The following is a 56,022-nucleotide window of genomic DNA, read 5'->3' as shown; positions in this document are numbered from 1 at the left end:
GATCACGGTGATGGTGCGAGTGGTATCCACCAGCGGTTTATTAAACTTGGGATCGGCGGAGACCCCGGGAGAATAAAGCGAAGGCGGGGCGGCTTCCACCACCAGCGTCTCTTCATTATTTTTGACTGATTTTTCCGCTGCCATGCCGGTTGCCGGCGCGGCCCCCAGACACAGACCCGTAAACAATGCCAATGAGTTGAAACTGCCAAACGGCAGAGAAGCGTTTTTTTCCATGATAAATGCAGGCTTATTTTTAGTTATTCGCACATATCACGCCGCGCAAAAGCGACGTTATTCGTCGTCTGGCTTGCGCTGACCCGGCGTGACTCTATAAATGATAAAAAGAATAGTTATCATTCGCCTTAATATTTACACAGAAAAGTTGACGTTTAAACTGATTTCTTCACCACCGTTTACAAATTTCATAAATTTTGAACAAAAAAGGCGGATTAGCTCGGCAAAGGCGGCGGGACAAAGCGGTACATGGCGTGGTGATCTGGGATCAATGACGACGGGCGGGCGCCGGAGGACGCCCGGAGGCAGGCGTCCCGGCGGGCTTACCAGGGCACCGTGCGGCCCTGGTAATTCAGATACTCCAGTCCCGGGCGCCGCTGCTTGTCGAGCAGGACGTTCACCAGGCGTGGGATGGTCTCTTCGATGGTCAGGGGGATGTCGGCCCCGCCGAGCTCGGTGCGGATCCATCCCGGAGCCATCACTACCAGCGGGTGGGAGGCCGAGGTGGGGCGAGCGGCGAAGCTGCGCATGAACATATTCAGCGCGGCTTTACTTCCGCGGTAGAGCTCCCGCTGGCCGCCGAGATTGTTCGTCAGACTGCCCTGGCCGGAGGACATCACGCCCAGCAGCCCCTGCGGCTTGACCGCTGGCTGCGACAGCTGGTGCGTGAGGTGTGTTGTGAGTAAAAAAAAGCCCGCACAAGTGCGGGCAAAAATACTGGAAGCAATGTGAGCAATGTCGTACTGAATACCTGAGTTATTTACTCAACTATTCAGTAATGAGAAAGATAATATTTCTCATTTAAGATATCAACCCCATCTTTTGTGCGGAAGCGATTTTTATCCAAGGGTAAAGACCGTGCGCTGCTGGATATCATTAGCGTGATGAACCAGCCGGTGCGCGATGAGCAGATCCTCCAGGCGGCTGGCGTCCAGCTGGAACAGATGCTGTTTCCGCTGCTGGTGGCGGTAGGGCGCCATGGCCCGGTGGGGGGGAGCTGGCGGATCATTTAGGGCGCGATAACACCACCGTCAGTCGCCAGGTGAAGAAACTGGAAGCCCAGGGGCTCGCCTGTAAGCAACCGAACCGTCATGCCCGACGGATCAGCGAAGTGACGCTTAGCGCCAACGGACAACAGATTATCGACAGGATCGCTGTGGCGCGGCGGCGGTTGATGAATCAGGCGCTGGCGCAGAGGTCGGAAGAGGAGGGGCTGGCGCTGTTTCGCTTAACGCGCAAATACGCCGACAGTTTGCAGAAATCATCGCCGCCCGGCGCAAGACCGGGCGGCTGACGGTCAGGCGGTTTTGGTCGCCGCCTTCAGGCTCTGGACGAAGGCTTTCAGCTCGTCGAGCATGGCCTGCGGCTCATCAAGATGGCGTTCGATGATTTTGACGATGGCGGAACCGGAGATCGCCCCGGCGGCGCCGGCGTCAATGGCGGCGCTCACCTGCTCCGGCGCGGAGATGCCAAAGCCCTGCAGCGGCGGTGCGGCGTGATATTCCGCCAGCTTCTCCACCAGATGGTGCAGCGGCAGCGCAGCGCGATTTTCCGCACCCGTCACCCCGGCGCGCGACAGCAGATAGGTGTAGCCGCGGCCATATGAGGCAATCTGGCGCAGTAAATCGTCATCCGCATTGGGCGGGCAGATGAAAATCGGCGCGATGTTATGGCGCATCGCCGCCTGGCGGAACGGGGCGGACTCTTCCACCGGCACGTCGGCGACCAGCACCGAGTCGACGCCGACGCGGGCGCACTGGGCATAGAACTCATCGATACCCGGGCTGAAGACGAGGTTGGCGTACATCAGCAGGCCGATTGGGATCGTCGGATGCTTCTGGCGGATCGCCGCCAGCATCTCAAAGCACTGCGCCGGGGTCACCCCCGCGGCGAAGGCGCGCAGGGCCGCGCCCTGGATGGTCGGGCCGTCCGCCAGCGGGTCGGAGAAGGGGATCCCCAGCTCAAGGGCATCGGCGCCGCCTTCGATCAGCGCATCGATAATTTTCAGCGACTGCTCCGGTCCCGGATCGCCAAGGGTCACAAAGGGGACGAAGGCGCCTTCCTGGCGGTTTTTTAGTTGGGCAAACAGCGTCTCATAGCGTTCCATCAGATTTCCCCTCGCGCTTTCAGGATGTCGTGTACGGTGAAAATGTCTTTATCGCCGCGGCCGGAGAGGTTAACCACCAGCAGCTGCTCTTTTTCCGGGTTTTCGCGCATCATCTTCAGCGCGTGGGCCAGGGCGTGCGAGGACTCCAGCGCCGGGATGATCCCTTCGTGGCGGGAGAGCGCTTTGAACGCGTCCAGCGCTTCGTCGTCGGTGATCGACACATAGTCGGCGCGCCCGGTGCTGTTCAGAAACGCGTGCTGCGGCCCAACGGACGGGAAGTCCAGCCCGGCGGAAATGGAGTAAGATTCCTCGATCTGGCCGTCGGCGGTTTGCATCATCGGCGACTTCATGCCGAAGTAGATCCCAACACGACCATGCTTCAGCGGCGCGCCGTGCTCCCCGCTTTCGATACCGTGCCCGGCAGGCTCCACGCCGATCAGGCCGACTTGGGTTTCCTCGATAAAATCAGCGAACATGCCGATGGCGTTTGACCCGCCGCCGACGCAGGCGATCACCGCGTCCGGCAGGCGTCCCTCTTTTTCGAGGATCTGCGCTTTGGTCTCTTCGCCAATCATGCGCTGGAATTCACGCACGATGGTTGGGAACGGGTGCGGACCGGCGGCGGTGCCCAGCATATAGTGCGCCTTCTCGTAGCTGCCGGACCAGTCGCGCAGCGCCTCGTTACAGGCATCTTTCAGCGTGGCGGAACCGCTGTGCACCGGGATCACTTCGGCGCCCATCAGGCGCATACGGAAGACGTTCGGCGACTGGCGCTCGACGTCCTTAGCGCCCATGTAGATACGGCATTTCAGGCCGAGCAGGGCGCTGGCCAGCGCTGAGGCGACGCCGTGCTGGCCGGCGCCGGTCTCGGCGATAATTTCGGTTTTGCCCATCCGTTTGGCCAGCAGAGCCTGGCCCAGTACCTGGTTGGTTTTGTGCGCGCCGCCGTGCAGCAGATCTTCGCGTTTCAGGTACAGGGTGGTGCGGGTCCCTTCGGTCAGGTTCCGGCATTTGGTCAGGGCCGTCGGACGACCGGCGTAGTTTTTCAGCAGGTCGGTGAATTCCGCCTGAAAGGCCGGGTCCTTCTGCGCGCTGACAAAGGCTTCTTCCAGCTGGCGCAGGGCGGGCATCAGGATCTGCGGCACATACATGCCGCCGAATTCGCCGAAGTAGGGGTTCAGTAAAGTGCTCATTATTGCTCCTTAATATGCGCGCAGCGTCTGGAAAACGGAGGCCAGCTTGCTGGCGTCTTTAATCCCGGGTTGCGACTCTACGCCTGAATTGAAATCGAGTCCGGCACAGCCGCTTTTGGCCGCTTCCACACAGTTATCGGCGCCGAGGCCGCCGGCCAGCATAACGTTGCGCAGATCCTGGCCCTGCAGCAGGCTCCAGTCAAAACGCTGGCCGCTGCCGCCCTGGCCGTTGTCGAGCAGATACTTATCGACATGGCGGAGTGTACGGGCCGGCAAGGTTTCGCCAACGCTCAACGCCTTCCAGATGCGGACGTTATCCGCGAGGGCGTCGCGCAGCGCGTCGATATAGGCCTGGTCTTCATCACCGTGCAGCTGCACGGCGGCCAGCCCCAAGGCCTGGGCGCGGGCGACCACCTCGTCCAGCGGCGCATTGCGGAAGACGCCGACGTACTGCAGCGGCGCGGCGGCGATCACCGCTTTGGCCTGGGCATCATTTACCGCCCGCGGCGAGGTCGGGACGAAGATCAGGCCGCCGTAAATGGCGCCGGACTCCCAGGCCACCTGGGCATCCTGTGGGCGCGTCAGGCCGCACACTTTGTTCTCGCCGAGCAGCACGCGTTTGACCGCCGCTTCCAGATCCGCCTGCTCCATCAGGGCGGAGCCGATCAGGAAGCCGTTGGCGAAGTGGCTCAGCTCACGCACTTCGGCATAGGTATGGATGCCGGATTCGCTGATCACCGTGACATCCGGGCCGAGACGCGCCGCCAGCTGACGGGTGCGGTTAAGGTCAATCGACATATCGCGCAGGTCGCGGTTGTTAATGCCCACCACCTTCGCCTTCAGAGCGATGGCGCGCTCCAGCTCCTCTTCGTTGCTGACTTCGGTCAGCACGCCCATATTCAGGCTGTGAGCCACCGCGGAGAGCTGACGATACTGTTCATCGTCGAGCACCGAGAGCATCAGCAGGCAGGCGTCGGCCTGATAGTAGCGCGCCAGGTAGATCTGGTAAGGGTCGATGGTGAAGTCCTTACACAGGATCGGCTGCGGCGCGACCTTGCTGACGATCGGCAGAAAATCGAAGCTGCCCTGGAAATATTTCTCATCACACAGCACCGAGATCGCCGAGGCGTAGTGTTTGTAGATGCTGGCGATCGCCGCCGGATCGAAATCTTCGCGAATCAACCCCTTCGACGGCGAGGCCTTTTTGCACTCGAGAATAAACGCGGTGCGGGTGCCGGCCAGCGCGTCATAGAAATTGCGCTGCGTCGGGACGACCTCATTCTGAAAACTGGCTAACGGTTGTTGTTGTTTGCGGGCTTCCACCCAAATCGCTTTGTCGGCAACGATTTTTGCTAAAACGGTCTGCATTCTTTACCCTCTTGCCGCTAAGGCGGTCACTCTGTCATAGGCCGCGCCGCTGTGCAGCACATCCAGTACCTGCTGAGCGTTAGCTTTCAGATCTTCATGCCCGTGTAAACGCATCAACATGGCGACGTTGGCGGCGACGGCGGCTTCGTGAGCGGCTTCACCTTTACCTTGTAGCAAGCGCGTCAGAATGTCACGGTTTTCTTCCGGCGTACCGCCCGCCAGCTGCGCCTGATGGTAAGGCGTCAGGCCGAAGTCGTCGGCGGTCAGCTGATAGCTTTTGATTTCCCCGGCATGCAGCTCGGCGACCACCGTGGGCGCATGCAGCGAGACTTCATCCATCCCGCCGCTGTGCACCACGGCCGCGCGCTGATAACCGAGTACGCGCAGGGTTTCCGCAATCGGCAACACCAGCTCCGGGCTGTAGACGCCAATCAGCGCCAGCGGCGGATGCGCCGGGTTGATCAGCGGTCCCAGTACGTTAAACAGGGTACGGGTCTTCAACTGCTGACGGACCGGCATCGCGTGGCGGAAACCGGTGTGATACTTCGGCGCGAACAGGAAGCAGACGCCCAGCTCATCGAGCGCCGCGCGGGATTTATCGGCGTTCATATCGAGATTAATGCCGAAGGCCGCCAGCAGGTCGGAAGAGCCTGATTTACTGGAGACGCTGCGGTTGCCGTGCTTCGCCACTTTCAATCCACAGGCGGCGGCGACAAACGCGCTGGCGGTGGAGATATTAATGCTGTTACTGCCGTCGCCACCGGTGCCGACGATGTCGGCAAACAGATAGTCCGGGCGCGGGAACGGCGCGGCGTTTTCCAGTAGCGCGGTGGCGGCGCCGGCAATTTCCTGCGGCTGCTCGCCGCGCACTTTCATGCTGACCAGCGCGGCGGCCAGCTGTTCAGGCTTCACTTCGCCGCGCACCACGGCGGAGAACAGCTGGTGGCTCTCCTGCTGACTCAGGGTTTCCGCCTGGTACAGTTTCTCCAGGATCGGCTGGAGGGTGTTGGTATGCTCCAGCTTCTGCAGCGCCCAGGCCAGAGTCTGCTCCAGCAGTCGCGCGCCCTGGGTGGTGAGGATCGATTCCGGGTGGAACTGGAAGCCGCACACCCGGTCAGCATCGTGACGCACCGCCATCACCATGCCGTTGAAATTGGCGTTAATCGTCAGCCCGGCGGGAATATTGCTGCCGACCAGCGAGTGGTAGCGCGCCACCGGCAGCGGGTTAGCCAGACCGGCAAACATCGCCTGGCCGTCGTGCTCAATGCTGGAGGCTTTGCCATGGAGGATCTCGCCCGCCTGGCCGACATAGCCGCCGTAGGCTTCAACAATGGCCTGGTGGCCGAGGCAGATGCCGATGATCGGCAGCTTGCCCCGCATGCGGGTCAGCAATTCCGGCATGCAGCCGGCTTCGCTTGGCGTACCCGGGCCAGGGGAGAGCATCAGCACCGGGTTGTCCATGGTGCCCAGACGCTCAATCAGCGCCTGCGCCGGAACGGAGTTACGGTAAATCACCACGTTATGGCCGTTGGCGCGCAGCTGGTCTGCCAGGTTATAGGTGAAAGAATCGATATTATCGAGCAGCAGAATGTCAGCCATCAGAAAATCTCCTTCGCGTGATGGGCCTGGGCAATGGCGCGCAGCACCGCGCGGGCTTTATTTCGGGTCTCATCCGCTTCCGACTGGGGAACCGAGTCGAGCACAATGCCGGCTCCGGCCTGGACGGTAGCGATACCCTCCTGCACGTAGGCGGAACGGATGACGATGCAGGTGTCGAGGTCGCCGTGGGCGGTGAAATAGCCCACCGCGCCGCCGTAGCTGCCGCGTCGTTTACCTTCGGCGGCGGCAATCAACTGCATGGCGCGAACCTTCGGCGCGCCGCTGAGAGTGCCCATGTTCATGCAGGCGCGGTAGGCGTGCAGCACATCAAGATCCTGACGCAGTTCACCCACCACCCGGGAGACCAGATGCATGACAAAGGAGTAACGGTCAACCTTGGTTAAATCGGCGACATAGCGGCTGCCCGGGGTGCAGATGCGGGCCAGATCGTTGCGCGCCAGGTCCACCAGCATCAGGTGCTCGGAAAGCTCTTTGTGATCGGTGCGCATTTCCAGTTCGATACGGCTGTCGAGATCGCGATCCAGCGAACCGTCGGCGCGGCGGCCGCGCGGCCGGGTGCCGGCGATGGGGTAGATCTCAATCTGACGGCTGACGGCATCGTACTTCAGCGAGCTCTCCGGCGAGGCGCCGAACAGGGTGAAATCGTTGTCCTGCATAAAGAACATATACGGGCTGGGGTTACTCTTCTTCAGCACATCATAGGCGGCCAGCGGCGACGGGCAGGGCAGCGAGAAGCGGCGGGAAGGGACCACCTGGAAGATTTCCCCGGCGCGGATCGCGCGCTGCATTTTGCGCACCACCGCGCCGTACTCTTCATCGCTCTGGTCAACGTCGCAGCGCATTTCGGCCACGGTGGTGACCGGCAGCGGCAGCGGCGGCTCGTTCAGCTGCTGGCGCAGCTGGCTCAGGCGCTGCTCCAGGCGCTGTTTTTCACTCTCCAGCGGCGTGAACAGGCTCGCCTGAATGCGGGTATGCTTGGTCTGATGGTCGATGACCAGCAGGGTCTCCGCCAGATAGAAACAGTAGTCCGGGCAGGCGGTGTCGCTCTGCAGCGGCGGCAGATCTTCAAAGCCGGCCACCAGGTCATAGGCGAACAGGCCGCCGAAGAACATCGCTTCACGCTCGTTGGCCGGGACGGTCACCAGCTCCTGCAGGAGACGGAAGGCGTCAAACACTGACAGCGAGCAGAGGCGGGCGTCTTCATCGAGCAGGGAGCTGACCGCCGGGAAGGTCAGGATGCGGCCATTGGGCTGGCGCTGATTGGCGATCCCGGAGGGCAGCGCGCCGTCCAGCAGCTCCAGCAGCGCGGCGCCGTTGGCGGAGAGGGCCTGAATGGTGACAGTGTCACCGAGGGCAGTGATGCGCAGCGCGCTGTCGACCAGCAGCAGGCTTTTTAAGTCATCTTTGCTGTCGATGTCAGCCGATTCCAGCAGCAGGGTGGCCGGACGGGCGCCGCACAGTTGGTGGAATAACGCCGTCGGGTTCTCCCGGTAGATGGCGTCGCTGGTGAGAAGCTCGAGTGCCGGTTTGGATGTTTGCATTATTGTTCTCGCCTGTTCGTATTATTTTTGTCCAATAAAAAGCCCGCTCATTGGCGGGCCGGGTATCTGTATGCTGAATGCAAAACGCGATCACGCCGCCCGTTATCAGGAGGTGCGCCACCAGCTGTGCAGAGTGATAAAGTGCATTTTCATCGTGATACCCCTTCATGTGAACTTGCGTACTAGTTAACTAGTTCGATGGAATAAAGTCAACCCTTGTTTGCAGATTTTCTCTGCCTGTCGGTATGATAATGCGCTTATTTACGTTGATGTCCAGCAGGAGTCCTTTTGAGCGACAGCCAATACGCAGTGATTTACGATCTGCACAGCCATACCACCGCCTCTGACGGGCGGCTGACTCCGCAGGAACTGGTCCATCGCGCCCATGAGATGCGCGTTGGCACGCTGGCGATCACCGACCATGACAGCGTGGCGGCTATCCCGGCGGCCCGGGAAGAGATTGCCCGCGCCGGATTACCCTTGACCCTGGTGAACGGCGTCGAGATTTCCACCCTCTGGGAGAATCACGAGATTCATATTGTGGGTCTCAATATTGATATTGCGCACCCGGCGATGACCGCCCTGCTGGAGGAGCAGAAAGCGCGGCGCCAGCAGCGCGGCCAGATGATTGCCGAGCGTCTGGAGAAGGCGCGCATCCCCGGCGCCTGGGAAGGGGCGCTGCGGCTGGCGGACGGTGGCGCCGTCACCCGCGGCCATTTTGCCCGTTTTCTGGTGGAGGCCGGCCACGCGAAGAACATGGCGGAGGTCTTCAAAAAATACCTTGCCCGTGGGAAAACCGGTTACGTGCCGCCGCAGTGGTGTACAATAAAACAAGCAATTGATGTCATTCATCATTCTGGCGGCAAGGCGGTGATAGCCCATCCCGGACGTTACGATCTTTCCGCCAAGTGGCTGAAGCGGCTGTTGGCCCACTTTAGCGAGCAGGGCGGTGATGCCATGGAAGTGGCCCAGTGCCAGCAGGCGCCCCACGAACGCGCTCAACTGGCCGCCCTGGCCGTGCAGTTTGGTCTTCTGGCGTCGCAGGGATCCGATTTCCATCAGCCCTGCGCGTGGATCGAGCTTGGCCGTAAGCTCTGGCTCCCTGCCGGCGTCGAAGGCGTCTGGCACAGCTGGGAAGCGGCCGCCGAATAAAAATTGAGAGGGAAGTATGAGCCAGTTTTTTTATATCCATCCGGATAACCCGCAGGCGCGGTTGATTAACCAGGCGGTGGAGATTGTGCGTAAGGGCGGGGTGATCGTTTATCCTACTGACTCCGGCTACGCGCTGGGCTGCAAAATTGAAGACAAGGGCGCGATGGAGCGGATCTGCCGCATCCGTCAGCTGCCGGACGGCCACAACTTCACCCTGATGTGCCGCGACCTGTCCGAACTGTCAACCTACGCCTTTGTGGACAACGTGGCGTTTCGCCTGATGAAAAACAATACGCCGGGCAACTACACTTTTATCCTCAAAGGAACGAAAGAGGTGCCGCGCCGGCTGCTGCAGGAGAAGCGTAAAACCATTGGTATGCGCGTCCCGTCCAATCCCATCGCTCAGGCGTTGCTTGAGACCTTAGGCGAACCGATGCTCTCCACCTCGCTGATGCTGCCCGGCAGCGACTTTACCGAATCCGACCCGGAAGAGATCAAAGATCGTCTGGAGAAAGTCGTGGACCTCATTATCCACGGCGGCTTCCTTGGACAGCAGCCGACCACGGTTATCGATCTCACTGAAGACGCTCCGGTGGTGCTGCGCGAAGGCGTCGGCGACGTGAGGCCTTTCCTCTGATCGTCATCGTCGGGCGGTGGTTCATGCTCCGCCCGGCTCCCCGCGTTTCCTTCCTGACGGCACGACAATCAACCACAGCGCCAGACCGATCAGCAGTGCGCTGAGAATCAGCCCTTTTTGGATGGTCTCTCCGAGGTACAAATAGCCCCACAGCGCCGCAAAAGGTGGGATCAAAAAGGTAACGGACAGCGAACGCAGCGGTCCTATATCAGCAATCAGGCGAAAATTGAGAATATACCCTACTGCTGTACAGACCACGCCCAGCATGACTATCGCTATCCACGGCAGGCTCTGTCGCCAGTCTATGACCGGACCATACCAGCCTGACCAGAGAAAGAAAGGCAACAGAAACAGCGTGGCGCCGATCTGGCTGCCCAACGCGACGCGCTCAGCCTCAAGGCCGCCCCGCTGCTGGATCCAGCGACGGGTCAGAAAGCCAGCCAGACCGTAACAGGCGGTCGCGATCAGGCAGGCCCCGATCCCCGGCAGCAGGAGGGCGGCGCTGAGGCTGGAGGTTGGGCGCGCAATGACTGCCACGCCAATGGCGCCCAGTAACGCGCCGCCGCCTTTGCGCAGGGTTAACGGTTCTGCAAAGCATAACGCGCCGATAAGCATTCCCATCATCGGCGCCGTGGCGTTGAGCGTGGCGGAATACCCTGCCGGCAGCCACTGTGCGGCAAGGCAGTACATCAGAAAAGGAAGGCCTGAATTAATGACCCCCAGCTTCAGAGTGGATATGAATTTTCCCTGATATCCGCTCCATTTACCCTGCACGCCGATTAACAGCCCGAGCGCGATAGCGGCGAACAGTACGCGAAGAAAAGCGCTGTTCATCGCCCCGAACGCCGGGGTGGTGATGCGCATAAACAAAAAACTGGCGCCCCAGAGAGCGGCGAGCAGCATCAGGCGGCCATAGTCGATAACACGCATGATTGACTCCTTGTAGTCACGAAGGAAGTCAACTGTAGAACTCACGTGCAGCGTCCGACAAACGCGTTATGCTTACATGATTAAGTTATTCTTAACTGAGATTCCATGTCGATGAAACTTCCACCGCTGAATGCGCTGCGCAGCTTTGAAGCGGCGGCACGGCTGCTTAGTCTGAAGCAGGCCGCCAGTGAGCTTTGTGTTACGGCAAGCGCCGTCAGTCAGCAAATTGCCCACCTCGAGGAAGCGCTGAATACCCCGCTTTTTATTCGTACTCCCCGACAGTTACAGTTAACGGAGGTGGGGGAGATCTACCTGCGGGCCGTTCAGCCCGCCTTTCTCCAGATAGCCGCCGCCACCCAGCGCCTGCAGGTGCGAGCGGGGCCAGAAAAGGTGACGCTCAGCTGTACCAGCGGCTTCGCCATTCAGTGGCTGCTGCCACGCCTGGCTGATTTTGAACGACGTTATCCAAAGATTGAGATCCAGATCGGCACCACCAACCGGCGAGTAGATTTGCTGAGTGAAGGGATCGATTTTGCCGTGCGTCATGGTGTCGGCGGCTGGCCGGAACTGCAGGTTTACCGCCTACTGGATGACGACCTTATCCCGGTCTGCAGTCCGCAACTGATTGCTCCGCTCCGGTCCCTTGCCGATGCGGGCGATCTGCTGCAGTATCCGCTGCTGCACGATGAGCAACGCGAAGACTGGGCGCTGTGGTGTGAGGCCGTGGGGCTGGAGCCGGACCGCGCGCGCCGCGGTCCGGTGTTCACAGATTCCAACGGCGTGACGGAGGCGGCGTTCGCTGGTATGGGGATGGCATTACTGCGACGTTCATTCATAGCGCCTGCGCTGACGCAGGGGCGGCTGGTTAATCCTCTGGCGCAGCCCATCGCCTGTCCGCTGGCCTATCATCTGGTTTACCACGAGACCGCGCTGCTGGCGCCTGCCAACCGCTGTTTTCGCGACTGGCTGCTCGGCCAGCGCCCGGCTGTTGGTGAGGAGGGCGCGCAGTGAGGGGGATCACTGTCCGGTAAAGATCTCTATGCGTGAATGCGCACAGGAGAAGGAGGAAAATCTGTTCCATACTCAAGGCGCGGTGTGGCGAACAGAAGCTTTCCCGACGAAGTTAGTGTAGTATGTTCGGCCACGATTACGGGCTCGCGGTGAATGTTTTGCGCATGCCAGCGAGACTTTACGTAAAAAGTATATACGTAACAATGAGTTGTTGATAAAGGCCTCATTGTTTCATAAAGCATACCAGACGCCTGGGAAGGCGACACCTTAAGGAAGCTCAATGAGCGAGAAACTGCAAAAAGTGCTGGCCCGCGCCGGCCACGGCTCCCGCCGTGAAATTGAAGCGAAAATCGAAGCTGGCCGCGTCAGCGTCGATGGCAAAATCGCCACCCTCGGCGACCGTGTGGAGATCGTCCCCGGTTTAAAAATTCGTATCGATGGCCATCTGATCTCGGTGAAAGAGTCCGCCGAGCAGATCTGCCGCGTGCTGGCTTACTACAAGCCGGAAGGCGAACTGTGCACCCGTAACGATCCGGAAGGGCGCCCGACGGTGTTCGATCGTCTGCCTAAACTGCGCGGCGCGCGCTGGATTGCCGTTGGTCGTCTGGACGTCAACACCTGCGGCCTGCTGCTGTTCACCACCGACGGCGAACTGGCAAACCGTCTGATGCACCCGAGCCGTGAAGTCGAGCGTGAGTACGCCGTTCGCGTTTTCGGCCAGGTGGATGAAGATAAGCTGCGTCAGCTGTCTCGCGGCGTGCAGCTAGAAGATGGTCCGGCGGCGTTTAAAACCATTAAATTCACCGGCGGTGAAGGGATTAACCAGTGGTACAACGTCACCCTGACCGAAGGGCGTAACCGCGAAGTGCGTCGCCTGTGGGAAGCGGTCGGCGTGCAGGTCAGTCGCCTGATCCGCGTGCGCTATGGCGATATTTTGCTGCCGAAAGGCCTGCCGCGCGGCGGCTATACCGAGCTGGACCTGGCGCAGACCAACTACCTGCGCGAGCTGGTGGAACTCACTCCGGAAACCAGCTCTAAGGTCGCCGTTGAAAAAGATCGTCGCCGGTTGAAAGCCAATCAGATCCGCCGGGCGGTGAAGCGCCACAGCCAGAGCAGCGCTAACCCGCGCCAGGGTAATAACAGCAACCGCCGTTCCAGTACCCGTAATAAGACCAACGGTTGATGTTGCGCGTTCCGGTGGTTTTGCGCCGGAACGCGGACTTCCTTTCGCCGTATCCGGCCCTCAGTAGTCAATCCCCATCTGTGCTTTAATGCCGGCATCAAAGGCATGTTTCACCGGGCGCAGCTCGCTGACGGTATCCGCCAGTTCAATAATATCGCGATGACAGCCGCGGCCGGTGATGATCACCGACTGGTGGGCAGGACGCTCACGTAGGGCGCTCAGCACCGCCTCCAGCGGCAGGTAATCGTAGGCCACCATGTAGGTCAGTTCGTCCAGCAGCACCAGATCGAGCTGGTCGTCGGCAAGCATACGGCGGGCATGCTCCCAGACCGCCAGACAGGCGGCGGTGTCGCTGTCGCGGTCCTGGGTGTTCCAGGTAAAGCCTGTCGCCATTACCTGGAATTCGACGCCGTGTGGCTCCAGCAGATTACGCTCGCCGTTAGGCCAGGTCCCCTTGATAAACTGGATCACGCCGACTTTTTTGCCGTGGCCGACGGCGCGGGTCGCGGTGCCAAAGGCGGCGGTGGTTTTGCCTTTGCCGTTGCCGGTAAAGACCATCACAATGCCGCGTTCGTCCTGGGCCGCCGCCACCCGGGCGTCAACTTTATCTTTCAGCCGCTGCTGGCGTTCGCGGTAGCGTTCATCACTCATTGGGCAATTCCTGGTTTACGCCCCGGTTGGGCGTCGAAGGTCATTCCCGTCTTGCGACGACTGTCGTCGCCCATCAGCCACAGATAGACGGGCATAATGTCAGCGGGGGTTTTCAGTTTCAGCGGATCTTCCGTCGGGAACGCGCTGGCGCGCATGCCGGTGCGGGTGCCGCCAGGGTTGATGCAGTTCACGCGCAGGTGGCGGCTTTGGTACTCGTCGGCCAGCACCTGCATCATCCCTTCGGTGGCGAATTTGGAGACGGCATAGGCGCCCCAGTTGGCGCGACCCTGACGACCGACGCTGGATGAGGTAAAGACCAGCGAACCTGATTCAGAACGGAGTAATAAAGGAAGAAGCGCCTGGGTCAGCATAAAGGTGCCATTGACGTTCACCTGCATCACCTGCTGCCAGACCTCCGGTTTCTGCTCATCCATCGGGCAGATGTCGCCGAGCAGGCCAGCATTGTGCAGCACGCCGTCAAGGCGGGGATAGTGCATGCTGATCTGCTGCGCCAGCTGCTGACACGCCTGCGGCGTGCAGGTTAGCAGGTCGAGAGTAAACCAGCGGGGGGAAATACCTCCCTCGCGTTCAATCTCCTGGGCGACGGCGCGCAGTTTTTCGTCGTTGCGGCCAAGCAGAATCACGCTGGCGCTGTAGCGGGCGTAGGTCAGGGCCGCTTCACGGCCAATTCCGTCGCTGGCCCCGGTGACCAGAATGATGCGATCTTTCAGCAAGTGGCGTTGCGGTTGATAATGCACGGCGACTCCTTTGGCGATCGGCTCTCGATCGCGCTTCATCTTTGGTATCTCACTTTTGCGCTGTTATGCCTGAAAGCGCCCGCCATTGCAATCGGCGAAGCGGAAAGTATTCACAAAATTAATATCTTGCAACGATTTCAGCCTCGCTGAAAAAAAACGGAATCCGCTGCGCAGAGGACACAAAGCACAAAGACTTCTCGCCAGGGGCTGATGTACACTGTGCAGCAACGTCAGTGCTTTACACAAGGTGAAAACGTGGAATTACTTGCTCAATATGGCTTGTTTTTAGCCAAGATCGCGACCGTTGTCGTCGCTATCGCGGTGATTGCCGCTATTATCGTCAACCTGGCCCAGCGCAAGAAGCAGCGCGGCGAGCTGCGGGTGACGAATCTTAGCGAGCATTATAAAGAGATGAAGGAGTCGCTGGCGGTGGCCCTGCTGGATGGCCCGCAGCAGAAGCAGTGGCATAAGTCGCAGAAGAAAAAGCAAAAGCAAGAGGCGAAGGCGGCGAAAGCGCGGGCGAAGCTGGGTAACGTGGAGCCGGAAGGCAAGCCGCGCGCCTGGGTGCTGGATTTCAAAGGCAGTATGGATGCCCATGAGGTCACCAGCCTGCGCGAAGAGATCACCGCGGTGCTGGCCGCGGCGAAAGCGCGCGATCAGGTGGTGATTCGTCTGGAAAGCCCCGGCGGGGTGGTGCACGGCTACGGGCTGGCTGCCTCTCAGCTGCAGCGCTTGCGTGACAAACAGATCCCGCTGACGGTGGCGGTCGATAAAGTGGCGGCCAGCGGCGGCTATATGATGGCCTGCGTGGCGAACAAAATTGTCTCGGCGCCGTTTGCGATCCTCGGCTCTATTGGCGTGGTGGCGCAGATCCCAAACCTGCACCGTTTCCTGAAGAACAAAGATATTGATATCGAACTGCACACCGCCGGACAGTACAAACGAACGCTCACTATGCTGGGTGAAAACACTGAAGAAGGACGGCGCAAGTTCCGCGAGGATCTCAATGAGACGCACCATTTGTTCAAGGATTTCGTCCATCGGATGCGCCCGGGCCTTGATATTGAGCAGGTGGCCACTGGCGAGCACTGGTACGGGGTACAGGCGCTGGAAAAAGGGCTGGTGGATGCGGTTGAAACCAGCGATGAGCTGCTGCTGGGATTAATGGAAAGTCACGAGGTGATCGGGGTGCGTTATCAACAGCGTAAGAAAATGCTCGATCGCTTCACCGGTAGCACGGCGGAAAGTGCCGATCGACTGCTGCTGCGCTGGTGGCAGCGCGGACAGAAGCCGCTGATGTAGATGATAAAACGCGAGGCTCTGCCTCGCGTTCTCGTTTAGAGCGGTCTTAATCTACGCCGGTCTTAATCGACAAGGTGATATTTGTCCGACAGCTCATGGGCGAGGTACTTAAACATATTAAATACGGCTGTACTCTTTGGCGTCGGCAGACCCTGCTCATCAAGATAGAACTCACCGCTAAACACCAGGACATTGTTGCGCTGAACGACGTCGGTGGCTTCGATACCGGCTAACGTATCCTCATGTTCGCGAATAAGTTTGTTGGCTTTTTCGAGCAGCGTCTGGCGATCGATTGGTTGGGTTGTACCTTGCATAACGGACTCCTCTTTTTCTCCGGGCGTAGTTTACGCCGCGCGGCGGCGCGGGGCAAATTTTCCATGGACAAAACAGGGGTAATCGTAACCAGTGGAGAAACAGCCGTTTACTGGCGTGATTCGCTTTTGCATGCTAATAAAGTTGCGTAACGAATTTTATCAGGTACAGTGTGACGCTTTCGGCGATCTGGCAACAGATTTGCTTGACATTCGGCCAAAAATTCTTCGTGCTATGTCACCTGACGAAAAAAGGTCAGCAAACTCAAGCGCCTGGTTTTACGGAGTTGAAACAGGTGTTCTGGGTTGATATTCACCGACGGTGCCGCAACATATGAGGCAGTCGCCAGTGGAGGGTGTATGAATGTGCGATGTATTCCTGGATGAATCAAATTAGGTAAAGGTGAATATGGGTAAAGCTCTCGTTATCGTTGAGTCCCCGGCAAAAGCCAAAACGATCAATAAGTATCTGGGTAATGACTACGTGGTGAAATCCAGCGTCGGTCATATCCGCGATTTGCCGACCAGTGGATCAGCTTCCAAAAAGAGCACCGACTCTACCGCCACCAAAGGGGCTAAAAAGCCTAAAAAGGACGAACGTGGTGCTCTGGTTAACCGCATGGGCGTGGACCCATGGCATGACTGGGATGCGCATTATGAAGTACTTCCGGGTAAAGAAAAGGTAGTTTCAGAACTCAAACAGTTGGCGGAAAAAGCTGACCACATCTATCTCGCAACCGACCTTGACCGCGAAGGGGAAGCCATTGCCTGGCACCTGCGGGAAGTCATCGGCGGCGATGAGCAGCGTTACAGCCGCGTGGTGTTCAATGAGATCACCAAAAACGCCATTCGTCAGGCTTTCGAAAAGCCGGGCGAGCTGAATATCGATCGGGTTAACGCCCAGCAGGCGCGTCGCTTTATGGACCGCGTGGTGGGTTATATGGTTTCGCCGCTGCTGTGGAAAAAAATCGCCCGTGGTCTTTCTGCCGGGCGCGTGCAGTCCGTCGCGGTCCGCCTGGTGGTGGAGCGTGAGCGTGAAATCAAAGCGTTCGTCCCGGAAGAGTACTGGGAAGTTGATGCCAGTACCACCACGCCGGGCGGCGACGCGCTGCCGCTGCAGGTGACCCATAAGGATGATAAGCCATTCCGTCCGGTCAGCCGTGATGAGACGATGGCGGCGGTATCGCTGCTGGAAAAAGCCAGCTACAGCGTACTGGAGCGGGAAGACAAGCCGACCAGCAGTAAGCCGGGCGCGCCGTTCATCACCTCCACCCTGCAGCAGGCGGCCAGCACCCGCCTCGGCTTCGGCGTGAAAAAGACCATGATGATGGCTCAACGTCTCTATGAGGCGGGGCACATCACCTATATGCGTACCGACTCCACCAACCTGAGTCAGGACGCACTGAACATGGTTCGCGGTTATATCAGCGATAAGTTTGGTAAAAAATATTTGCCGGAAAGCGCGAATCAGTACGCCAGCAAAGAAAATTCACAAGAAGCGCACGAAGCGATTCGTCCGTCTGATGTGAACGTGCTGGCGGAAACGCTGAAAGATATGGAAGCGGATGCGCAGAAACTGTATCAGCTGATCTGGCGCCAGTTTGTCGCCTGTCAGATGACGCCGGCGCAGTACGACTCCACGACGCTGACCGTGGCGGCGGGCGATTTCAAACTGAAAGCGCGCGGTCGTACCTTACGCTTCGACGGCTGGACCAAAGTGATGCCGGCCCTGCGCAAGGGCGATGAAGACCGGACCCTGCCGCTGGTCAAACAGGGCGACCAGCTGAGCCTGGTCGAGCTGACGCCTGCGCAGCACTTTACCAAGCCGCCGGCGCGCTTCAGCGAAGCCTCGCTGGTTAAAGAGCTGGAAAAACGCGGCATCGGCCGTCCGTCGACTTATGCCTCGATTATTTCCACCATTCAGGATCGTGGTTACGTGCGAGTGGAAAACCGTCGTTTCTACGCGGAGAAAATGGGCGAGATCGTCACCGACCGACTGGAAGAGAACTTCCGCGATCTGATGAACTACGACTTCACCGCGCAGATGGAAGATCGTCTCGATCAGGTGGCTAACCACCAGGCCGAGTGGAAAGAGGTACTGAACCACTTCTTCGGCGATTTTACCACCCAGCTGGAGACGGCGGAGAAAGATCCGGAAGAGGGCGGCATGCAGCCGAACCCGATGGTGCTTACCAGCATCGACTGCCCGACCTGCGGCCGTAAAATGGGTATCCGTACCGCCAGCACCGGCGTTTTCCTCGGCTGTTCGGGCTATGCCCTGTCGCCGAAAGAGCGCTGCAAAACCACCATTAACCTGGTGCCGGAAAACGAAGTCCTCAACGTGCTGGAAGGCGATGACGCCGAAACTAACGCGCTGCGCGCCAAACGCCGCTGCCAGAAGTGCGGTACGGCGATGGACAGCTACCTTATCGATCCCAAGCGTAAACTGCACGTCTGCGGTAACAACCCGACCTGCGATGGCTATGAGATTGAAGAGGGCGAGTTCCGCATCAAGGGTTATGACGGTCCGGTAGTGGAGTGCGAGAAGTGCGGCTCCGAGATGCACCTGAAGATGGGGCGTTTTGGGAAGTACATGGCTTGTACCAACGACGAGTGTAAGAATACGCGTAAGATCCTGCGCAATGGGGAAGTGGCGCCGCCGAAGGAAGATCCGGTGCCGCTGCCGGAGCTGCCGTGCGAGAAGTCTGACGCCTATTTCGTACTGCGTGACGGGGCCGCGGGCGTCTTCCTGGCGGCCAACACCTTCCCGAAATCACGGGAAACGCGCGCGCCGCTGGTGGAAGAGCTGTACCGCTTCCGCGATCGTCTGCCGGAAAAACTGCGTTATCTCGCCGATGCGCCGCAGCAGGATCCGGAAGGTAATAAGACGCTGGTGCGCTTTAGCCGTAAAACGAAGCAACAGTACGTAGCGTCCGAAAAAGAGGGCAAAGCGACCGGCTGGTCTGCCTTCTTTATCGACGGTAAATGGACGGAAGCTAAAAAGTAACTGACCATTATCAGGCAGGAAAAGGGCGCTTTTCCTGCTCTGGCGGCCGGCAGGGGCCATGGATGCCTCTGCCGTGTCGTTTTCCTTTCTCTCCGCGCTTTTCACCCTCTTATAACCACCTATATTATTTTTCGTTACCGTCTATACAGTGTTGATATAAATGATATAGTGGTTATAGTTAATGCCTTTTTTATTATTAAAACGTCTTATACATCATCGCTTTCAGGATGCGTTGCGGCGCCACTATGGTCAACTGCCGGGAGGCCTGGCCTTCACCGGCGACAAGTTGCCTGAACGTAAAGTGTATTAAGCGGCTTCATTTTACGCGCAAACGGATATCAGCATGAAACTACAACAGCTTCGCTACATCGTTGAGGTGGTTAACCATAACCTGAATGTTTCATCCACCGCCGAAGGGCTTTATACCTCTCAGCCAGGCATCAGTAAGCAGGTGCGTATGCTGGAAGACGAGCTGGGCATCCAAATCTTTGCCCGCAGCGGCAAGCATTTGACTCAGGTGACGCCTGCCGGGCAGGAGATCATCCGTATTGCCCGCGAGGTGTTGTCGAAAGTCGATGCCATCAAATCTGTCGCCGGGGAGCATACCTGGCCGGACAAAGGGTCGCTGTACGTGGCGACCACCCATACCCAGGCGCGCTATGCGTTGCCCGGGGTGATCAAGGGCTTTATTGAACGCTATCCGCGGGTGTCGCTCCATATGCATCAGGGTTCGCCAACCCAGATCGCCGAAGCCGTGTCGAAAGGCAACGCCGACTTCGCCATTGCTACCGAAGCGCTGCATCTGTATGACGACCTGGTGATGCTGCCATGTTATCACTGGAACCGGTCGATCGTGGTGACGCCGGAGCATCCTCTGGCCTCCAGGGGCTCGGTATCAATAGAAGAGCTGGCGCAGTACCCGCTGGTGACCTATACCTTTGGCTTCACGGGCCGCTCCGAACTGGACACCGCGTTTAACCGTGCGGGCCTGACGCCGCGCATTGTCTTTACCGCTACCGATGCCGACGTCATTAAAACCTATGTTCGCCTGGGGCTAGGGGTTGGGGTGATTGCCAGCATGGCGGTAGATCCGGTCTCCGATCCGGACCTGGTGAAGCTGGATGCCAACGGTATTTTCAGCCACAGCACCACTAAAATAGGCTTCCGCCGTAGCACCTTCTTACGAAGCTACATGTATGATTTTATTCAACGTTTTGCACCCCATCTGACCCGGGATGTCGTGGATACCGCAGTGGCGCTACGGTCGAATGAAGATATTGAAGCGATGTTCAAAGATATAAAACTTCCGGAAAAATAACCCCGTTAAAAATAATGGCATTCCGTGTAAGGAGTGCCATTAACTATCATGGCCCTTATTTAACAACTTAAACCTCGAACCAATCACAAAATTAAGAATTTCTGATAACGCGTTTTTCATAATGCCCGTCGCGATCAAATAACCGGTCAAATATATTCCATCAGGCCTAAATTCACTGGATTAATCGTTTATCCATAATTAAGATTTATCTGTACCTGATGATTTGAGCAATTGGTGGTGACAATATGATAAGTAATATCGATTACATGAAACTGGCGATGTCATACGAAAATGACAAAACCGAAATCGATCCCGTTCTGCGTAGTCGCGTATGGGGCGTAGTGTTGGTAGGGCTGGCGATGTTCTGGAGCATCATCGCGCTCACCATCTGCAACATCTGGATTGTCAGCTAAAGCTGTAGGTCATCGTTGTAGATACATGTCATTTTTATGACAGTGAAAGGAAACTGTAATATAAAATCAGTGACCGGCAATACAGGGAGAATATATTTTGCCGCGGGATTCATCCAACCTGAAATCAATCACAAGAGCTAATCGGCCAGCAGGTAATGATTAGCTCTTTTTTTGTCCTCGTGTACTAATACAATATCGCTTAAAAGACCTCTCTGCACTATTTTGGTGCTATTTCCTCTGCGCGTAGATAATTCCCTTTAACCCCTCTCCGTCACATCAGATTTAGCAATTTGGGTTGTTATCAAAGTGTTATGCCCAGCATGTGTTATCTTTAATGGAGACCCTGAGGAGAATCGGGGTATGCCATCCCTGAGATAAAGGAGGAGCTATGTCGTCAACCCTACGAGAAGCCAGTAAGGATACGCTGCAGGTTAACGCGAAAACCTGGCATTACTACAGTCTGCCGCTGGCGGAGAAGCAGCTGGGCGATCTCAGTCGACTGCCCAAGTCGCTGAAGGTGCTGATGGAGAACCTGTTGCGCTGGCAGGACGGTGACTCGGTGACTGAAGAAGATATTCGCGCCCTTGCCGGTTGGCTGCAGCAGGCCCATGCCGACAGGGAGATTGCTTATCGTCCGGCCCGCGTCCTGATGCAGGACTTTACCGGCGTACCGGCGGTGGTGGATCTGGCCGCCATGCGCGAGGCGGTGAAACGCCTGGGCGGCGATACCGCGAAGGTGAACCCGCTGTCGCCGGTCGACCTGGTGATCGACCACTCGGTGACGGTCGACCGCTTCGGCGATGACGAAGCCTTTGAAGACAACGTCCGCCTGGAAATGGAACGTAACCACGAACGCTACGCTTTTCTGCGCTGGGGGCAGCAGGCCTTCAGCCGCTTCAGCGTGGTGCCGCCGGGCACTGGGATTTGCCACCAGGTCAACCTGGAATATCTCGGACGGGCGGTGTGGAGCGAAGAGGTGAATGGGAAGTGGATGGCGTGGCCGGATACCCTGGTGGGTACCGACTCCCATACCACCATGATTAACGGGCTCGGCGTGCTGGGCTGGGGCGTGGGCGGGATTGAAGCGGAAGCCGCCATGCTTGGCCAGCCGGTGTCGATGCTGATCCCCGATGTGGTAGGCTTTAAGCTCAGCGGCAAATTGCGCGAAGGCATTACCGCTACTGACCTGGTCCTGACGGTCACCCAGATGCTGCGCCAGCACGGCGTTGTCGGAAAATTTGTTGAGTTCTACGGTGACGGTCTGGATACCTTACCCCTGGCCGACCGCGCCACCATCGCCAATATGGCGCCAGAGTATGGCGCCACCTGCGGTTTCTTCCCGATCGATGACGTGACGCTCAGCTATATGCGCCTCAGCGGACGTAGCGAAGAACAGGTGGCGCTGGTGGAAGCCTATGCCAAAGCGCAGGGCATGTGGCGCCAGCCGGGCGATGAGCCGGTCTTTACCAGTACCCTGGCGCTGGATATGGGCAGCGTTGAAGCAAGCCTCGCCGGGCCGAAGCGGCCGCAGGATCGCGTGGCGCTCGGCGATGTGCCGAAAGCCTTTGCCGCCAGCGGCGAGCTGGAGGTTAACCACCTTCAGCGTCAGCGCCAGCCGGTGGCGTATACGCTGAACGGGCATCACTATTCGCTGCCGGATGGCGCTGTGGCCATTGCGGCGATCACGTCCTGTACCAACACCTCCAACCCCAGCGTGCTGATGGCCGCCGGCCTGCTGGCGAAAAAAGCCGTCGAACGCGGACTGCAGCCGCAGCCGTGGGTGAAAGCTTCTCTGGCCCCGGGCTCGAAAGTGGTGTCGGATTATCTGGCCCATGCCGGCCTGACGCCTTACCTCGACCAGCTCGGCTTCAATCTGGTGGGGTATGGCTGTACCACCTGTATCGGTAACTCCGGCCCGCTGCCGGAACCTATTGAAGAAGCAATCAAAAAAGGCGACCTCACCGTCGGGGCGGTGCTCTCCGGTAACCGTAACTTCGAAGGGCGTATCCACCCGCTGGTGAAAACCAACTGGCTGGCCTCGCCGCCGCTGGTGGTCGCTTACGCGCTGGCCGGGAACATGAACATCGATCTTACCCGCGAGCCGCTGGGGCAGGGCAGCGACGGCGAGCCGGTCTATCTGAGAGATATCTGGCCGAGCGGGGAGGAGATTGCCCGCGCGGTGGAACAGGTCTCCACGGAGATGTTCCGCAAAGAGTACGCGGAAGTGTTTTCCGGGACAGAGGAGTGGAAGGCGATCAAGGTGGAGGCGTCAGATACCTACGACTGGCAGGAAGATTCGACCTATATTCGCCTGTCGCCGTTCTTTGACGAGATGGGCATTGAGCCGCTGCCGGTGGAGGATATTCACGGCGCGCGGATCCTCGCCATGCTGGGCGATTCAGTGACCACCGACCACATTTCGCCGGCGGGAAGCATCAAAGCCGATAGTCCGGCAGGCCGCTATCTGCAGGAGCATGGGGTTGCCCGGCGCGACTTTAACTCCTACGGCTCCCGTCGCGGTAACCATGAGGTGATGATGCGCGGCACCTTCGCCAATATCCGCATCCGCAACGAAATGGTGCCGGGGGTGGAAGGGGGCATGACCCGCCATCTGCCGGACCGCGAACCGGTGGCGATCTACGATGCAGCGATGCTGTATAAAGCTGAGGGCATACCGCTGGCGGTGATTGCTGGTAAGGAGTATGGCTCAGGTTCCAGTCGCGACTGGGCGGCGAAGGGGCCGCGCCTGCTGGGGATCCGGGTGGTGATCGCTGAGTCCTTCGAACGTATCCACCGCTCCAACCTGATCGGGATGGGTATTCTGCCGCTGGAGTTCCCGCAGGGCGTCACCCGTAAAACGCTACAGTTGACCGGCGAAGAGCGGATTGATGTCAGTAACCTGCAGTCGCTGCAGCCCGGCGCCACGGTGCCAGTGACCCTCACCCGCGCTGACGGCTCGCAGGAGGTGATCGCCTGCCGGTGTCGTATCGACACGGCGACCGAACTCACCTACTACCGCAACGACGGCATTTTGCACTACGTCATCCGCAATATGCTGTAAAACGAAGGGCCAGCATCGCTGGCCCTCTCTTTACGCTGCCGCCGGTATTATTCCGCCGGCTTGCTGTTCAGCAGATGGCCCATCTTGGCGGCTTTGGTGTCCAGATAGTGGGCGTTTTTCGGGTTGCGCCCGACGATCAGCGGAACGCGCTCCACAATGTTAATCCCGGCTTCGCTGAGGATTTCCACTTTTTTCGGGTTGTTGGTTAATAACCGCACTTGCTCAACGTTGAGCAGCTTGAACATATCGGCGCACAGGGTGAAGTCGCGTTCATCGGCGGCGAAGCCAAGCTGATGGTTCGCTTCGACAGTGTCATAACCCTGATCCTGCAGCGCGTAGGCGCGGATCTTATTCAATAAACCAATGTTGCGACCTTCCTGACGATGATAGAGCAGGATCCCCCGGCCTTCTTCGGCGATATGCGACAGGGCCGCCTCCAGCTGAAAGCCGCAATCACAGCGCAGGCTAAACAGGGCATCGCCCGTCAGACATTCTGAATGGACGCGGGCGAGCACCGGCGACTGCCCTGAAATATCGCCGTATACCAGCGCGACATGATCCTGTCCGGTTGCCAGTTCTTCAAAACCCACCATCAGGAAATCGCCCCAGGGGGTTGGCAGTTTGGCTTCTGCCACACGTTTAAGCTGCATGTGATTCTCCAGATTCTGTCAGCACCTGAATGTGCTTTCTGTTTACCGCTATTTTGCCACAACGCCGGGACGTTCTCCTAATCACGAACGGTTAGCCGCGCGGAAAGCGCACAAACGATCTACTTTCCGCTATGATGTTCATCTACAAGGAGAAGGAGAGAAAATGCTGTTGATTGCCCGACGAACCGCTCTTGCGGCGGCGCTGCTGCTGGTCATGCCCCTCACGGTCTGGCTGTCTGGTTGGCTGTGGCAGCCAGGACTGCCGGTGGTATGGCTGAAAAGCCTCTGGTGGGTGACGGAAACGGTGACCCAGCCGTGGGGAATTATCACCCATGTTGTGCTGTGCGCCTGGTTTCTCTGGTGCCTGCGCTTTCGCCTGCGCGCGGCGCTGATCCTGTTCCTCATTCTTGCCGCCGCCATCCTGGTGGGACAGGGGACCAAATCCTGGGTCAAGGTGCGGGTTCAGGAGCCGAGACCGTTTGTCATCTGGCTGGAAAACGCCAGGCAGGTGCCGGTGACGCAATTCTACGCGTTAAAGCGCAAAGAACGCGCTAAACTGGTGCATGAGCAGCTGGCGCAGGCGCAGGACATCCCGCCGTTTTTACGCAAACACTGGCAGAAAGAGACCGGGTTTGCATTCCCGTCAGGCCATACGATGTTCGCCGCCAGCTGGGCGCTGCTCGCTGCCGGGCTGCTGTGGCCGCGTCGGCGCTGGGGCACGATCGCGGTACTGCTGGCGTGGGCGACGGCGGTGATGGGGAGTCGCCTGGCGCTCGGTATGCACTGGCCGCTGGATCTCATCGTCGCTACGCTGATCTCCTGGCTGCTGGTCACGGTGGCCTGCTGGCTGACGCAGCGTCTTTGCGGGCCGCTTTCGCCGCCGGGGGAAGAGGCGCAGGATATTAAAAAACGGATGCCTGAAGCGGAATAATGTTGATTTTAGCGGCATCCGACCGCATATCCTGTCGAGTTGCCGTGCTTTTTCGTTCCACCGCTGCGGCGAAAATGATACTTTATAGGGCTGAAAGCGGGCTTTTTACGCGCAACCCACAGAACGGGAAGTCATGTGAAATATTTACTCATTTTCTTACTGGTGTTAGCAATCTTCGTCATTTCAGTGACGCTGGGGGCGCAGAATGACCAACAGGTCACTTTCAACTATTTGCTCGCTCAGGGTGAATTCCGCATTTCGACGCTGCTGGCGGTGCTGTTCGCTGCGGGCTTTGCCATCGGCTGGCTGATCTGCGGCCTGTTCTGGCTGCGGGTGCGCGTCTCGCTGGCGCGCGCGGAGCGGAAAATTAAGCGCCTTGAGCACCAGATTGCTCCTGTCAGCCCGGCAGCTGTCGAGGCAGGCGTGCCTGCGGTGAAGGAATAACCTCTTATGCTGGAGTTGTTGTTTCTGCTTTTACCCGTTGCCGCCGCCTACGGCTGGTACATGGGGCGCAGAAGTGCACAACAGTCCAAACAGGACGACGCGAGCCGCCTGTCACGGGATTACGTGGCGGGGGTAAACTTTCTGCTTAGCAACCAGCAGGATAAAGCCGTCGATCTGTTCCTTGATATGCTGAAAGAGGATACCGGCACCGTTGAGGCCCACCTGACCCTCGGCAACCTGTTCCGCTCGCGCGGCGAGGTTGACCGCGCGATCCGTATTCACCAGAGTCTGATGGAAAGCGCGTCGCTCACCTACGACCAGCGCCTGCTGGCGGTGCAACAGCTGGGGCGCGACTATATGGCCGCCGGGCTGTATGACCGCGCGGAAGATATGTTCAAACAGCTGGTGGATGAGACCGATTTTCGCCTCGGCGCGCTGCAGCAGCTGCTGCAGATCTACCAGGCGACCAGCGACTGGCAGTCGGCTATCGAGGTGGCTGAACGGCTGGTGAAGCTGGGGAAAGAGAAGCATCGTGGCGAAATCGCCAACTTTTGGTGCGAACTGGCCCTGCAGCAGATGGCGGCCAACGATCTGGATAAGGCGATGGCGCTGTTGAAGAAAGGCGCCGCCGCGGACCGCAACAGCGCCCGGGTTTCGATCATGATGGGCCGGGTGTGGATGGAGAAGGGCGACTACGCCAAAGCGGTGGAGAGCCTCGAGCGGGTTATCGATCAGGATAAAGAGCTGGTGGGTGAGACGCTGGAGATGCTGCAGACCTGCTACCAGCAGCTCGGCAAAGCCGATGAATGGGAAGTTTTCCTGCGCCGCTGTGTGGAGGAGAACGCCGGGGCGACCGCCGAACTGATGCTGGCGCAGATCCTTGAGCAGCGGGAAGGGGTCGAAGCGGCGCAAAACTACGTGACCCGGCAGCTTGAGCGCCACCCGACCATGCGCGTTTTCCATAAGCTGATGGACTACCATCTCAACGAAGCGGAAGAAGGGCGGGCGAAAGAAAGCCTTGGGGTGCTGCGAAACATGGTCGGCGAACAGGTGCGCAGCAAACCGCGCTACCGTTGTCAAAAATGCGGCTTTACCGCTCATACTCTCTACTGGCATTGTCCGTCCTGCCGCTCCTGGGCCACCATCAAACCTATTCGCGGCCTCGACGGCCAGTAAGGTCAAAAAAAACAGACACTTTAGTTACAACATACTTATCATTTCTTTCCCGTCACCGCCTGCAGCCCCGGCAACGCCATCGTCCGCGCAGGGCAAAACAGCAGCCTGTTATTTTGTTAGCTTCACAGGTAGAATGCTGCCCGTTTACCTTTTTTGCGCCCTCTGGCGCCCATCAACACTAAGGTCTGGTCATGACGTCAACAGCTATCCCATCTTCCCGCGCTGTCACTTCCTCTCCCGTTGTGGTTGCGCTCGACTATGATAATCGCGATAAAGCGCTGGCATTTGTCGACCGCATCGACCCGCGCGACTGCCGCCTGAAGGTGGGCAAAGAGATGTTCACCCTGCTGGGACCGCAGTTTGTCCGCGATCTGCATCAGCGTGGGTTTGAGGTGTTCCTGGACCTTAAGTTTCACGATATTCCCAACACTACCGCCCGCGCGGTGGCGGCCGCTGCCGAGCTTGGCGTATGGATGGTGAATGTCCATGCCTCCGGCGGCGCGCGGATGATGACCGCGGCGCGCGAAGCGCTGCTGCCCTTTGGTCAAGACGCGCCGCTGCTCATCGCCGTCACCGTCCTCACCAGCATGGAGTCCAGCGACCTGCAGGATCTGGGCATTACCTTATCCCCGGCTGACTACGCGGCGAAGCTGGCGGCGCTGACCCAACGCTGCGGCCTCGACGGGGTGGTGTGTTCAGCTCAGGAGGCGGTACGCTTTAAGCAAGAGCTGGGGCAGGCGTTCAAGCTGGTCACCCCGGGTATCCGTCCGCAGGGCAGCGACGCTGGCGATCAGCGGCGGATCATGACTCCCGAGCAGGCTCAGGCGGCAGGGGTGGACTATATGGTTATTGGCCGCCCGGTTACCCAGTCGACCGATCCAGCCGCGACGCTGCGGGCGATCAACGATTCTCTGCGCAAGGGGGCATAATGAGCGATTCCAACAGCCGTCTGGTCTACTCCACCGAAACCGGGCGTATCGACGAGGCGAAACCGGCGCCGGTGCGCCCGAAAGGCGACGGCATTGTGCGGATCCAGCGCCAGACCAGCGGCCGCAAGGGCAAAGGCGTCTGTCTGATTAGCGGAATTGATGCCGACGATGCGGCGCTCACTGCGCTGGCGGCAGAGCTGAAGAAGAAATGCGGCTGCGGCGGCGCGGTGAAAGATGGCGTGATCGAGATCCAGGGCGACAAACGGGATTTACTGAAGTCGCTGCTCGAGGCGAAAGGGATGAAGGTGAAGTTAGCCGGCGGCTAATTGTTATTTCAACCCTAATTAATGGCCTGGTGAAATAACAAGGCCGCGGTGAATGCCGCGGCCTTGAATGTTTTAACGTGCGTAAGTCAATTCGTGTGAATTATTCTTTTATTTCGTCAGATAAATATATTATTTGCCGACCTGGTGACCAATAATACCACCGACTGCTGCGCCACCCAGGGTACCGAGTGCGCTACCGTCAGTTAACACCGCACCGCCGATGGCGCCGGCACCTGCGCCGATAGCAGTGTTACGATCGCGTTTAGACATGTTAGAGCAAGCGCTCAGAGACATTGCTACAGTGACAGCCAGAACAACAGCAGCCATTTTTTTGCTCGTTGAAGTCATCATTTTTTTCTCCTGAATAATCTATTCATGGATTACAGCGCTCCTGTAAGCATAGCCTGATAAAGCAGCTTTAGGGCAATTCCATGAAGTTAGGGTGCGCAGGTATCACGAAAATCACGCAGGTGATAGTCACTTCCTGTTATATCGCTAATAATAATTTTACTTTTTTTAAAATTTAGCGTCAGGTAAAAAGTCTTAATTACCGGCTCGGAATACTCTCAGAGCGTTAACGCGCCCGTCCGACGCTTGGCTGGGACGGGGCGGAGACACATCAGACGTAGGGTACAATATCCACTGTCAGGCCGCTGCGCAGCAACTGCTCACGGCAGTCGTACGGCAGACGATCGTCGGTGATAACACGATTGAAGCGGCCGGCTGGCCCAAGCGGATAGGGGTGCACCGCGCTGAATTTTGAGCTATCGCTGAGGATAATCGCTTCGCAGTGCTTCTCCAGAACGGCGTTAACCACGTCCGCACGCATCATATCGCGACCGGTAAAGCCGGTTTCCGCCTGCCAGCCATCGATCCCGATAAAGGCTTTACTGAAATGCACCTGCTGGATGAACTGGCGGGTCAGTGGGCCAACCATACTTTCACTGCGTTTCTGGTAAATCCCGCCCAGCAGGATCACCTCTCCCGGCGTCTCTTTCAGCAGATGGGCGATATAGCTGCTGACGGTGATGATGGTGATATCGCCGCGTTCGGCCAGGGTGCGCGCCAGCAGGGCGTTGCTGCTGCCGTTTTCGATAAATACCGTTTCGCCGGCATTCACCAGCGCCGCGGCGCGGCTGGCCAGTTCACGCTTAATGGCGAAATGGGTCATCATGCGGGTTTCGACATCTTCACTGTCCAGCGGGACGGCGTAGCCATGGGTACGGCGCAGATAGCTCTGCTTCTCCAGCAGGTTCAGATCCTGACGGATGGTGACCTCTGAAACTCCGGTCATCTTCGCCAGATCGGCGACGCTCATGCGGCCTTTATCGATGACCACTTGCAAAATACTTTGTTGTCGGGCGTTCATAGCAACATCACTGTTAGGGGGCTATACGGCGAGCAACCGGTCAGCATCGCCGGTTGCGGCATGTGGGCGATAATCAGATTTCCCAGGGCGCTTTGGGTGGTTTGTTTTGCTCGGCGTCGTCTGCCGCCAGCGCCAGCAGCTCCGCTTTGAGGATCTCCAGATTATGGATCGCAGAGTGGTAATCACCGGCAACCAGAATATCCAGCACGGTATCGATACGTTGGGCGAGCAGGTGGGCATTCACATCTGACATGGCATTATCCTGGTAACAAAAACGAATGAAATCAATGATGCTAAAAATGGGTGAAAAAGAGAAGCGAAAAAAACGCACAACCTTAATCGGCGCGACGGAAATGGCGGGACAGGGAGGAAAGAAGGAGCGGTTCCCGGAGGAACCGCTGTGATGAGACGTCAGGCAGCCGGACGAGCAATGATGCTACGAGTTTCCATGCGGACTTCAGCGATAGTGACATAGATAACATCGGTCACTTTGTAGACCACTTCTCCCTTGATCTGCACGGTGCCGTTTTCCTGGCTGCAGACCAGTTCGTCGCGCACGGCGTGAAGGAACGGGGCCGGAATAAAGGCGACCGCGCCATTGTCCACCAGACGCACGCGCATCCCGCCGCGGCTGATGTCGATGATCTCCGCCGCAAAGCGGGTATCGGTGCCGGCTTTATCGTTGAGGAAACGGGCATACAGCCAGTCGGCGACATCGCGTTCGGCCATGCGGTTGAGACGACGGCGCTCCGCCATCTGCACGGTGGCTTCATCCTGCGGGCGCGCAATGGTTTCGCCTTTGATGATGGCCTTAAGCAGACGGTGGTTGATCATGTCGCCATACTTACGGATCGGCGAGGTCCAGGTGGCGTAGGCCTCAAGACCGAGACCAAAGTGCGGGCCCGGCTCGGTGCTGATTTCAGCAAACGACTGGAAACGACGTATGCGGCTGTCGAGGAAACCGGTCGGCTGGGCGTCCAGTTCGCGGCGCAGCTTGCAGAAACCTTCCAGGGTGAGCACTTCCGTCGGATCAACGTGTACGTCGTGGGTCTTCAGCAGGGCAGCCAGCTGTTCGGTATTCGCCGGGTCGAAGCCGGTGTGGACGTTATAAACGCCGAAGCCGAGCTTGTCGCGCAGAACGCGGGCGGCACAGATGTTGGCGGCGATCATCGACTCTTCGACAATACGGTTGGCAATACGACGCGGTTCCGCGACGATGTCCAGCACTTCGCCTTTTTCGCCGAGGACGAAACGGTAATCCGGGCGGTCTTTAAACACCAGCGCGTGGGTCTGACGCCATTCGCTGCGACGCTGACACACGTCCTTCAGCAGCGTAATTTGCTGCGCGATCGCCTCGCTGCCCGGCTGCCAGCTGCCGCGGCCTTCCAGCCAGTCAGAGACGTCGTCATAGGCCAGCTTGGCTTTCGATTCGATGGTGGCGGCAAAGAACTCGATGTTGTCTTCAATGGTGCCATCGGCCGCCAGGGTCATCCGACAGGCCAGCACCGGGCGCACTTCATCGGCACGCAGGGAACACAGGTCGTCTGACAGTTCGCGCGGCAGCATCGGGATGTTGAATCCCGGCAGATAGTTGGTAAAGGCGCGTACTTTTGCGGCGTTGTCCAGCTTGCTGCCTTCGGCAATCCATGCGGTCGGGTCAGCGATCGCCACCGTCAGCAACAGTTTGCCGTCGGCGCCAGATTCGACATACAGCGCATCGTCCATATCTTCGGTGCTGGCGCTGTCAATGGTGACGAAGTCGAGGGCGGTCAAATCGCGGCGTGTCAGCCCTTCGTCAAGCATCTCGGTGGCGACGCCGTCCGGTGCCTCTTTTTCCAGATTATGGCGCGCCAGCGTCACCCACCACGGGACAAAGTGGTCGTCGCTGAAGGTGATGAACTGGGTCAGCTCCGCGTAAAATCCGCGGTCGCCTTTTAACGGATGACGGCGCATTTCAGCGACGGCCCAGTCACCCTGTTTGAAATCATGCTCAACGCCACGGGCGGCGCGGCAGGGAATGGCGTCTTTCAGCAGCGGATGGTCAGGAACGATAGCGAGGCGATCGTCTTTCTTCTGGACTTTACCGACGAAACGGGTCAGGAAAGGCTCAACCAGCGACTCCGGCTCGGCGCTTTCGCGTTCTTTTTCAGAATGGATCACCGCAACGATACGGTCGCCATGCATCACTTTTTTCATCTGCGGCGGCGGAATGAAGTAGCTCTTCTGAGCGTCCACTTCGAGGAAGCCAAAGCCCTTTTCCGTGCCCTTAACGACCCCTTCCGCGCGCGGCGTCTGGGAATGCAGTTGCTGTTTAAGCTGCGCTAGCAGCGGGTTATCCTGAAACATAATTAGGTATTTTCGTGGCTAAAAGAGCGGCTGACATTTTTACGCGATTATGCCTGTCGCAGCAAGCGCTGTTTCAGCAATTTACGTCTGCTGACGCACATTGCCGAGGGCGATTTTCAGACGATTCATCCAGCCGCACAGCCCGCTCCAGGTTAACAGATCGATCGCCTGTTCCGCTGAGAGTCCATATTCGCCGAGGGGTGTTAACTGGGCGGCGCTAAACCGGTCCGGGGAGCGGGTTAACAACTGTACCGCGGTAACGAGCGCGCGCGACTGAGGATACTGCCCAAGCCAGCGATGGAGAGCCTGATCGCCCTCCCGTAAATGGCTGACGAACGCTTCTTCACCGTGCCAGTTGGGGAGCCAGGCGTCAAAACAGGTGGCGCTGCCATTGGTGCGCGCGGTGAGTAAGGCGACCTGCGGGCCAAAGGTATCGTTGCCGCTGAGCTGGCGTAACAGCGTCTCCAGCGGCGCCATCAACTGCGGGTCGCAGGCCAGCAGCGGAGCCAGCGGGCCCAGGCCGGGCAGCGACTGCCAGCTGGCGATGCGCCGCTGGCGCTCGTCATCGGCATACTGCAGATCGGGATCTTCTATGTCGGTTTGCCACTCTCCCGGCGGGATGGCGAACAGGCCGGCGGGCGCCTCCTCTTGCTGCGGCATGCCGGGGATCCAGCGCACCGGGAAGCCCTGCGCCGCCTGCAGCACGGCAATCGCCCGCGCCTGGAAGCCGACAAAACCGATAATCTGGTTGATCAGGATAATATCCCGGCTGGTCAGGCCCACTTCGTCCAGCTGGCTGCGGGAAAGGGCGTTAATGACGGAGGGTGAACCGGCGAGCTGACGAGCGTATTGGGTGATCTGCGCCAGACGACGGTTGCTCTCGCGCGAAGAGTCGGGCCCCGGCAGGGGCGCCAGGCGGGCGGCATAGTGGTTACACAGCCGCTGGACGCCGTAGACCTGGGCGACGGTCAGCGCAGTGCTCAGGCGATCGTAGGCGGTAAAGGTTTGCAGGCGGCTTACCGGCACCTGGTCGGGAAACAGCCCCTCGGCGAGCTGGCGCGCGGGGCGTAGCCAGCCTGTATGGGCGTGTAGCCAGGCGTCCGGCAGCGTCAGGTCCAGCAAAAAGCGGTCTTCAACATGGGCGGCTTCAGGGACGAGCGGCAGGACATCCACCGGGCAGATTGTTGACTGGGTTTCGTGATACCAGTGGTTTTTGCCATTCACGCGGCGTGGCTCCATGGGCTTTCCTTGTTCGGTATGTGGCGAACCGCCGTTCCGCGGATCGTTTATGCAGAACTATCCTGGCGTAACCCGGAAGCAGGAGAAAATATTGATACGTGCTAACAAATAGCCGATTGGAATAACAGGGGGAGCGCAAGGCCTGGGAAGGGAAAACCCTCCTCACCGGGGCGAGGAGGGGAAGGAGCTTATTTCAGTTCCAGCTCGTTCATAGCGGCGATACTGAACCCGCCATCAACGTGAACGACTTCACCGGAGATACCCGCAGACAGGTTGGAGCACAGGAAGGCTGCGCTGTTACCCACGTCTTCAATGGTGACGGTGCGACGGATCGGGGTGACCGCTTCGCAGTGCGCCAGCATTTTACGGAAATCTTTGATACCGGACGCGGCCAGGGTACGGATCGGACCGGCGGAGATAGCGTTGACGCGAACGCCTTCCGGACCCATCGCGTTCGCCATATAGCGCACGTTCGCTTCCAGAGAGGCTTTCGCCAGACCCATCACGTTGTAGTTCGGGATCGCGCGCTCGGCGCCCAGGTAGGAGAGCGTCAGCAGAGCAGAATCCGGGTTCAGCATCGTGCGGCAGGCTTTAGCCATCGCCACGAAACTGTAGGCGCTGATGTCGTGCGCGATTTTGAAACCTTCGCGGGTGACCGCGTTGACGTAGTCGCCGTCTAACTGGTCAGCCGGGGCATAACCGATAGAGTGGACGAAACCATCGAATTTTGGCCAGACTTTTTCCAGCTCGGTGAACAGCGCGGTGATGCTCTCATCTTCAGCAACGTCGCACGGCAGCACAATGTCAGAACCCAGCGCGGCAGCAAACTCTTCAACGCGACCTTTCAGTTTTTCATTCTGATAGGTGAATGCCAGTTCCGCGCCTTCGCGGTGCATTGCCTGCGCAATACCGTAGGCGATGGACAGTTTGCTGGCGACGCCAGTGATCAAAATGCGCTTACCGGAAAGAAAACCCATAGCTTTAATCCTTATCGTTATTGCTTATTTTTACTTTAACAATCATAACGTTAACATTGTTATTTCAAAATAACTCAAATTTAGCCGGGAATTATATCCCACTGACGACCCCTTGTGTCACGATATTTTTCAGCCGGCCCGCGCCGCGCGGGGCAAAAGCCGATCGCGATGGCTCAAGTATACCATTTTTCTCTGCTGACTATTTGAGCGCAATCGCCGCCAGCAGCAGACGCCCATCGGCGCTGAGAGGCCGCAACTCGCCCGGAGCGTCGCCGTGCCAGCAGAGACCGCTGCCGACGGCGCAGCGCCGTCCGGCCAGATCCCATTCATCCTGCAGCACATAAGCAACCCCGTTAGTGGCCGGTCGCTGCCGGTCGCTCACCACTTCAACCTGCGCGAGGGCTCGCCCGCGCTGGGTCATGACATTGAAGTCCAGTCCAGGCTCAACGATCCCGACGCTGGACAGCGCCCATTCGCCGGGAAACGCCCACGGCTGCCAGCGCGCCAGCGGATGGTCGATCTTCTCCCCGCGCAGCCGTAGCGGTTGCCCCGCCAGCAGGACGATCGTCCGATCGATGCCGGGAAAAGGGGAGAATGGGCCATCGTCCTGCAGGGTGGCAATGCTCGCGCGCCAGAGAAAAGGCGCATCTACGGAAGGAACGGCGATAATTTCCCGGGTGGCGCCGGCGCCGTTCTTCCATGGCGTGACGGGCAAGGTAGCGTAATCAAAATAGGTGATCATTGTTTGCTCGGCGGAAGTCGGAAGTGGATAGTATTCGTTACACGCTTGTCTCAATGTTCTTACAAATTATTTACAACAGGGCTCACAAATCCATCATTGAGCGCGTGTGCGGGTTTGTCAATGCTTGTATATACATGAGCAGTCATCTGCGAATTATCTTATCGCCTTGACCAGAGCCATCATGACAAAACGCGATCGGGAGAATGAAAATGCAACAGCGTATTACTTTCCGCCAGGCCTGCCTGGTCACCCTGTTTTCGGGGCTACTGCTGTCTGGTGGCTCAACATACGCTAAAGAGTGGAAATCGATCACCATCGCTACGGAAGGCGGCTATGAACCCTGGAATCTGACGCTTCCCGGCGGGAAGCTCAGCGGTTTCGAGCCCGAGCTTATGGCGAATTTATGCCAGCGGATGCAGATCGAATGCAAACTGGTGGTGCAGAACTGGGATGGCATGATTGCCGGACTTAACGCCGGAAAATATGACGTGATCATGGATGCTATCGTCGTCACCCCAGAGCGCTCGAAGGTCGTGGCGTTTACCCAGGCATACGCAGCCACGCCGGCCTCTTTCATTGCGGTAAAAGGGTCGCTGCTACCGCCTTCGCCGGCGGTCAAGCTTCATGATAATGAGAAAGAGATTCAGGCGGCGATTGCGCCGCTGCGCGCGGCGTTGAAAGGGAAAACCATCGGCATCGCGTCCGGCACCGTGTACACCCCGTTTATTGATAAGTATTTCAAGGATATCGCTGACGTCCGGGAATATAACAACTCAGCGGATGCGATCCTCGACCTGCAGGCTGAGCGCATCGACGCGGTGTTTGATGATATTACCTTTGCCAACACCACCCTGTCGCGCCCGGAGAATAGCAATCTGGCATTGAGCGGTCCGCTGATGAGCGGCCCAATCTGGGGAGGCGGTGAGGCGATGGGCGTGCGCCTCGCCGATACCGAACTCAAAGCGAAACTGGATAGCGCCATTCAGGCGGCGCTGGCCGATGGGACGGTAAAAAAACTGAGTGAGAAATGGTTTAAAAGCGACGTGACTCCCTGAGCGAGGCAACCATGTTAAATCTTCTGAGTTTGGGTGAAAACGGGTGGGGGACGCTGATCCTCAGCGCAACGCTGACTACGTTGCTGCTGTCGCTCGCGGCGCTGGCCGTCGGTGCGGGGGTGGGCGGCGTTATCGCCGCCGCGAAGCTGTCCCGCCACGCGCCAGCGCGCTGGTTCGGCGCCGCCTGGTCGGTGGTATTCCGCGGTATCCCTGAATTACTGGTGATCTATCTGTTTTATTTTGGCGGCTCAGGGATGATTTCATGGCTGGGGCGCCTGTTTGGCGCAGACGGCTTTATTGAGGTTCCGCCATTTCTGATTGGCGCTCTGGCGATTGGCTTGATCTCCTCCTCGTATCAGGCGGAAGTCTACCGTGCTGCTCGTCTGGCGCTGATGCCCGGTGAAGTGGAGGCGGCTTCCGCCATTGGCATGCCGCGCTGGCGGATCCTGCAGCGCATCCTGTTGCCGCAGATTGTCCGTTATTCGCTGCCGGGTTTGTCCAACGTCTGGCAAATGAGCCTCAAAGACTCGGCGCTGGTATCGGTGACCGGGATGGTTGAACTGATGCGCGCCAGCCAGATTGCCGCTGGCTCTACCCGCGATTATTTCCTGTTCTATCTCATCGGCGGCGGCTGCTATTTGATCCTGACGCTGCTCTCTAACCGCGCGTTTACCCGGGCGGAGAGCCGTCTGAACCGCGCCTGGCTGCGTCGCAGCGCCGCGCAGGCGTAAGGAGCCCATATGATTATCGATTTTGCCTTTCTCGGTGAGACGTTGTTGAAGCTCGGCGCGGCGCTGCCGGTGACGCTGGGACTCTTTATCTGCTCTTTTTTGCTCGGCGGCGTGTTGGCTCTTGGCGTTCTGGCGCTGCGAATGAGCCGCTGGCCGCTGGCAAGCGGTTTCGCCAAAGGCTATATCCTGATCTTTCGCGGTTCGCCATTGCTGATCCAGTTGTTTCTCATTTATTACGGGCTGGGTCAGTTTGGGGTGATCCGCCACAGTTTCCTGTGGCCGCTGCTGCGCGAACCCTTTATCTGCGCCGTTCTGGCGCTGGCGCTCTGTACGGCGGCCTATACCGCGGAAATTCTGCGCGGCGGGTTGCTGGCGATACCCCCGGGCCAGATTGAAGCCGGCCAGGCTTGCGGTATGTCGCGCTGGCTGCTGCTGCGGCGGATCATTGCCCCGGTGATGCTGCGCTATGCGCTGCCAGCCTACTCCACGGAGGCCATTTTATTGGTCAAGTCGACGGCGCTGGCAAGCCTGGTGACCGTCTGGGACGTCACTGGGGTGGCCCAACAGATTATTCAGCGTACCTACCGGACGATGGAGGTATTCCTCTGCGCGGCGGCCATCTACCTGCTGCTCAATTTCATCATTGTGCAGCTGTACGCCCTGCTTGAACGGCGTTTAACCCCGCATACCCGGCAAAATCCGGCGACCGTGTCGCTCAAGCCGATAACCAAAGGAGAGTAAGATGCTCGATTCACGTCCGGTGACCTTATCGGTCAGCGATATTCATAAGTCCTTTGGCTCCCTGGATGTTCTGAAGGGGATCACCATTCAGGCGCAGCAGGGCGATGTCATTTCGATCCTCGGCGCCAGCGGCTCCGGTAAAAGTACGCTGCTGCGCTGCATTAACCTGCTGGAAACGCCCGATGCCGGAGTGGTCAGCGTCGGCGGCGAGACGATTGAAATGAAGCATCATGCCCGCGGGCATCGGCTGGCGGCGAACCCCCGGCAGATAGAGCGCCTGCGCTCGCGGTTGGGGATGGTCTTCCAAAGTTTTAACCTCTGGTCGCATATGACGGTTCTGCAGAATGTCATTGAGGGGCCGCATTATGTGCTCAAACGGGACAAACGGACCTGCATTGAACAGGCTGAGCAGTTGCTGGAGCGAGTGGGGATGTTGAACCGAAAGGATTTCTATCCTGCGCAGCTCTCCGGCGGCCAGCAGCAGCGTGTGGCGATAGCCCGCGCGCTGGCCATGGAGCCGGACGTCATGCTCTTTGATGAACCTACCTCAGCGCTGGATCCCGAACTGGTCGGCGAGGTGCTAAAGGTGATGCGCAGCCTGGCGGAGGAGGGACGGACGATGCTGGTGGTCACCCACGAGCTGGGATTCGCCCGCCATGTTTCCAACCGGGTGGTCTTTATGCACCAGGGGACGATTGACTGCGACGGTGCGCCAGAGGCGCTGTTTGGCAGCCAGGGGTCCGCGCGCTTCAAGCAATTTATCTCCAGCCACCAACAGCCAGGACAGGTCGTATGAAAATGATCCAGTGGGGCGATGCGCCGATACGCTGGCAGGAGGTGGCTTGCGTTGCCCGGGGCGAGGCGACCTTGAGCCTCAGCGACAGCGCCTGGTCGCGTATCGCGCAAGGGCGGGCGATTGTCCAGCATATCGTTAAAGCCGGCCAGGTAGCCTATGGGATCAACACCGGGCTGGGGGCGCTGTGCAATATTACGCTGCCGGAAGCGCAGCTACACCAGCTGTCGCGCAATACGTTGCTCAGCCACGCCTGCGGGGTGGGACCGTTGCTGGAGGTCGCCCCAACCCGGGCAATTATGTGCGCCGCGGTGGCCAATTTCAGCCACGGTAAATCCGGGATCTCCGCCGGGATAGTGCAGCAGCTGTTGGCGTTTTTGCAGCATGGCGTCACCCCTCAGGTGCCCTCCCAGGGGTCAGTTGGCTATTTAACGCATATGGCGCACATTGGCCTGGCCCTGATGGGGATTGGCGATGTGCTCTGGCAGGGGCGAGCGTGGCCAGCGGCAGAGGTCCTGTCGCAGCTAGATCTGCAGCCCATCGCGCCGGGAGCGAAAGAGGGGCTGAGCCTGGTCAACGGTACGCCGTGCATGACCGGTCTCGCCTGTCTGGCGTTAGACGACGCCGAGCGCTTAATGAACTGGGCCGATGTAACCGGCGCGATGAGCTTTGAAGCGCTGCGCGGCCAGCTTGTGGCATTCGATGCCGAGATCCTGGCGCTGAAAGCCAGCCCCGGGATCCAGACCAGCGGCCAGCGGCTGCGTGAGCTGCTGGCGGACAGCCGTCTGCTGGCCGAAAGTGAAGGACTTCGCACCCAGGATGCGCTAAGCCTTCGCTCGATGCCTCAGGTGCATGGCGCCTGCCGCGATCAGTTTAGCCACGCGCAGACGCAGATAAATATCGAACTCAACGCCTGTACTGATAATCCGCTGATCCTGGGAACCGTTGAGCAGTGGCGGGTGGTCTCCCAGGCGCATCCGCACGGCGAATCGGTGGCGATGGCCTGCGATTTGCTGGCCATTGCCATGGCTGAGCTGGGCGCCATCGCTGAACGACGCCTTGACCGGCTGGTGAATCCTCTGGTGAGCGGGTTGCCGGCGTTCCTGGTCGCCCGACCGGGCGTGAATTCAGGCATGATGATTGCCCAGTACGTCGCCGCGTCGTTGTGCGCTGAAAACAAGCAGCTGGCGCAGCCGGCGGTGCTGGATAATTTTGTTACCTCGGGTCTGCAGGAGGATCATTTAAGCCTGGGCACCGGCGCAGCGCTGAAACTGCAGCGCCTGCTGGGCAACCTCTATCAGATCCTGGGCATCGAATATTTACTCGCCGCCCAGGGGCTCGATTTTTACGAGCCGCAGAAGTTGGCGGCGGGCACGAGCCGGGCGCGAGACTTGCTGCGCGAAAGCGTGCCTGGCTGGGAGGACGATCGCTGGCTGGCGCCGGACATCGCCAGCGCGGTGGCCATCCTTAAGCGAACCGCTGGCCACGCGCCGGCGTGAGGTCTGCGGGCGAGGTGAATGAGACGGCGCTATTTGCCGTCTTTGCGCCAGGCGTCAGCGGTGAGAGCCTCACCGAAGTGGCCGGCGATCAGGCGTCGGGTCAGGTCATGCAGCGGTGAGGCCAGCACATCGGCGGTGCTGCCGCGCTCAACCACTTCCCCGTTATGCATCACCAGCACCTGATCGCTGATGTGCTTCATCATTCCCAGGTGCTGGGTGACATAGATGTAAGAGATGCCCTGTTTCTCCTGCAGCTCCAGCATCAGGTTGATGAGCTGGGAACGCATCGACATATCCAGCGAGGCCAGCGCCTCATCGCAGACGATGACCTTCGGGCGCAGGATCAGCGCCCGGGCGAGGCCAAGACGCTGCTTCTGACCCGGGGCCAGCATATGGGGATAGTAGCTGACGTGGTCCGGCAGCAGGCCGACCATGCGCAGGGTGTCGATGATCTGTTTCTGCCGCGCTTCGGCGTCAAGGTCGGTATTCAGCCGCAGCGGAAAATCGAGGATCTGCGAGATGCGCTGGCGTGGGTTTAGCGACGTCGACGGATCCTGAAAGATCATGCGAATCTTCTGGCTGCGGTAGGAGTAATCCCCGAAGGTCAGCGGATGGTCATCGATCAGCACCTCGCCGCTGGTGGGCTCCACCATGCCCGCCAGCATCTTCGCGAGGGTGGATTTTCCGGAGCCATTCTCGCCGATAATCGCCAGCGTCTGCCGTTCGCGCAGGGTAAAGCTCAGCGGCTTAACCGCCTCCACCGTCTGGCGGTGAAACCAGCCGGTGCGATAGCGAAAGGTCTTACTGAGTTGGCGCACTTCCAGCAATGTTTCGACCATTTCACTCTTTCTCCATGTTCAGCGGGAAATGACAGGCGTACAGGTGATTGCGCGCCCCGGTAAGACGCGGGGTTTCAATACACTCGCGCTGGGCGTACGGACAGCGCGGCCCCAGCCGACAGCCGATGGGCAGCTGCTCCAGCAGCGGTATCGCCCCCGGCAGGGTGTTGAGACGGCTTTTATGCGGCATTGCGCTGCCAAAATCCGGGATCGCGCGGATTAACGCCTGGGTGTAGGGATGATGCGGCAGGGTGATCAGCTCTTCGCTGGGCCCGCTCTCCACCGTCTGCCCGCAGTACATGACGTTGATTTTATCCGCCCATTTGCTGAGCATCTGCAGATCGTGGCTGATCAGCAAAATGGTGGTGTTGTTGTTCTGGTTGAGCCGCGTCAGCAGGCGGATAATCTGCGCCTGCGTCGTGGGCTCCATAGCGTTAGTCGGTTCATCGGCGATCAGCAGGCGCGGCTGGTTGGCCAGGGCGATGGCAATCATCACCTTCTGGCACTCGCCTTCGGTCAGCTGATAGGGGAAGCTGCGCATGGCGTCTTTGTGATCTTTAATCCCGACGCGGTGCAACAGCTCGATGGCCCGACGTTTACGCCAGCCCAGCCGCTGCCACCAGCGGCCCTTGTAGGTCCAGCCAGGGATACTCTGGATCAGCTGCTGGCCGATGCGCTCAGAGGGGTCGAGGCACGACTGGGGCTCCTGGAATATCATCGACACGTTGTGGCCGATCAGTTTCCGGCGCTCGCGGTTCGACAGCCGCAGCAGATCGATGTCGTCGAAACGCATGCGGTCGGCCGTGACCCGCCAGTTGTCTTTTGTCACGCCGCAGATAGCTTTGGCGATCAGGCTCTTCCCGGAGCCGGATTCCCCCACCAGGCCACGGATTTCGCCTTCGGTCAGGGTCAGGCTGACGCGGTCGACGGCTTTTACCCAGCCTTCGTTGGTTTTAAATTCGATGGTTAAGTGACGAATATCGAGTAACGGCATTATTCTACCCCGGCAATGATCGCCCGGCGAATACCGTCGCCCAGCAGGTTGACCAGCAGTACGCTGAGCATAATCGCGGCCCCGGGCAGCATCACGGTCCACGGCGCAACATAGATAAGCTCCAGCGCATCGCCCAGCATCGCTCCCCATTCCGGCGAAGGCAACTGAGCGCCGAGGTCAAGAAAGCCCAGCGCGGCGATATCCAGAATAGCCATCGACAGGGCGCGGGTGATCTCGGTCACCAGGCCGGAGGCGATATTGGGCAGGATGGCGAACAGCAGAATATTCAGCGTCGACGCGCCGTCGAGGCGGGCGGCGATAATGTACTCTTTCTCCAGCTCATCGTGGACCATGCTGTAGACGGAGCGCACCATGCGCGGCAGCAGCGCCAGCCAGACGGCAAACATCGCATGGCTGAGGTGCGGCCCGGCAAAGGCGACGACGATGATCGCCAGCAGCAGCGAGGGGATGGAGAGCAGGGTATCGAGGATATGGTTCATCACCGCCGAGCGCAGGCCGTGGGTCGATCCGGCAATGACGCCCAGCACCAGGCCAAACAGCGTGGCGCCGAGGGTGACGACAAAAGCGCCGCCGACGGTCGGCGCCGCGCCGCTCAGCAGTCGGCTGAGCACATCGCGCCCCAGGTCATCGGTTCCGAGGAAGAAAGAGACTTCCCCATAGCGCGACCACGATGGCGGCAGCAGCTGGTAGCCGAGGAACTGCTGGTCGATGCCGTAGGGGGCGAACCAGCCGCCGAAGACGCAAAGCAGCAGCAGCCCCGCGCAGCCGTACAGGCCGATCATCGCCGTGGTGTCGCCATAGAATTTACGCCATACGGTGCGCAGCGCGCCGGGCGGACGCTTTTCCAGATAAACGCTATCGTAGGGCATATGAATCCGTTTTAAGTTTGTTAGTCATGCTTTAAGTCTTTTCAAAAATCCCACTAATACCAACACCTTGACAGCATAGAGTGCTTTAATTTTGTGTGTTCTGCATTGATTTGAAGGTTATCAATTTAAGTAAAATGTGTACACTGATGTGTATATCGTCTTCCGGAGTGTACACATTGCTTACCGACACAAAATTAAGAAAAGCTCTTGGCAAAAAGAGAGACCAGATCGAGGTCATATCGGACACTCATGGTCTGAATGTCCGGTTGTCTACTTCCGGCAGTATAACATTCTTTTACCGCTACAGATGGAACGGGAAAGCCGCTCAGCTAACGATTGGCGATTATCCAACCACCTCCTTATCTCAAGCTCGCGAACGTAGACAGCAGTTCAGGGCCTGGTTGACAGAAGGACTCGATCCGAGACGGCAAACAGTTCTGGAGAAACAGAAAAAAGTCGAAGCACTCACCGTTAAAGAGGCTTTCGATTACTGGGAAAAGTATTACTGCATCCCTGAAGGTCTTGTGAAAATCAAGGTTAACCGGCGGGACTTCAATAACCATATAGCGCCTGTGCTGGGGAACATGATTGTTGATCAGACCACTAAAGCGCACTGGCTTAACCTTTTTGATGGCATGGGGCGAAGAGTTGTCACTGGTCAGATGCTGGGGCTGATGCAGCGTACGTTCCGTTTCTGCTCCAATCGAGGGGTAATTAATGTGAACCCGATTGAGAGCCTTAGGCGCTCTGACGTAGGTCTCACAGCATCCGTAAAAGATCGCAGGTTGAGTGATGAGGAAATCAAAACAGTTTGGAACATCCTTCCTGAAATGAAGTACCGACAACAGCTGATAATGAAGTTTCTCATCATGACTGGCTGCCGGAGTACAGAGATCAGAACAGCAAGATGGGAGTGGTTTGATTTCCATGAGCAAACGTGGACCATTCCGGCAAGCGATTATAAAACCGGGAAATCGGTCAGAAGGGCACTTCCCGAGGCAGTAGTAAGAATGATGTTAGCAGAGAAGGAAATGTCAGTTTCAAAACATGTTGTGACACTGTCACGTTACAGGGGGCCAGAAGATGACAGACCGCCACTACAACCAAACGTCGCTCTGTTTTCTGCTCAGATTATAGCTAAAACAGGCATGAAGCCCTGGTCTCTCCATGACCTCAGACGAACAGTGGCGACACGCCTTTCTGAATTAGGTGCGCCGCCACATGTTGTGGAAAAACTGCTTGGCCATCATATGGCAGGTGTCATGGCACGTTATAACCTGCATGATTATCTGGATGATCAGCGTCACTGGCTTGCTGTTTGGCAGGATCACCTTGAGAAGCTGGTTGGTCAGCCTCTGGTTTGATCCCCACGTTATCTTCCCAGGCCAGCAGGTCTGAAAGTCTCCACCTTTTAGGGCTGCCATTTATTTTAGGCTGCGGGAATGGCTGAGCAAAGTAAGAGGGCATCCGGGATGGGGTGCTCCAGAAATAGAGTGTGCTGCGCGATATTTTGTATCTGGACAGAACGTCATCGGTTATCAAAATTTCATCTGATTTATGAGATGTATTAGTCATAAAAACCCCTTAGTTACTTTGTCCAGGCAGATGGTGTAGCCGGCGCGCGCAGCTCATGGCTGTGGCCACATAGCTACTTTTTCTGTTAACAACTTCTACAGTGATCTTTGAGCCTTGAACCACCACCGTATAAGTTCTTTTCGTTTTCTGTCGCCCGTAGGCTCCATAAAGCTCAACGTGTTTTGCCAGTGCCGCATCGCACGCCTGGCGGCCCAGCGGTGATTGCTTGCTTCGGTTAATCAGTCGCATATTCACCTCACACAAAAACATCAACTGGATCGCCAGCTGCGCGCGCGTTGTCGTTCGCTTCCCGGCGGAGGCCGAGAACATAGCCAACGGGATCCCAACTGGACAGAATTGCATTGAGCTCTTTATGGCTGTGCCAGGTAGTCAGGCGCTTTTTAAGCTCGGTGGCGCAGGCGCGCACGTTAGCCCGGGTGGGGCCGGCCATCTTCATGCACAAGCACAAAGTCAGAAGCAGATCCGAATATTCGTCGGCGGCTGCGCGCAATGCTGCCGGGTCGATGCTGGCTTCCAGCTCGGGCAGGCGGTGTTTCAGGCTCATTTGGCACCTCCCTTACGACGAAGAGCCATTCTCAATCTGTTTTTCGCCAGTCTGGCTTTGCGTTGTGCGGGCGTTTCACGTTCGCGAGCGCGCGCATTTGATTCACGATTACGGCGGCGCCTGGCGTTGAGTGATTCGTCTTCGCTTCGTAAATGCATCCGAGGTTCCCCGTCCTTTGGCTCGGGCCACTGGCGCGCCTTATTTACCGCGAGCTTATCGATCATCGCCTGGGTAATCTGCTCGTCAGTGATTCCCGCTCTGCGCTGGGCATCCCACATCAGGAACTGCATATCAGCCCATTCGCTGTGGTCGTTAGGTTCCGCGGCAGCTTCAAGCGCTTCTATGCTGAGGTGTTTCAGTGGGCCAGCCGGACCAACATTGCCGAAGGTGGCATGCGACCATTTAGCGTGTTCGCGGCGAACCTGATTGCGAGCAAATGAGAACTCCCCCATCAGCGCAGCCAATGCGATTTCAGTAATACGCAAATACATGGCTGCGCGGGACGGATTGCTGAATTCACCCTCTTTTAAAAACTTCGACATTTCCGCCACGTCAGCACGGCACACGGCGATTAATTGCTCATTAGTGAAGGTGGCGATATCAGTCATTCCAGGCCTCCAGCTCGTTCTGAATTTCTTCATCAATAGCTTCGTTGCAGGCAAACGCATCAAGAATGAGCTTTGCGTCTTTGCGATAGTGCTCCCGACGTTCGTCGTACCAGTCTGAGAAAACCGACGACCAACCCTTAATACCAAAATCAGCTCGGGCGTTATCTTCTGCCATTCGTTCAACCATGCAGTTAGCCGTGGTGAGCGCAGCTTCGCGGATATACCCACGCAGATCGCGCTTACGCCAGACAGTGCTAAATTTTGAATCGCAGCGCCCTTTGAACTCAACTTCCCAGCGACGGATGCAACGTGCATTCAGTGATTTGCTCATATCGTTACCGGGAGGGCGAACCCTCCCGCCTCCCTTAGCCCACGTATTCCGGTTTCATGTCGTCCAGGGTGATGCGGAACTGGTCATACAGTTCATCACCGAGGTGGCGGCGCGATGAGGTCAGGGTGCTTTCTGCCTTCGCGAATAATGCTTCTGCCTCCGGATCCCCCGGGTTAGGGAGTGAATTTATGGCGGCCTCAACTTTGTTCTTTGCATCAACAAGGTAGTAGCGTTTCACTGCCTTACTCTTCAGTTCGGTATACAAAGCAGTACCCAGCAGAGCTTTCTGTGATTCGATGTCTACACGAATGGCTTTGGCCTGATCCACTGAGTCAGCTGTATCAATCCGGTCTCGGAGTTCGTCAGCAACAGAGTCAACGTTAGATGCAGGCTCTTGCGTGCTGGTGGAATCGCCAACGGAGTGTGTTATTTCATTCAGCGAGACTTTTTCTGCCTGCGCCGGGTTGATAACCCTTTCTTCGCGTTCGTCAATTTCATCGGCGGTATAGACCCCGAGGATCACATCCGGGCAGTACAGTCGCGCCCAACGTTTAACGGCGAGATAGGCCAGTTGCTGACGGGGGTCGCTCGCCCACAGTGTAGAGTTGCGGACTTGTGCCTGCGAAAGCATCAGCACAAGCTCGCGAGGTTCTGATTCTCCTTTGAGGGTTGCCCAGGCGCGGACGCCCACGCCAGCTTCATCTTGCAAATCCCAGCCCGGCGCGATGTAGTCGTTACCTTTGCCGCTGGTTTTTTTAATAAAGCGACCAACGATATTTTCCCATGCACCAAACCATTCAAAATGGATCCGGTCTTTGGTTGGAGCCATGGTGTTAATTACCGCATTCACCAGTTGAGCCTCATAGCCAAGCACACCTGAGTTACCCACGATGAAGGTTTTCTGTGCCACTGCAAACGGATCCATACCCCAACGCGCTGCCTGCATCACTACAGCCATGCACGCATCTGGTTTCCCACGATAATGCTCAGGCACGAAGTTTCCACTATTGGCCATTACTTCCGAGAGCGTGCGCAGGCGGTTGAACAATTCACCGTTCGTCAGGATAGAAACGTTGTCGATCTTCTGGGTCTGGTTTTCAGTAGTTGCGACTAAATTGGACATTGTTATTCCCCCTTATGCCTGTACGCGCAGCGCTTCGAGGCGGCGCACATCAAAATCGTTAAGCTCTTCGGTGTAGTCTTCGGTAATCGGCGCAGGCCAGTCGCCAGTGTCGAAACCGTTCGCAATGGCGCGCATAGCTTTGCGGTATTCCAGCATGCCGAGTTCCAGTAGTTCTTCGGATGCCTCGATGATGGCGATCCAGTGGTAGTTCTCGTCTTTGTTAACGAATATCCAGAAGAACTGGTCAAGGGCTGCGGTTTCGCAGTACATAGCCGCGCTCAGGTGGTAGTCGCGCTCGATGATTTCCCTGTGCAGCTTCGCGCGCAGGCCTTCCTGCTTGATGTTCCACATACTGATGGTTTTCAGGTCCGCTCCGATGCGAAGGCCGCCCATGTCTATCTCAAGGTCAGGACGCACACGAACTTCCAGCCCGGTTTCCTCATCAATGCCGAAATAACTCACCTCGACGGCTCGGCTCGGGTGCGTCAACAACTTGCCGGCAGTCGGGTGGTTCAACAGTGCTTTCTGAATGGCCAGTGCCGTAGCCAGCTGCTGGCGGGTAACCAGCACTTTTCCTTCAGGGTTTTCGCGCCATGCATCCAGCAACTCATCGGCAAACACGGCATCCGGTTTAACCGATTTCACGGCCTGAATCAGATCCGCCTTAGTACCCGATACTTTCAGCGGCTGCGCCTTCTGCGCTTCCTGAGCAACCATGTCAGGATTGATAATCGCCAGTTGTTCCAACATGGCATCACGGCTGCCGCTGGTTTTAACAGTCGCTGGCAGGGTGGCGTTGTATTCTTTGATGCAGGCTTTCATTGCTGACGCGGTAAAGTTTTTATCGTCACCAACGATTCGCTTGAACTCGTCAGGTAATTCCAGATACGCAATGCCAATTGCATCTTTGTCGCCGCCCAGCGGTACAGGAGCGGGCAGGGTGGCGTTGTATTCCTCCAGGAATCTCTTGATGTCATCTGCGCTGAGCAAAACCGGAAGCCCATTGTTGTATTCATCGATAAATGCGCGGATCGTCGCCGTCGTGGTGAAGGCGACTTCCGGAATTTCCGGCTCGATACTGAATTCTTTTTCCAGCTGATCAGGCTGCAGCGCCAGTGCATGCACCAGATTGCCCATATCCAAAACAGGAGAGCGCACCTTCTGGATGGTTTTGGATACGTGGCGCGCCTCGAAATACATCAGCGATACCCGTGCATCTTTAACCATCGTGGAGCTGATACCGTTAGCGGCGTGGTAGATCTCATTTGGCACGCCTTCATATCGACCAGGCTCGAAATACTCCGGCCATGCTGGCGCTGCTTGTTCAGCCACTTCCTCTTCATCGCTATGAGCACTCTCGGAAACCCGGCTTTTCAGCACTTCGGTGGTAAGAACCGGGCAGCGTTCAGCCAGTATTTTGCTCATGTTCACGGCAGTTGTTTGCGCAGGAGGCTCATCAGCGCCTTCGCCTGCTGATACCGCATTATCATTTTCGTCTTCGACCGGCTGAGCCGTTTCCATCTGCACATCGCTGGTGGTTTCCCTGGAATTAGCTGGATGTAATTTTTCTTCTGCAGCGCGCTGGCGCGCCTGGTCCACGATAGAAAGTGCTGGTGTTGGTGATGTCTGGCTATCCATCAGACCATCAATCGAAAAAACACCATTGCCCATGTTTGAAACTTCAGGCTGTTTGGGGTTGGTCAGGTCTTCGATTATCCACTTTGGATCCGTGGGGTCACTGATACCTTCGACATATTCGCCGCGTTCGGCGGCCAGAACCTGATTAGCGTCAGGGCGTTTCTTTTGATCTTCTTTCACCAGTTCGGTGCCAATTACCTGAAAGTCAGTTGGGAGAGTTTCCAGGTCAGGCACACCTTCATCTCCATCGATAGCCTTTTTCACAGCGTCCAGAGTGACGGCGGCAGATGAAACATGACCAGCTTTCTCAAGCGTCTCAGCAGAAGGGGTGTCATGCTTATGCTCGGTCAGGTTCGCATTGATGTAGGTCTGCAGACTTACCGGAAAATGATGAATGTCGCTGGTGGCGCCACGAATAAGGGCAAAAATCGCGGCGCGGGAATAATCCAGGATGCCTGCAACCTTGCGCAGCGCCGCCGACCATTCCTTGAACGGACTTTCTTTCTTCTGGACGATCTCTTTGGCCCGGCGGTGAATTGATGCGGGGAAATTGTAGATATCGAAATCCATTGGCATTGTGGCCAGAGCTATTTCTACATCGAGCGTATCAAGGGTATGGGTGTAGTCAGGGTTGCGATCGGTTTTATTACCGCCGCCAGCATTCGTTCCTGCATCAGTTTTCAAAACCGAAGAAATGCAGTTACCGGCAGCCCATTCCCTGGTGAGAATACCGCGGTCGAGCGCGTTCGTGGCAAACCACAGCTTTGCAAACTGGATACGCTTGCCGAGCTCATGCCGTTTCCCTTCGGGGAAGACTTTTTTATTGGCACTGGTGAATTTCCAGAGCGCCGGCATATCGTATTTTTTGATTTCAGGGATATTCTCGGCGGCCAGAATCAGATCCTGGACGGCTGCGTTATCAGTGTCCATTTCAAGAACTGACAGCTCCTGCCGGTGAGGCATGCTGATATGATAAACGTGGCGTTCTTCGGCCATATACTGCGCCAGCAACTGAGTGCGAAAGGGGAGTTCTGCCACGTTAAAAAGCGCGCTTGAATCGTTCTGATATTCATCGCTACCGAAAGTTTCCACGGTCTCACCTTGTGCCGCGTCACCAGTAGTATTGGCATCAACCAGCTCGCCACTAACGGGCTCAGCGGATATTCCGGCATCATCGATGTGATGATCCGCAGGCGCCTGACCTGGCTTCAGAGCCCAGGTGCGGCCATCGTCGCCGAGCTGGTAGCGTTCGCACCATGAGTAATCGAGAACACCCTCCGCCGGCAGGTCATTGAATACCGGGAAATCGGTGCGAATTGGTTTTTGATAGTCTTTGCCGCGGCCTGTTTCGATCCCGGCGTCTTCCAGATCGACGTCCAGTTGCAGAAGGGCGCGAGCTTCTGATTTATTGGTACGCCAGATTACGGCATCAGCTTTACCCGATTTTTGAGTTGCTTTTATCAGATAAAAATATTCCATGTGATAGCCTCTATTTTGGATGTAGAATCCCCCGGGCCATTGGTAGCGCCCATTCAGGGTTGTCATTGGTTTTGGTAATTTCCGGTGTAACTTTGGTCGGTGGCACCGGACGTACAGCCCGCTTCGGCGGGTTTACGTTAGCTCTCGTGCGCCATCTGGTCGTAAGAGGCGCAGCGTTCAGAGCAGTACTCTTTTTCTTTCCGTGCGAGCTGGTTTCCCTGGAGATATAACAGGGTGCTTACTACTGGTTTTCCCTCGATTGCTTTACGGCAGTAACCGCATTTCTTCTGCATTCCTCCCCCTACATTTGCACCGTGAACCCGGCTGGATGCTCGTCCAGTACACCTTTCAGCGGATAACATTCAGCTTTCACGTGTTGCTCTTCTGCAGCTGCCTTGCAGTCATTCTCAGTGTCGTAAACCCCGAGCAGGACATCCTGATTACCGCCCGTCAGCATGCTGACGGTGAGAACCAGGGCAAACATCGTGCTCATGAAGGGTCTCCTTTTTGCGCGAGCATGTAGCACACCCGGCGGATGAAAGCTGACAGCGGACTTAAGCGAACAGCCTGCTGACGAGCGGGTTTGCGTGCGAAATCATTCATAGAAACAATCCCCTCAGTGCGCTGAAGAGCGCGATCCAGATGAAGAGCCCAATTACTGCCGAAATGACCATGGCTCTGATGCCTTGCTTACTCATTTCAACCTCAGCCATTACGTGGCCAGCGGAACGTTTAAACCTACTGCGCGTTGATCTCTCCACCTCATCCGGTGTTTCGTATGCCGCCGGCAGCTACTTCGTGGGCTCCATGCCTGGGTGGTTCGTGGTGCGTCTTGGAGGTATTATATTAAGTCTGGGGCTTAATATGTGTCAAGCTCCAGGCGAAGTCTGTGTGTAAGTTTTAGGCTTAATATTGATGATGGAGGGATGGAAGGGCATAAAGTCTTGACGCTATGGTCACATTAGGGGGTTGGGAAAGAGTGAGATAAAGAAGATGCGTAAGATGGGTACAAAAAACCCGGCTCGATGGCCGGGTTGGTAATATTACTTAGGTATCAGTTTTGGGTAGCTCAGGGTGAACCATTTCTAAGTTGTCCTCAAAATGTTCGTAATCCTTGCTCAATTTCATAATTGTAACGACGGAAGATAGATGCTCTCTAAGCTTAGGATGGCCAATTTCTTGGGTTAGATGTTGGTGAAGACGTCCCTTCCTTTTACTCTTGGCTGCTTCACTTTTAAGTTCATCTCGTAATCCTGGCGCAAGGCGGTCATAAACTATTTTATTGGTTAATGTACCGAAATAAGATGGAAAGTTTTTCTTTTGAGGCGGATAAGGGACACCTCTGAGGCGACACAACTGTTCATAGTAATCAGGTTGGAAGGTGTGTACCCATGGTTGTAATTCTTTAGCAACAAAAGCTTCAAGTATTTTTGCGAGAGCATCTCGCTCACGTGCTTTCTGATATCCCGTAGCTTCATCGATTAAGGCTACTATACCAACTCTGGCAAAGCCACGGACGAGTAGTTCGGCACGCTCAGCTAAATGCTCCTGTTGTTTTTGAAGCTTCCCTTCCTTCCTGGCTGCGAGTATTGCATCGCATATGTCCGCCAAAATGGTCGCAGGATAACCAAAAGCGACTCCTCCACCGGTTTTGTGTCTAAACTTTATGGGGTTTTCGATAATCGGCAGTATCTCATTGTTTATAAATGGTTTTATCCTGTCTCCGCCTACAAAATTAAGTAGTCGGTCAGCAGCACCTGCAGACATACCCAAGCCTGAAAATACTCCCCTTTGAGAAAGAACACGAGAGCCATCGCTAAGTACATAACATTGTATCTCAGCATCACCAATGCGTAGGGGGGCATCAGATGAACCATATTCAGCTATTGGTAGCGAGGCTAATTCTTTTTTAGCCGCCGCCATTTTTTTGGCAGCTTCTTTTCGTTCTTCTGGAGTCATTTTTGCAGCTTTTGCCTTACCGCCTTTTGCTTTTCCTGAGGGCTCTTTATCTGCATCGTTATCAATTTTGTTAGTCATAGGGGTCTGCTCGTGTTGTGAATGTACATGCATTTAATCATATGTACGTAGCAACATGCAAAATGTATTTTTGTAAAAAAAAGCTGCATTTCTGCAGCTTTCGATAGAAGTTATTAAGATCGAGACTTTTCGCACTCCAAATAAGTCATTCCTGCGATTGAATCCGCCGACCCATGTACTTGGCGTATAACTCGTCGAGTTCCTTGAGCCGCAGTGACACGATCCGCAATATGTTCTGCTGTTCTTCTTCCGGCAGTTGGCGATATAGCTCCAACAGCCGCTGTTCGTCTGGTTTGAGTCCGTCTTTTTCATCAACGTCCTCGCCGAGCAACCAAGGTACTGAAACGCCAACTGCGTCAGCTACAGCCAGCGCTGACTTTTTGCTTATTACGCCTTTTTTAAACCAGCCGTTTACTGATTGCGGAGTTACCCCTGCAACCCTGGCCATATCAGATTTTGTCATCCCGCGGCGAGTTAGTTCTGTCAGACGCTCTACGAGAATCGGGTTAAGTAATTTTTTCTCAGTCATATCAGAAGAGTAAGCCTTTTGCTTATAAATTTAAATTAGCCCAAGGCTTGACTGATTATTAAGTCTTAGGCTTAATTGATGTGTATACTCACCGGAGACGACTATGAACGGATTAGAAAAGGCCATCAAAAAAGTAGGTACAGCTAGCAATCTGGCAACCCTACTGGGCATCAAACCCATGTCGGTAAGTCGCTGGAAGAATCGCTACAAAGGCGTTGTTCCTCACGACCGGGTATTGGCGATATTCAACATCACCGGCGTCACCCCGCACGAACTTCGCCCGGATCTCTACCCGAATCCAACTGACGGCTTGCCGAAACAGGGGACCGGATCATGCAAATAATGTCCTTTCAAAAAAATACCGGATTCAACACCGGCGCTCTGATAAAGCGAAATCAACAGAGAGATGAAGATCACGACGGCATTCGTTCAGCCGTACGCGCCTGGGCTGCAGCTGAAGGTCAGGATGTTGTGTCGGCACACATCATCGAAGAATGGCGGCAGCAGGGCGGGGATGAAATTGAATTTCCTTCTGACATCAGTCGTGCCCGGCAGAAGCTTTTTCGCTACCTGGACAACCAGGCCGAGTCTGAGCGCTATCGCGAGTACGTGCGTCTTCTTACTCCGGCAATCATGGCCGTTCTTCCGCTGGAGTTTCGCCATCGCCTGATGCCCGAAGACAATTTTATGTCCCGTCTGGCTCGTCTGGAAAAAGAAACCAGCGAAGCGAAGGTTGCCGTTGCTATGGGGGCACCACGCCATCAGAAGCTGAAAGAACTGAGCGAGGGAATAGTCGAGATGTTCCGCATAGACCCGGAGTTAACAGCGCCACTGTTGGCCATTGTCACTTCAATGCTGGGAGCTCTGTAATGGGGAATATCAAAAAAGGTGAAAGCCGCGGTGCTGCAACACCTACGGCTTTCGTTGCGAATTAACTGGATCAATTCACAGGGGAAATTATGAACACTCACCAACTGAATATCAATAACGGGGGCGCCCATGGCTAAAAATTCGAAAGACGCTTACGGCGCCAGCGGCAAAAGCAATGTTCTGTTTTTCGAACCGGAAAGTTTACATCTGGTTACCGATACAACACACCCGCTTTACGACGAACGAGTACACCTACCGCTTAATGAAGCTGTGATCCTCAATATCATGGAACTTGGGGTACTCGAACCGATTATCGTGTGGAAGGACCCGGAGACAGGGAAAACCTGCGTGGTGGCAGGTCGGCAGCGCGTAAAGAACGCTAAGGAAGCAAACGCCAGGAGAAAGCGGGCGGGGCTGGAACCCTGGCCGGTACCCGGTATAGCTAAGCGCGGCTCGGCAATTCAAATGGCCAAATACATGGTCAGCGAAAACGAGATCACGCAACCAGATACCCCACTGGGCCGGGCAAAAAAAATGGTTCAGCAGATGGAATACGGTCATGACGAAAATGACATTGCCCTGCTTTTTGGCTGCAGCGTAAAAACGGTCCAAGCAACCGTGGCTCTACTGGATGCTACGCAGGCCGTCCAGGCGGCGGTTGAGGCTGGAAAAGTCACTGTCACTCAAGCTCGTCAGCTGGTCGATATGCCACCGGAAAAGCAACGGGAAACGGTCAAACAGTTAGAGGCAGCTGCAGAGGGTGTAACTGGCCACGAGAAAGCTCGCCGCCAGCGCGCTGTCCTCGGCGACACAAAGCCGCGTCTCAAATCCCGTAAGGAAATCACCCTGCAACTTAAAACCGCCTGCGGCGAATACGCAGCGGCTTTGCGGTGGGTGCTTGGTGATGAAAACACACCAGTTTAAGCAACAACGGGGTCTCTATGCGTGATTACGGCAAGGTGCATACATCATTTTGGATAAGCGATGGAATGCGCCGGGTATCGGATGATGCCAGGTTGCTGGCGCTGTACCTGCTCACCGGGCAACACACGAACATGATTGGGTGTTTCCGGCTGCCTGATGGATATGTTTCGGAAGACTTAGCCTGGACTCCTGAAAGGGTTTCGAAAGGGTTTGATGAGCTATCGGCTAACGGTTTCGCAACGCGCGATTCGTCATCGAAATGGGTGCTAATTCGTAACTTTCTGACCTGGAATTCAGTTGAAAACCCAAACCAGGGAATTGCAGCACTGCGTTTGTTTGATCAGGTCCCGGACACATCTACGGTTAAGCCAGAGCTGGCGCGGGTTTTAGCCTCGGCAATATCCCACATCGGCATCGCAAAACTAAAGGGTTCCGAAAGGGTTCTCGAACCGTTCCTTAACCAGGAACAGGATCAGGAGCAGGAACAGGATCAGGAAGAAGATAGTTCGGGGCATGGCTTCGCCACACCCCCAGACGATCAGAACCAGGACGAAGGCGATAAACCTGATCCCCAAAAAATATACCCGAATGATTTCGAGCAGGTCTGGTCGGTTTATCCCAAGCGGGCAGGGGGAAACAGCAAGTCAGATGCTTTCAAAGCCTGGAATGCCCGAATCAGGGATGGAACCACTACGGCGGAAATCTTCGCAGGAGTGGTGCGTTACGCGGCTTTCGTTAAAGCCGAGGGAATCCTCGACACGCAGTACGTGAAACAGGCGAAAACGTTTTTTGGCCCTGGTATGCATTTCAGCGAACCGTGGGCGATTCAGCAGGCGCCACGCGCACGAGATCCCAATCAGATTTCGGAACCTGACAAAACCATCCCATCGGGATTCAGGGGGTAGCGATGAAAAACATGATTGGTACCGGGAATGCACTGGAGCGACTGAAAAAACTCATTCCCCCTGGCGTTCAGCCAAAATTCGGCAGCGTTGATGAATGGCGTGCCTGGCAAGCCGAAGAAGGCCCTAAACGCTGTGAGGAACTGGAAAAACAAAACCAGCGCGCACGTGCAGAGAAAATCTTTGGACGTGCAGGAATTCAGGATCTGCACCGCGGCTGCACATTCGCGAACTATCAGGTTGAGTCGAATGGCCAGCGTCGGGCGCTCTCGATGGCGAAAAGTTATGCGCAGCATTTCGGCTCTGGGTTTGCGAGTTTCGTATTCAGCGGAGCGCCGGGCACCGGGAAAAACCATCTGGCGGCAGCAATCGGAAATCACCTGCTGGCTGGTGGCCGCTCTGTGCTGGTGGTAACCATTCCGGATCTTATGCTGCGTGTTCGGGAATGTTATGACGGCGGGCATTCAGAGGCGTCCTTGCTGGACGATTTGTGTCATGTGGACCTGCTTATTCTGGATGAGGTGGGTATTCAGCGCGGAAGCAGCGGTGAAAAAGTCATCCTGAATCAGGTTATCGATCGCCGGCTGTCCTCCATGCGACCTGTCGGCATCCTAACCAACCTGAACTATGAATCGCTGAAGGAAACACTGGGTATGCGGATCCTTGACCGTCTCCAGATGGACGGCGGTATGTGGGTGAATTTTGAATGGGACAGCTATCGCAAAAACGTGCGCCATTTGCGCGTTGTTAAGTGAGGTATGTATGGCAAGAGCATTGTCAGCAGTTGAGCGCAGAGAGTACGTCTACGCAGTGATTCGGATCACCAGGCATCAGGGGCGCCTCACGACCGCCGAGGCAATGAACAAACTGGGCCTGAGCCGCGCTACTGTCCAACGGTATTTTTCCGAAGCAGAAGCGACCGGCGAGGTTGTCCGGCATGGTCGTTTGGGGCTTTTCCGCGATCAGCGGGCCG

At 57.1% G+C, this 56,022-nt stretch carries 56 protein-coding genes, 3 pseudogenes and 1 other annotated feature (2 of these 60 only partly in view); of the genes and pseudogenes, 27 read left to right on the top strand and 32 right to left on the bottom strand.

Annotated features, from left to right (window positions below; all coding sequences use genetic code 11):
• Both ACLH1U_RS09920 and ACLH1U_RS09915 read right to left on the bottom strand, forming a co-directional pair.
• A protein-coding gene (locus ACLH1U_RS09920; RefSeq protein ID WP_102002083.1) for a catecholate siderophore receptor Fiu crosses the window boundary here: on the bottom strand, positions 1-234 show its beginning. It extends 2,052 nt beyond the left edge of the window; 234 of the gene's 2,286 nt are visible here — the first part of the coding sequence; its start codon is at positions 232-234; the stop codon falls past the left edge of the window.
• A gap of 323 nt (positions 235-557) precedes the next feature.
• Positions 558-887, bottom strand: a pseudogene (locus tag ACLH1U_RS09915) (short-chain dehydrogenase); the annotation flags it as partial.
• A 171-nt stretch (positions 888-1,058) separates the two neighbouring features.
• Between ACLH1U_RS09915 and ACLH1U_RS09910 the strand changes: the two are divergent.
• Positions 1,059-1,528: pseudogene (locus ACLH1U_RS09910) on the top strand (MarR family winged helix-turn-helix transcriptional regulator).
• Between the two features lie 3 nt (positions 1,529-1,531).
• On the opposite strand, the gene trpA reads toward ACLH1U_RS09910, so the two are convergent.
• From trpA to ACLH1U_RS09885, 5 genes are read right to left on the bottom strand one after another with little or no spacing between them, the layout of a single operon-like run.
• Positions 1,532-2,341: a tryptophan synthase subunit alpha gene (gene trpA / locus ACLH1U_RS09905; RefSeq protein WP_023289322.1), complete on the bottom strand. Its 810-nt coding sequence runs from the start codon at positions 2,339-2,341 to the stop codon at positions 1,532-1,534.
• Positions 2,341-3,534 carry a tryptophan synthase subunit beta gene (trpB, locus tag ACLH1U_RS09900; protein WP_101861487.1) on the bottom strand — a complete coding sequence of 398 codons (1,194 nt, stop codon included), beginning with the start codon at positions 3,532-3,534 and terminating at the stop codon, positions 2,341-2,343. The genes trpA and trpB overlap by 1 nt, the downstream gene beginning before the upstream one ends.
• Positions 3,535-3,543: 9 nt before the next feature.
• Positions 3,544-4,902 (bottom strand): bifunctional indole-3-glycerol-phosphate synthase TrpC/phosphoribosylanthranilate isomerase TrpF, encoded by a 1,359-nt coding sequence (trpCF, locus tag ACLH1U_RS09895; protein ID WP_023289324.1) that lies wholly within the window; start codon positions 4,900-4,902, stop codon positions 3,544-3,546.
• A 3-nt stretch (positions 4,903-4,905) separates the two neighbouring features.
• The gene (gene trpD, locus ACLH1U_RS09890; RefSeq protein ID WP_023289325.1) at positions 4,906-6,501 is read right to left on the bottom strand and encodes a bifunctional anthranilate synthase glutamate amidotransferase component TrpG/anthranilate phosphoribosyltransferase TrpD; all 1,596 of its coding nucleotides are present in this window, start codon (positions 6,499-6,501) and stop codon (positions 4,906-4,908) included.
• Positions 6,501-8,063 (bottom strand): anthranilate synthase component 1, encoded by a 1,563-nt coding sequence (locus ACLH1U_RS09885; protein WP_023289326.1) that lies wholly within the window; start codon positions 8,061-8,063, stop codon positions 6,501-6,503. The genes trpD and ACLH1U_RS09885 overlap by 1 nt, the downstream gene beginning before the upstream one ends.
• Positions 8,064-8,096: 33 nt before the next feature.
• Positions 8,097-8,192, bottom strand: a sequence feature (Trp leader region).
• 159 nt (positions 8,193-8,351) lie between these two features.
• Between ACLH1U_RS09885 and rnm the strand changes: the two genes are divergently transcribed.
• Both rnm and ACLH1U_RS09875 read left to right on the top strand, forming a co-directional pair.
• Positions 8,352-9,215: an RNase RNM gene (gene rnm, locus ACLH1U_RS09880; RefSeq protein ID WP_023289327.1), complete on the top strand. Its 864-nt coding sequence runs from the start codon at positions 8,352-8,354 to the stop codon at positions 9,213-9,215.
• A gap of 16 nt (positions 9,216-9,231) precedes the next feature.
• A complete protein-coding gene (locus tag ACLH1U_RS09875) occupies positions 9,232-9,852 on the top strand; it encodes an L-threonylcarbamoyladenylate synthase (RefSeq protein WP_023289328.1) in 621 nt (206 codons plus the stop codon).
• A gap of 21 nt (positions 9,853-9,873) precedes the next feature.
• Here the strand turns inward: ACLH1U_RS09875 and ACLH1U_RS09870 are convergent, their stop codons facing one another.
• Entirely contained in the window at positions 9,874-10,782 is a 909-nt protein-coding gene (locus ACLH1U_RS09870; RefSeq protein ID WP_411299226.1) for a DMT family transporter, read from the bottom strand.
• Between the two features lie 111 nt (positions 10,783-10,893).
• Between ACLH1U_RS09870 and gcvA the strand changes: the two genes are divergently transcribed.
• Both gcvA and rluB read left to right on the top strand, forming a co-directional pair.
• Positions 10,894-11,793 (top strand): transcriptional regulator GcvA, encoded by a 900-nt coding sequence (gcvA, locus tag ACLH1U_RS09865; protein ID WP_411299244.1) that lies wholly within the window; start codon positions 10,894-10,896, stop codon positions 11,791-11,793.
• A 280-nt stretch (positions 11,794-12,073) separates the two neighbouring features.
• Positions 12,074-12,976 carry a 23S rRNA pseudouridine(2605) synthase RluB gene (gene rluB, locus ACLH1U_RS09860; RefSeq protein WP_023289330.1) on the top strand — a complete coding sequence of 301 codons (903 nt, stop codon included), beginning with the start codon at positions 12,074-12,076 and terminating at the stop codon, positions 12,974-12,976.
• A 60-nt stretch (positions 12,977-13,036) separates the two neighbouring features.
• Here rluB and cobO read toward each other — a convergent pair whose 3' ends face one another.
• Positions 13,037-13,627, bottom strand: coding sequence for a cob(I)yrinic acid a,c-diamide adenosyltransferase (gene cobO / locus ACLH1U_RS09855; RefSeq protein ID WP_023289331.1), 591 nt, complete (start codon positions 13,625-13,627; stop codon positions 13,037-13,039).
• Complete coding sequence (locus ACLH1U_RS09850) at positions 13,624-14,385, bottom strand: YciK family oxidoreductase (RefSeq protein ID WP_032452539.1); 762 nt, start codon at positions 14,383-14,385, stop codon at positions 13,624-13,626. Before ACLH1U_RS09850 ends, cobO begins: the two co-directional genes overlap by 4 nt.
• A 255-nt stretch (positions 14,386-14,640) precedes the next feature.
• Here ACLH1U_RS09850 and sohB point away from each other — a divergent pair, with 255 nt between their 5' ends.
• Positions 14,641-15,687, top strand: coding sequence for a protease SohB (gene sohB, locus ACLH1U_RS09845; protein WP_275256764.1), 1,047 nt, complete (start codon positions 14,641-14,643; stop codon positions 15,685-15,687).
• 62 nt (positions 15,688-15,749) lie between these two features.
• Here sohB and ACLH1U_RS09840 read toward each other — a convergent pair whose 3' ends face one another.
• Positions 15,750-16,001, bottom strand: a complete 252-nt coding sequence (locus ACLH1U_RS09840) for a YciN family protein (protein ID WP_002901761.1) — start codon at positions 15,999-16,001, stop codon at positions 15,750-15,752.
• A gap of 406 nt (positions 16,002-16,407) precedes the next feature.
• Here ACLH1U_RS09840 and topA point away from each other — a divergent pair, with 406 nt between their 5' ends.
• The 4 genes from topA (at position 16,408) to acnA (ending at position 23,797) form a co-directional block, all read left to right on the top strand.
• Entirely contained in the window at positions 16,408-19,005 is a 2,598-nt protein-coding gene (gene topA, locus ACLH1U_RS09835) for a type I DNA topoisomerase (RefSeq protein ID WP_275256765.1), read from the top strand.
• Between the two features lie 343 nt (positions 19,006-19,348).
• Positions 19,349-20,323, top strand: a complete 975-nt coding sequence (cysB, locus tag ACLH1U_RS09830; protein ID WP_004203875.1) for an HTH-type transcriptional regulator CysB — start codon at positions 19,349-19,351, stop codon at positions 20,321-20,323.
• A 245-nt stretch (positions 20,324-20,568) separates the two neighbouring features.
• Positions 20,569-20,736 (top strand): YmiA family putative membrane protein, encoded by a 168-nt coding sequence (locus ACLH1U_RS09825; RefSeq protein WP_002901776.1) that lies wholly within the window; start codon positions 20,569-20,571, stop codon positions 20,734-20,736.
• Positions 20,737-21,124: 388 nt separating this feature from the next.
• Entirely contained in the window at positions 21,125-23,797 is a 2,673-nt protein-coding gene (gene acnA / locus ACLH1U_RS09820) for an aconitate hydratase AcnA (protein WP_023289335.1), read from the top strand.
• A 47-nt stretch (positions 23,798-23,844) separates the two neighbouring features.
• On the opposite strand, the gene ribA is transcribed toward acnA, so the two are convergent.
• Positions 23,845-24,447, bottom strand: coding sequence for a GTP cyclohydrolase II (ribA, locus tag ACLH1U_RS09815; RefSeq protein ID WP_023289336.1), 603 nt, complete (start codon positions 24,445-24,447; stop codon positions 23,845-23,847).
• Between the two features lie 163 nt (positions 24,448-24,610).
• On the opposite strand from ribA, the gene pgpB reads away from it, so the two are divergent.
• From pgpB to yciH, 5 genes are all read left to right on the top strand, one after another.
• Positions 24,611-25,378 carry a phosphatidylglycerophosphatase B gene (gene pgpB / locus ACLH1U_RS09810; protein WP_411299225.1) on the top strand — a complete coding sequence of 256 codons (768 nt, stop codon included), beginning with the start codon at positions 24,611-24,613 and terminating at the stop codon, positions 25,376-25,378.
• Between the two features lie 135 nt (positions 25,379-25,513).
• Positions 25,514-25,822, top strand: coding sequence for a LapA family protein (locus ACLH1U_RS09805; protein ID WP_023289338.1), 309 nt, complete (start codon positions 25,514-25,516; stop codon positions 25,820-25,822).
• Between the two features lie 6 nt (positions 25,823-25,828).
• Positions 25,829-26,998, top strand: coding sequence for a lipopolysaccharide assembly protein LapB (gene lapB / locus ACLH1U_RS09800; protein ID WP_004203879.1), 1,170 nt, complete (start codon positions 25,829-25,831; stop codon positions 26,996-26,998).
• A gap of 191 nt (positions 26,999-27,189) precedes the next feature.
• Positions 27,190-27,927, top strand: coding sequence for an orotidine-5'-phosphate decarboxylase (gene pyrF / locus ACLH1U_RS09795; protein WP_023289339.1), 738 nt, complete (start codon positions 27,190-27,192; stop codon positions 27,925-27,927).
• Positions 27,927-28,253, top strand: a complete 327-nt coding sequence (gene yciH / locus ACLH1U_RS09790) for a stress response translation initiation inhibitor YciH (RefSeq protein ID WP_002901782.1) — start codon at positions 27,927-27,929, stop codon at positions 28,251-28,253. Before pyrF ends, yciH begins: the two co-directional genes overlap by 1 nt.
• A 129-nt stretch (positions 28,254-28,382) precedes the next feature.
• On the opposite strand, the gene osmB is transcribed toward yciH, so the two are convergent.
• From osmB to ACLH1U_RS09755, 7 genes are all read right to left on the bottom strand, one after another.
• Positions 28,383-28,601, bottom strand: coding sequence for an osmotically-inducible lipoprotein OsmB (gene osmB / locus ACLH1U_RS09785; RefSeq protein ID WP_002901783.1), 219 nt, complete (start codon positions 28,599-28,601; stop codon positions 28,383-28,385).
• A gap of 271 nt (positions 28,602-28,872) precedes the next feature.
• Positions 28,873-29,622: a DNA-binding transcriptional regulator YciT gene (locus ACLH1U_RS09780; protein WP_411299224.1), complete on the bottom strand. Its 750-nt coding sequence runs from the start codon at positions 29,620-29,622 to the stop codon at positions 28,873-28,875.
• A gap of 73 nt (positions 29,623-29,695) precedes the next feature.
• Positions 29,696-29,875, bottom strand: coding sequence for a hypothetical protein (locus ACLH1U_RS09775; RefSeq protein WP_004203883.1), 180 nt, complete (start codon positions 29,873-29,875; stop codon positions 29,696-29,698).
• 158 nt (positions 29,876-30,033) lie between these two features.
• Positions 30,034-31,968, bottom strand: a complete 1,935-nt coding sequence (locus ACLH1U_RS09770) for an exoribonuclease II (protein WP_411299223.1) — start codon at positions 31,966-31,968, stop codon at positions 30,034-30,036.
• Positions 31,969-32,049: 81 nt separating this feature from the next.
• Positions 32,050-33,207 carry a CMD domain-containing protein gene (locus ACLH1U_RS09765; RefSeq protein WP_411299222.1) on the bottom strand — a complete coding sequence of 386 codons (1,158 nt, stop codon included), beginning with the start codon at positions 33,205-33,207 and terminating at the stop codon, positions 32,050-32,052.
• 188 nt (positions 33,208-33,395) lie between these two features.
• Positions 33,396-34,184: an enoyl-ACP reductase FabI gene (gene fabI / locus ACLH1U_RS09760; protein ID WP_023289343.1), complete on the bottom strand. Its 789-nt coding sequence runs from the start codon at positions 34,182-34,184 to the stop codon at positions 33,396-33,398.
• Between the two features lie 199 nt (positions 34,185-34,383).
• Positions 34,384-34,926, bottom strand: coding sequence for a HutD family protein (locus ACLH1U_RS09755; protein ID WP_411299221.1), 543 nt, complete (start codon positions 34,924-34,926; stop codon positions 34,384-34,386).
• Between the two features lie 209 nt (positions 34,927-35,135).
• On the opposite strand from ACLH1U_RS09755, the gene ACLH1U_RS09750 reads away from it, so the two are divergent.
• Genes ACLH1U_RS09750 through hutH form a run of 5 tightly spaced genes read left to right on the top strand, consistent with a single transcriptional unit; the run spans position 35,136 to position 39,745 of the window.
• Positions 35,136-35,981, top strand: a complete 846-nt coding sequence (locus ACLH1U_RS09750; protein ID WP_023289345.1) for a transporter substrate-binding domain-containing protein — start codon at positions 35,136-35,138, stop codon at positions 35,979-35,981.
• An 11-nt stretch (positions 35,982-35,992) separates the two neighbouring features.
• Positions 35,993-36,712 carry an ABC transporter permease gene (locus ACLH1U_RS09745; RefSeq protein WP_023289346.1) on the top strand — a complete coding sequence of 240 codons (720 nt, stop codon included), beginning with the start codon at positions 35,993-35,995 and terminating at the stop codon, positions 36,710-36,712.
• A 9-nt stretch (positions 36,713-36,721) separates the two neighbouring features.
• Complete coding sequence (locus ACLH1U_RS09740) at positions 36,722-37,453, top strand: ABC transporter permease (RefSeq protein ID WP_023289347.1); 732 nt, start codon at positions 36,722-36,724, stop codon at positions 37,451-37,453.
• Between the two features lies 1 nt (position 37,454).
• Positions 37,455-38,249, top strand: coding sequence for an ABC transporter ATP-binding protein (locus tag ACLH1U_RS09735; RefSeq protein ID WP_017900863.1), 795 nt, complete (start codon positions 37,455-37,457; stop codon positions 38,247-38,249).
• The gene (hutH, locus tag ACLH1U_RS09730) at positions 38,246-39,745 is read left to right on the top strand and encodes an HAL/PAL/TAL family ammonia-lyase (RefSeq protein WP_411299220.1); all 1,500 of its coding nucleotides are present in this window, start codon (positions 38,246-38,248) and stop codon (positions 39,743-39,745) included. Before ACLH1U_RS09735 ends, hutH begins: the two co-directional genes overlap by 4 nt.
• 29 nt (positions 39,746-39,774) lie before the next feature.
• On the opposite strand, the gene sapF is transcribed toward hutH, so the two are convergent.
• From sapF to sapC, 3 genes are read right to left on the bottom strand one after another with little or no spacing between them, the layout of a single operon-like run.
• A complete protein-coding gene (gene sapF / locus ACLH1U_RS09725; protein WP_004203898.1) occupies positions 39,775-40,584 on the bottom strand; it encodes a putrescine export ABC transporter ATP-binding protein SapF in 810 nt (269 codons plus the stop codon).
• Position 40,585: 1 nt separating this feature from the next.
• Entirely contained in the window at positions 40,586-41,578 is a 993-nt protein-coding gene (sapD, locus tag ACLH1U_RS09720; RefSeq protein ID WP_023289349.1) for a putrescine export ABC transporter ATP-binding protein SapD, read from the bottom strand.
• Positions 41,578-42,468, bottom strand: coding sequence for a putrescine export ABC transporter permease SapC (gene sapC / locus ACLH1U_RS09715; RefSeq protein ID WP_004151901.1), 891 nt, complete (start codon positions 42,466-42,468; stop codon positions 41,578-41,580). Before sapC ends, sapD begins: the two co-directional genes overlap by 1 nt.
• 146 nt (positions 42,469-42,614) lie before the next feature.
• Between sapC and ACLH1U_RS09710 the strand changes: the two genes are divergently transcribed.
• Positions 42,615-43,832, top strand: a complete 1,218-nt coding sequence (locus ACLH1U_RS09710) for a tyrosine-type recombinase/integrase (RefSeq protein ID WP_181404260.1) — start codon at positions 42,615-42,617, stop codon at positions 43,830-43,832.
• A gap of 220 nt (positions 43,833-44,052) precedes the next feature.
• Here the strand turns inward: ACLH1U_RS09710 and ACLH1U_RS09705 are convergent, their stop codons facing one another.
• The 10 genes and pseudogenes from ACLH1U_RS09705 to ACLH1U_RS09660 form a co-directional block, all read right to left on the bottom strand.
• Entirely contained in the window at positions 44,053-44,292 is a 240-nt protein-coding gene (locus ACLH1U_RS09705; RefSeq protein WP_072413440.1) for a DUF4060 family protein, read from the bottom strand.
• A 7-nt stretch (positions 44,293-44,299) separates the two neighbouring features.
• The gene (locus ACLH1U_RS09700) at positions 44,300-44,608 is read right to left on the bottom strand and encodes a hypothetical protein (protein ID WP_016160778.1); all 309 of its coding nucleotides are present in this window, start codon (positions 44,606-44,608) and stop codon (positions 44,300-44,302) included.
• A 140-nt stretch (positions 44,609-44,748) separates the two neighbouring features.
• A pseudogene (locus ACLH1U_RS09695) lies at positions 44,749-45,216 on the bottom strand (DUF550 domain-containing protein); the annotation flags it as partial.
• Complete coding sequence (locus ACLH1U_RS09690) at positions 45,209-45,547, bottom strand: hypothetical protein (RefSeq protein ID WP_064154892.1); 339 nt, start codon at positions 45,545-45,547, stop codon at positions 45,209-45,211. The gene ACLH1U_RS09690 and the pseudogene ACLH1U_RS09695, both read right to left, overlap by 8 nt.
• A gap of 34 nt (positions 45,548-45,581) precedes the next feature.
• Positions 45,582-46,670: a RecT family recombinase gene (locus tag ACLH1U_RS09685; RefSeq protein WP_064154893.1), complete on the bottom strand. Its 1,089-nt coding sequence runs from the start codon at positions 46,668-46,670 to the stop codon at positions 45,582-45,584.
• A gap of 12 nt (positions 46,671-46,682) precedes the next feature.
• Complete coding sequence (locus tag ACLH1U_RS09680) at positions 46,683-49,787, bottom strand: RecE family exodeoxyribonuclease (RefSeq protein ID WP_411299219.1); 3,105 nt, start codon at positions 49,785-49,787, stop codon at positions 46,683-46,685.
• A 137-nt stretch (positions 49,788-49,924) separates the two neighbouring features.
• A complete protein-coding gene (locus tag ACLH1U_RS09675; protein WP_012967861.1) occupies positions 49,925-50,080 on the bottom strand; it encodes a YdaE family protein in 156 nt (51 codons plus the stop codon).
• 8 nt (positions 50,081-50,088) lie between these two features.
• Complete coding sequence (locus tag ACLH1U_RS09670; RefSeq protein ID WP_004179600.1) at positions 50,089-50,280, bottom strand: YebW family protein; 192 nt, start codon at positions 50,278-50,280, stop codon at positions 50,089-50,091.
• A 554-nt stretch (positions 50,281-50,834) separates the two neighbouring features.
• Complete coding sequence (locus ACLH1U_RS09665; protein WP_110237546.1) at positions 50,835-51,824, bottom strand: P63C domain-containing protein; 990 nt, start codon at positions 51,822-51,824, stop codon at positions 50,835-50,837.
• Between the two features lie 145 nt (positions 51,825-51,969).
• A complete protein-coding gene (locus tag ACLH1U_RS09660; protein WP_032738843.1) occupies positions 51,970-52,353 on the bottom strand; it encodes a helix-turn-helix domain-containing protein in 384 nt (127 codons plus the stop codon).
• Positions 52,354-52,456: 103 nt separating this feature from the next.
• Between ACLH1U_RS09660 and ACLH1U_RS09655 the strand changes: the two genes are divergently transcribed.
• The 6 genes from ACLH1U_RS09655 to ACLH1U_RS09630 form a co-directional block, all read left to right on the top strand.
• The gene (locus ACLH1U_RS09655; RefSeq protein ID WP_110237547.1) at positions 52,457-52,696 is read left to right on the top strand and encodes a transcriptional regulator; all 240 of its coding nucleotides are present in this window, start codon (positions 52,457-52,459) and stop codon (positions 52,694-52,696) included.
• The gene (locus ACLH1U_RS09650) at positions 52,687-53,223 is read left to right on the top strand and encodes a toxin YdaT domain-containing protein (protein WP_411299218.1); all 537 of its coding nucleotides are present in this window, start codon (positions 52,687-52,689) and stop codon (positions 53,221-53,223) included. Before ACLH1U_RS09655 ends, ACLH1U_RS09650 begins: the two co-directional genes overlap by 10 nt.
• 129 nt (positions 53,224-53,352) lie before the next feature.
• Positions 53,353-54,147, top strand: a complete 795-nt coding sequence (locus ACLH1U_RS09645; protein WP_110237549.1) for a ParB/RepB/Spo0J family partition protein — start codon at positions 53,353-53,355, stop codon at positions 54,145-54,147.
• A gap of 17 nt (positions 54,148-54,164) precedes the next feature.
• Positions 54,165-55,052: a hypothetical protein gene (locus ACLH1U_RS09640; protein WP_227500906.1), complete on the top strand. Its 888-nt coding sequence runs from the start codon at positions 54,165-54,167 to the stop codon at positions 55,050-55,052.
• A 2-nt stretch (positions 55,053-55,054) separates the two neighbouring features.
• Positions 55,055-55,804, top strand: a complete 750-nt coding sequence (locus ACLH1U_RS09635) for an ATP-binding protein (RefSeq protein WP_110237550.1) — start codon at positions 55,055-55,057, stop codon at positions 55,802-55,804.
• Between the two features lie 7 nt (positions 55,805-55,811).
• Positions 55,812-56,022: the 5' portion of a DUF977 family protein gene (locus tag ACLH1U_RS09630; protein WP_012967875.1), read on the top strand. Its footprint extends 134 nt past the window's final position; only the first 211 of its 345 coding nucleotides appear in the window; its start codon is at positions 55,812-55,814; its stop codon lies off the right edge, out of view.

It is taken from the genome of Klebsiella sp. 1SOBk5mer, from assembly GCF_046603115.1.
In the GTDB taxonomy this organism is placed as follows: Bacteria; Pseudomonadota; Gammaproteobacteria; order Enterobacterales; family Enterobacteriaceae; genus Klebsiella; species Klebsiella quasipneumoniae.
Note: the sequence above shows the minus strand (reverse complement) of the source record. Positions and strands in the feature narration are given on the sequence as shown.

Bases quoted from the DNA above. Each gene is read 5' to 3' on its own strand.
- trpA (WP_023289322.1), bottom strand. From the start codon at position 2,341: ATGGAACGCTATGAGACGCTGTTTGCCCAACTAAAAAACCGCCAGGAA.
- trpB (WP_101861487.1), bottom strand. From the start codon at position 3,534: ATGAGCACTTTACTGAACCCCTACTTCGGCGAATTCGGCGGCATGTAT.
- trpCF (WP_023289324.1), bottom strand. From the start codon at position 4,902: ATGCAGACCGTTTTAGCAAAAATCGTTGCCGACAAAGCGATTTGGGTG.
- trpD (WP_023289325.1), bottom strand. From the start codon at position 6,501: ATGGCTGACATTCTGCTGCTCGATAATATCGATTCTTTCACCTATAAC.
- ACLH1U_RS09885 (WP_023289326.1), bottom strand. From the start codon at position 8,063: ATGCAAACATCCAAACCGGCACTCGAGCTTCTCACCAGCGACGCCATC.
- ACLH1U_RS09875 (WP_023289328.1), top strand. From the start codon at position 9,232: ATGAGCCAGTTTTTTTATATCCATCCGGATAACCCGCAGGCGCGGTTG.
- ACLH1U_RS09870 (WP_411299226.1), bottom strand. From the start codon at position 10,782: ATGCGTGTTATCGACTATGGCCGCCTGATGCTGCTCGCCGCTCTCTGG.
- gcvA (WP_411299244.1), top strand. From the start codon at position 10,894: ATGAAACTTCCACCGCTGAATGCGCTGCGCAGCTTTGAAGCGGCGGCA.
- rluB (WP_023289330.1), top strand. From the start codon at position 12,074: ATGAGCGAGAAACTGCAAAAAGTGCTGGCCCGCGCCGGCCACGGCTCC.
- cobO (WP_023289331.1), bottom strand. From the start codon at position 13,627: ATGAGTGATGAACGCTACCGCGAACGCCAGCAGCGGCTGAAAGATAAA.
- ACLH1U_RS09840 (WP_002901761.1), bottom strand. From the start codon at position 16,001: ATGCAAGGTACAACCCAACCAATCGATCGCCAGACGCTGCTCGAAAAA.
- topA (WP_275256765.1), top strand. From the start codon at position 16,408: ATGGGTAAAGCTCTCGTTATCGTTGAGTCCCCGGCAAAAGCCAAAACG.
- cysB (WP_004203875.1), top strand. From the start codon at position 19,349: ATGAAACTACAACAGCTTCGCTACATCGTTGAGGTGGTTAACCATAAC.
- ACLH1U_RS09825 (WP_002901776.1), top strand. From the start codon at position 20,569: ATGATAAGTAATATCGATTACATGAAACTGGCGATGTCATACGAAAAT.
- acnA (WP_023289335.1), top strand. From the start codon at position 21,125: ATGTCGTCAACCCTACGAGAAGCCAGTAAGGATACGCTGCAGGTTAAC.
- ribA (WP_023289336.1), bottom strand. From the start codon at position 24,447: ATGCAGCTTAAACGTGTGGCAGAAGCCAAACTGCCAACCCCCTGGGGC.
- pgpB (WP_411299225.1), top strand. From the start codon at position 24,611: ATGCTGTTGATTGCCCGACGAACCGCTCTTGCGGCGGCGCTGCTGCTG.
- lapB (WP_004203879.1), top strand. From the start codon at position 25,829: ATGCTGGAGTTGTTGTTTCTGCTTTTACCCGTTGCCGCCGCCTACGGC.
- pyrF (WP_023289339.1), top strand. From the start codon at position 27,190: ATGACGTCAACAGCTATCCCATCTTCCCGCGCTGTCACTTCCTCTCCC.
- yciH (WP_002901782.1), top strand. From the start codon at position 27,927: ATGAGCGATTCCAACAGCCGTCTGGTCTACTCCACCGAAACCGGGCGT.
- osmB (WP_002901783.1), bottom strand. From the start codon at position 28,601: ATGACTTCAACGAGCAAAAAAATGGCTGCTGTTGTTCTGGCTGTCACT.
- ACLH1U_RS09780 (WP_411299224.1), bottom strand. From the start codon at position 29,622: ATGAACGCCCGACAACAAAGTATTTTGCAAGTGGTCATCGATAAAGGC.
- ACLH1U_RS09775 (WP_004203883.1), bottom strand. From the start codon at position 29,875: ATGTCAGATGTGAATGCCCACCTGCTCGCCCAACGTATCGATACCGTG.
- ACLH1U_RS09770 (WP_411299223.1), bottom strand. From the start codon at position 31,968: ATGTTTCAGGATAACCCGCTGCTAGCGCAGCTTAAACAGCAACTGCAT.
- ACLH1U_RS09765 (WP_411299222.1), bottom strand. From the start codon at position 33,207: ATGGAGCCACGCCGCGTGAATGGCAAAAACCACTGGTATCACGAAACC.
- fabI (WP_023289343.1), bottom strand. From the start codon at position 34,184: ATGGGTTTTCTTTCCGGTAAGCGCATTTTGATCACTGGCGTCGCCAGC.
- ACLH1U_RS09755 (WP_411299221.1), bottom strand. From the start codon at position 34,926: ATGATCACCTATTTTGATTACGCTACCTTGCCCGTCACGCCATGGAAG.
- ACLH1U_RS09750 (WP_023289345.1), top strand. From the start codon at position 35,136: ATGCAACAGCGTATTACTTTCCGCCAGGCCTGCCTGGTCACCCTGTTT.
- ACLH1U_RS09745 (WP_023289346.1), top strand. From the start codon at position 35,993: ATGTTAAATCTTCTGAGTTTGGGTGAAAACGGGTGGGGGACGCTGATC.
- ACLH1U_RS09740 (WP_023289347.1), top strand. From the start codon at position 36,722: ATGATTATCGATTTTGCCTTTCTCGGTGAGACGTTGTTGAAGCTCGGC.
- ACLH1U_RS09735 (WP_017900863.1), top strand. From the start codon at position 37,455: ATGCTCGATTCACGTCCGGTGACCTTATCGGTCAGCGATATTCATAAG.
- hutH (WP_411299220.1), top strand. From the start codon at position 38,246: ATGAAAATGATCCAGTGGGGCGATGCGCCGATACGCTGGCAGGAGGTG.
- sapF (WP_004203898.1), bottom strand. From the start codon at position 40,584: ATGGTCGAAACATTGCTGGAAGTGCGCCAACTCAGTAAGACCTTTCGC.
- sapD (WP_023289349.1), bottom strand. From the start codon at position 41,578: ATGCCGTTACTCGATATTCGTCACTTAACCATCGAATTTAAAACCAAC.
- sapC (WP_004151901.1), bottom strand. From the start codon at position 42,468: ATGCCCTACGATAGCGTTTATCTGGAAAAGCGTCCGCCCGGCGCGCTG.
- ACLH1U_RS09710 (WP_181404260.1), top strand. From the start codon at position 42,615: ATGTGTATATCGTCTTCCGGAGTGTACACATTGCTTACCGACACAAAA.
- ACLH1U_RS09705 (WP_072413440.1), bottom strand. From the start codon at position 44,292: ATGCGACTGATTAACCGAAGCAAGCAATCACCGCTGGGCCGCCAGGCG.
- ACLH1U_RS09700 (WP_016160778.1), bottom strand. From the start codon at position 44,608: ATGAGCCTGAAACACCGCCTGCCCGAGCTGGAAGCCAGCATCGACCCG.
- ACLH1U_RS09690 (WP_064154892.1), bottom strand. From the start codon at position 45,547: ATGAGCAAATCACTGAATGCACGTTGCATCCGTCGCTGGGAAGTTGAG.
- ACLH1U_RS09685 (WP_064154893.1), bottom strand. From the start codon at position 46,670: ATGTCCAATTTAGTCGCAACTACTGAAAACCAGACCCAGAAGATCGAC.
- ACLH1U_RS09680 (WP_411299219.1), bottom strand. From the start codon at position 49,787: ATGGAATATTTTTATCTGATAAAAGCAACTCAAAAATCGGGTAAAGCT.
- ACLH1U_RS09675 (WP_012967861.1), bottom strand. From the start codon at position 50,080: ATGCAGAAGAAATGCGGTTACTGCCGTAAAGCAATCGAGGGAAAACCA.
- ACLH1U_RS09670 (WP_004179600.1), bottom strand. From the start codon at position 50,280: ATGAGCACGATGTTTGCCCTGGTTCTCACCGTCAGCATGCTGACGGGC.
- ACLH1U_RS09665 (WP_110237546.1), bottom strand. From the start codon at position 51,824: ATGACTAACAAAATTGATAACGATGCAGATAAAGAGCCCTCAGGAAAA.
- ACLH1U_RS09660 (WP_032738843.1), bottom strand. From the start codon at position 52,353: ATGACTGAGAAAAAATTACTTAACCCGATTCTCGTAGAGCGTCTGACA.
- ACLH1U_RS09655 (WP_110237547.1), top strand. From the start codon at position 52,457: ATGAACGGATTAGAAAAGGCCATCAAAAAAGTAGGTACAGCTAGCAAT.
- ACLH1U_RS09650 (WP_411299218.1), top strand. From the start codon at position 52,687: ATGCAAATAATGTCCTTTCAAAAAAATACCGGATTCAACACCGGCGCT.
- ACLH1U_RS09645 (WP_110237549.1), top strand. From the start codon at position 53,353: ATGGCTAAAAATTCGAAAGACGCTTACGGCGCCAGCGGCAAAAGCAAT.
- ACLH1U_RS09640 (WP_227500906.1), top strand. From the start codon at position 54,165: ATGCGTGATTACGGCAAGGTGCATACATCATTTTGGATAAGCGATGGA.
- ACLH1U_RS09635 (WP_110237550.1), top strand. From the start codon at position 55,055: ATGAAAAACATGATTGGTACCGGGAATGCACTGGAGCGACTGAAAAAA.